At 73.2% G+C, this 53,526-nt stretch carries 49 protein-coding genes and 1 pseudogene; 24 read left to right on the plus strand and 26 right to left on the minus strand.

The features are described 5' to 3' along the window. On the minus strand, nt 1–351 hold a 351-nt coding region (locus PKC53_RS10615; RefSeq protein WP_324428451.1), incomplete at its 3' end, for an AAA family ATPase. Nucleotides 352–489: 138 nt separating this feature from the next. Between PKC53_RS10615 and queF the strand changes: the two genes are divergently transcribed. After that, nucleotides 490–963 (plus strand): preQ(1) synthase, encoded by a 474-nt coding sequence (queF, locus tag PKC53_RS10620; RefSeq protein ID WP_324428452.1) that lies wholly within the window; start codon nt 490–492, stop codon nt 961–963. A 58-nt stretch (nt 964–1,021) separates the two neighbouring features. After that, entirely contained in the window at nt 1,022–1,459 is a 438-nt protein-coding gene (locus PKC53_RS10625; protein ID WP_324428453.1) for an SET domain-containing protein, read from the plus strand. A 12-nt stretch (nt 1,460–1,471) separates the two neighbouring features. Here the strand turns inward: PKC53_RS10625 and PKC53_RS10630 are convergent, their stop codons facing one another. Further along, nucleotides 1,472–2,287, minus strand: a complete 816-nt coding sequence (locus PKC53_RS10630; RefSeq protein WP_324428454.1) for an alpha/beta fold hydrolase — start codon at nt 2,285–2,287, stop codon at nt 1,472–1,474. After that, nucleotides 2,284–3,336, minus strand: coding sequence for a fatty acid desaturase (locus PKC53_RS10635; RefSeq protein WP_324428455.1), 1,053 nt, complete (start codon nt 3,334–3,336; stop codon nt 2,284–2,286). Before PKC53_RS10635 ends, PKC53_RS10630 begins: the two co-directional genes overlap by 4 nt. Nucleotides 3,337–3,418: 82 nt before the next feature. On the opposite strand from PKC53_RS10635, the gene dapC reads away from it, so the two are divergent. Genes dapC through prmB form a run of 5 tightly spaced genes read left to right on the plus strand, consistent with a single transcriptional unit; the run spans nt 3,419 to nt 8,682 of the window. Beyond that, entirely contained in the window at nt 3,419–4,612 is a 1,194-nt protein-coding gene (dapC, locus tag PKC53_RS10640) for a succinyldiaminopimelate transaminase (protein ID WP_324428456.1), read from the plus strand. Continuing rightward, a complete protein-coding gene (dapD, locus tag PKC53_RS10645; protein ID WP_324428457.1) occupies nt 4,609–5,430 on the plus strand; it encodes a 2,3,4,5-tetrahydropyridine-2,6-dicarboxylate N-succinyltransferase in 822 nt (273 codons plus the stop codon). The genes dapC and dapD overlap by 4 nt, the downstream gene beginning before the upstream one ends. Nucleotides 5,431–5,462: 32 nt before the next feature. Beyond that, nucleotides 5,463–6,665 carry a PilT/PilU family type 4a pilus ATPase gene (locus tag PKC53_RS10650; protein ID WP_324428458.1) on the plus strand — a complete coding sequence of 401 codons (1,203 nt, stop codon included), beginning with the start codon at nt 5,463–5,465 and terminating at the stop codon, nt 6,663–6,665. Beyond that, nucleotides 6,662–7,822: a succinyl-diaminopimelate desuccinylase gene (gene dapE, locus PKC53_RS10655; RefSeq protein WP_324428459.1), complete on the plus strand. Its 1,161-nt coding sequence runs from the start codon at nt 6,662–6,664 to the stop codon at nt 7,820–7,822. The genes PKC53_RS10650 and dapE overlap by 4 nt, the downstream gene beginning before the upstream one ends. After that, the gene (gene prmB / locus PKC53_RS10660) at nt 7,819–8,682 is read left to right on the plus strand and encodes a 50S ribosomal protein L3 N(5)-glutamine methyltransferase (RefSeq protein ID WP_324428460.1); all 864 of its coding nucleotides are present in this window, start codon (nt 7,819–7,821) and stop codon (nt 8,680–8,682) included. Before dapE ends, prmB begins: the two co-directional genes overlap by 4 nt. A gap of 107 nt (nt 8,683–8,789) precedes the next feature. On the opposite strand, the gene PKC53_RS10665 is transcribed toward prmB, so the two are convergent. Beyond that, on the minus strand, nt 8,790–9,941 hold the full coding sequence (locus PKC53_RS10665) for an endonuclease/exonuclease/phosphatase family protein (protein WP_324428461.1): 1,152 nt from the start codon (nt 9,939–9,941) through the stop codon (nt 8,790–8,792). Between the two features lie 214 nt (nt 9,942–10,155). Between PKC53_RS10665 and PKC53_RS10670 the strand changes: the two genes are divergently transcribed. Continuing rightward, nucleotides 10,156–12,105, plus strand: a complete 1,950-nt coding sequence (locus tag PKC53_RS10670; protein WP_324428462.1) for an ATP-binding cassette domain-containing protein — start codon at nt 10,156–10,158, stop codon at nt 12,103–12,105. Here the strand turns inward: PKC53_RS10670 and PKC53_RS10675 are convergent. Then, nucleotides 12,102–13,055, minus strand: coding sequence for an asparaginase (locus PKC53_RS10675; protein ID WP_324428463.1), 954 nt, complete (start codon nt 13,053–13,055; stop codon nt 12,102–12,104). The two genes, PKC53_RS10670 and PKC53_RS10675, sit on opposite strands and share 4 nt — an antisense overlap. Nucleotides 13,056–13,132: 77 nt before the next feature. Between PKC53_RS10675 and lexA the strand changes: the two genes are divergently transcribed. From lexA to PKC53_RS10690, 3 genes are all read left to right on the plus strand, one after another. Continuing rightward, nucleotides 13,133–13,819, plus strand: coding sequence for a transcriptional repressor LexA (lexA, locus tag PKC53_RS10680; RefSeq protein WP_324428464.1), 687 nt, complete (start codon nt 13,133–13,135; stop codon nt 13,817–13,819). A 16-nt stretch (nt 13,820–13,835) separates the two neighbouring features. Next, nucleotides 13,836–14,135 (plus strand): helix-hairpin-helix domain-containing protein, encoded by a 300-nt coding sequence (locus PKC53_RS10685; RefSeq protein WP_324428465.1) that lies wholly within the window; start codon nt 13,836–13,838, stop codon nt 14,133–14,135. 69 nt (nt 14,136–14,204) lie between these two features. Then, on the plus strand, nt 14,205–14,831 hold the full coding sequence (locus tag PKC53_RS10690; protein ID WP_324428466.1) for a LysE family transporter: 627 nt from the start codon (nt 14,205–14,207) through the stop codon (nt 14,829–14,831). Between the two features lie 28 nt (nt 14,832–14,859). Here the strand turns inward: PKC53_RS10690 and PKC53_RS10695 are convergent, their stop codons facing one another. Further along, entirely contained in the window at nt 14,860–17,304 is a 2,445-nt protein-coding gene (locus tag PKC53_RS10695; RefSeq protein ID WP_324428467.1) for a penicillin acylase family protein, read from the minus strand. A 195-nt stretch (nt 17,305–17,499) separates the two neighbouring features. On the opposite strand from PKC53_RS10695, the gene PKC53_RS10700 reads away from it, so the two are divergent. The 3 genes from PKC53_RS10700 to PKC53_RS10710 all read left to right on the plus strand — a co-directional run bounded on the left by PKC53_RS10700 (nt 17,500) and on the right by PKC53_RS10710 (nt 20,528). Next, the gene (locus tag PKC53_RS10700) at nt 17,500–17,916 is read left to right on the plus strand and encodes a hypothetical protein (RefSeq protein ID WP_324428468.1); all 417 of its coding nucleotides are present in this window, start codon (nt 17,500–17,502) and stop codon (nt 17,914–17,916) included. 411 nt (nt 17,917–18,327) lie between these two features. Beyond that, a complete protein-coding gene (locus tag PKC53_RS10705) occupies nt 18,328–19,335 on the plus strand; it encodes a D-2-hydroxyacid dehydrogenase family protein (protein WP_324428469.1) in 1,008 nt (335 codons plus the stop codon). After that, nucleotides 19,332–20,528 carry an MFS transporter gene (locus tag PKC53_RS10710; RefSeq protein ID WP_324428470.1) on the plus strand — a complete coding sequence of 399 codons (1,197 nt, stop codon included), beginning with the start codon at nt 19,332–19,334 and terminating at the stop codon, nt 20,526–20,528. The genes PKC53_RS10705 and PKC53_RS10710 overlap by 4 nt, the downstream gene beginning before the upstream one ends. A gap of 18 nt (nt 20,529–20,546) precedes the next feature. Here the strand turns inward: PKC53_RS10710 and PKC53_RS10715 are convergent, their stop codons facing one another. Continuing rightward, a complete protein-coding gene (locus tag PKC53_RS10715; protein WP_324428471.1) occupies nt 20,547–22,169 on the minus strand; it encodes a cytochrome D1 domain-containing protein in 1,623 nt (540 codons plus the stop codon). Between the two features lie 163 nt (nt 22,170–22,332). Between PKC53_RS10715 and PKC53_RS10720 the strand changes: the two genes are divergently transcribed. Then, complete coding sequence (locus PKC53_RS10720; protein ID WP_324428472.1) at nt 22,333–22,944, plus strand: class I SAM-dependent methyltransferase; 612 nt, start codon at nt 22,333–22,335, stop codon at nt 22,942–22,944. A 43-nt stretch (nt 22,945–22,987) separates the two neighbouring features. After that, nucleotides 22,988–24,301, plus strand: coding sequence for an NADH:flavin oxidoreductase/NADH oxidase family protein (locus PKC53_RS10725; RefSeq protein ID WP_324428473.1), 1,314 nt, complete (start codon nt 22,988–22,990; stop codon nt 24,299–24,301). 41 nt (nt 24,302–24,342) lie between these two features. Here PKC53_RS10725 and PKC53_RS10730 read toward each other — a convergent pair whose 3' ends face one another. The 13 genes from PKC53_RS10730 to PKC53_RS10790 form a co-directional block, all read right to left on the minus strand. Then, nucleotides 24,343–25,788, minus strand: coding sequence for a serine hydrolase domain-containing protein (locus PKC53_RS10730; protein WP_324428474.1), 1,446 nt, complete (start codon nt 25,786–25,788; stop codon nt 24,343–24,345). 76 nt (nt 25,789–25,864) lie between these two features. After that, entirely contained in the window at nt 25,865–27,010 is a 1,146-nt protein-coding gene (locus PKC53_RS10735; protein ID WP_324428475.1) for an MFS transporter, read from the minus strand. Between the two features lie 101 nt (nt 27,011–27,111). Continuing rightward, nucleotides 27,112–27,744, minus strand: a complete 633-nt coding sequence (gene upp / locus PKC53_RS10740; RefSeq protein ID WP_324428476.1) for a uracil phosphoribosyltransferase — start codon at nt 27,742–27,744, stop codon at nt 27,112–27,114. Nucleotides 27,745–27,768: 24 nt separating this feature from the next. Then, complete coding sequence (locus PKC53_RS10745) at nt 27,769–28,530, minus strand: NAD-dependent deacylase (RefSeq protein ID WP_324428477.1); 762 nt, start codon at nt 28,528–28,530, stop codon at nt 27,769–27,771. Then, a complete protein-coding gene (gene rlmB, locus PKC53_RS10750) occupies nt 28,523–29,257 on the minus strand; it encodes a 23S rRNA (guanosine(2251)-2'-O)-methyltransferase RlmB (RefSeq protein WP_324428478.1) in 735 nt (244 codons plus the stop codon). Before rlmB ends, PKC53_RS10745 begins: the two co-directional genes overlap by 8 nt. 28 nt (nt 29,258–29,285) lie before the next feature. Further along, on the minus strand, nt 29,286–29,759 hold the full coding sequence (gene bfr, locus PKC53_RS10755; protein ID WP_324428479.1) for a bacterioferritin: 474 nt from the start codon (nt 29,757–29,759) through the stop codon (nt 29,286–29,288). 109 nt (nt 29,760–29,868) lie between these two features. Further along, nucleotides 29,869–30,132 carry a hypothetical protein gene (locus PKC53_RS10760; RefSeq protein WP_324428480.1) on the minus strand — a complete coding sequence of 88 codons (264 nt, stop codon included), beginning with the start codon at nt 30,130–30,132 and terminating at the stop codon, nt 29,869–29,871. 185 nt (nt 30,133–30,317) lie between these two features. Then, a complete protein-coding gene (locus PKC53_RS10765; protein WP_324428499.1) occupies nt 30,318–30,986 on the minus strand; it encodes a heparan-alpha-glucosaminide N-acetyltransferase in 669 nt (222 codons plus the stop codon). 69 nt (nt 30,987–31,055) lie between these two features. Then, nucleotides 31,056–33,194: a 3-hydroxyacyl-CoA dehydrogenase NAD-binding domain-containing protein gene (locus tag PKC53_RS10770; protein ID WP_324428481.1), complete on the minus strand. Its 2,139-nt coding sequence runs from the start codon at nt 33,192–33,194 to the stop codon at nt 31,056–31,058. 2 nt (nt 33,195–33,196) lie between these two features. Beyond that, nucleotides 33,197–34,402 carry an acetyl-CoA C-acetyltransferase gene (locus PKC53_RS10775; protein ID WP_324428482.1) on the minus strand — a complete coding sequence of 402 codons (1,206 nt, stop codon included), beginning with the start codon at nt 34,400–34,402 and terminating at the stop codon, nt 33,197–33,199. A 22-nt stretch (nt 34,403–34,424) separates the two neighbouring features. Then, nucleotides 34,425–35,603: an acyl-CoA dehydrogenase family protein gene (locus tag PKC53_RS10780; protein ID WP_324428483.1), complete on the minus strand. Its 1,179-nt coding sequence runs from the start codon at nt 35,601–35,603 to the stop codon at nt 34,425–34,427. Between the two features lie 7 nt (nt 35,604–35,610). Then, nucleotides 35,611–36,090 (minus strand): MerR family DNA-binding transcriptional regulator, encoded by a 480-nt coding sequence (locus PKC53_RS10785; RefSeq protein ID WP_324428484.1) that lies wholly within the window; start codon nt 36,088–36,090, stop codon nt 35,611–35,613. A gap of 5 nt (nt 36,091–36,095) precedes the next feature. After that, nucleotides 36,096–36,392, minus strand: coding sequence for an SCP2 sterol-binding domain-containing protein (locus PKC53_RS10790; protein ID WP_324428485.1), 297 nt, complete (start codon nt 36,390–36,392; stop codon nt 36,096–36,098). A gap of 185 nt (nt 36,393–36,577) precedes the next feature. Here PKC53_RS10790 and PKC53_RS10795 point away from each other — a divergent pair, with 185 nt between their 5' ends. The 8 genes from PKC53_RS10795 to PKC53_RS10830 all read left to right on the plus strand — a co-directional run bounded on the left by PKC53_RS10795 (nt 36,578) and on the right by PKC53_RS10830 (nt 46,703). Continuing rightward, a complete protein-coding gene (locus PKC53_RS10795) occupies nt 36,578–37,468 on the plus strand; it encodes an SDR family oxidoreductase (protein WP_324428486.1) in 891 nt (296 codons plus the stop codon). Between the two features lie 129 nt (nt 37,469–37,597). Further along, complete coding sequence (locus PKC53_RS10800; protein WP_324428487.1) at nt 37,598–39,208, plus strand: carboxyl transferase domain-containing protein; 1,611 nt, start codon at nt 37,598–37,600, stop codon at nt 39,206–39,208. A 93-nt stretch (nt 39,209–39,301) separates the two neighbouring features. Beyond that, on the plus strand, nt 39,302–40,456 hold the full coding sequence (locus PKC53_RS10805) for an acyl-CoA dehydrogenase family protein (protein WP_324428488.1): 1,155 nt from the start codon (nt 39,302–39,304) through the stop codon (nt 40,454–40,456). Beyond that, nucleotides 40,453–41,283, plus strand: coding sequence for an enoyl-CoA hydratase-related protein (locus tag PKC53_RS10810; protein WP_324428489.1), 831 nt, complete (start codon nt 40,453–40,455; stop codon nt 41,281–41,283). The genes PKC53_RS10805 and PKC53_RS10810 overlap by 4 nt, the downstream gene beginning before the upstream one ends. Before the next feature lie 200 nt (nt 41,284–41,483). Beyond that, nucleotides 41,484–43,463, plus strand: a complete 1,980-nt coding sequence (locus tag PKC53_RS10815) for a biotin carboxylase N-terminal domain-containing protein (protein ID WP_324428490.1) — start codon at nt 41,484–41,486, stop codon at nt 43,461–43,463. Nucleotides 43,464–43,465: 2 nt separating this feature from the next. Beyond that, complete coding sequence (locus tag PKC53_RS10820; RefSeq protein ID WP_324428491.1) at nt 43,466–44,341, plus strand: 3-keto-5-aminohexanoate cleavage protein; 876 nt, start codon at nt 43,466–43,468, stop codon at nt 44,339–44,341. Nucleotides 44,342–44,373: 32 nt separating this feature from the next. Continuing rightward, on the plus strand, nt 44,374–44,859 hold the full coding sequence (locus tag PKC53_RS10825) for a thioesterase family protein (RefSeq protein WP_324428492.1): 486 nt from the start codon (nt 44,374–44,376) through the stop codon (nt 44,857–44,859). Nucleotides 44,860–44,903: 44 nt separating this feature from the next. Next, nucleotides 44,904–46,703 carry an ATP-binding protein gene (locus tag PKC53_RS10830; RefSeq protein WP_324428493.1) on the plus strand — a complete coding sequence of 600 codons (1,800 nt, stop codon included), beginning with the start codon at nt 44,904–44,906 and terminating at the stop codon, nt 46,701–46,703. Nucleotides 46,704–46,763: 60 nt separating this feature from the next. Here the strand turns inward: PKC53_RS10830 and PKC53_RS10835 are convergent, their stop codons facing one another. The 6 genes and pseudogenes from PKC53_RS10835 to PKC53_RS10860 form a co-directional block, all read right to left on the minus strand. Further along, on the minus strand, nt 46,764–47,708 hold the full coding sequence (locus tag PKC53_RS10835; RefSeq protein ID WP_324428494.1) for a crotonase/enoyl-CoA hydratase family protein: 945 nt from the start codon (nt 47,706–47,708) through the stop codon (nt 46,764–46,766). Further along, nucleotides 47,705–48,352 (minus strand): iron-containing redox enzyme family protein, encoded by a 648-nt coding sequence (locus PKC53_RS10840; RefSeq protein ID WP_324428495.1) that lies wholly within the window; start codon nt 48,350–48,352, stop codon nt 47,705–47,707. Before PKC53_RS10840 ends, PKC53_RS10835 begins: the two co-directional genes overlap by 4 nt. A gap of 183 nt (nt 48,353–48,535) precedes the next feature. Then, on the minus strand, nt 48,536–49,738 hold the full coding sequence (pcaF, locus tag PKC53_RS10845; RefSeq protein ID WP_324428496.1) for a 3-oxoadipyl-CoA thiolase: 1,203 nt from the start codon (nt 49,736–49,738) through the stop codon (nt 48,536–48,538). Nucleotides 49,739–49,755: 17 nt separating this feature from the next. Then, nucleotides 49,756–51,285, minus strand: coding sequence for a 3-hydroxyacyl-CoA dehydrogenase (locus tag PKC53_RS10850; RefSeq protein ID WP_324428497.1), 1,530 nt, complete (start codon nt 51,283–51,285; stop codon nt 49,756–49,758). A 23-nt stretch (nt 51,286–51,308) separates the two neighbouring features. Continuing rightward, complete coding sequence (gene boxA, locus PKC53_RS10855; protein WP_324428498.1) at nt 51,309–52,589, minus strand: benzoyl-CoA 2,3-epoxidase subunit BoxA; 1,281 nt, start codon at nt 52,587–52,589, stop codon at nt 51,309–51,311. A gap of 148 nt (nt 52,590–52,737) precedes the next feature. Beyond that, nucleotides 52,738–53,526, minus strand: a pseudogene (locus PKC53_RS10860) (benzoyl-CoA 2,3-epoxidase subunit BoxB); the annotation flags it as partial.

The raw sequence follows: 53,526 nt of genomic DNA on the forward strand, positions 1-53,526 counted from the left end.
GATGTAGTAGCTGCTGGTGCCGTCGCGCGTGAGCACGCGCTTGACGGCGATCTCGCCGAACTGGTTCCACTGCCCGCCGGCGCGCGCGTCGCTGTTGTCGAACACCAGCTCGACGCTGGCGCGGCTCGCCGGCTTGCGGTTGCCCGAGCCGTTGAAGATCACGTCCTGCATCGACTCGCCGCGCAGCTCGCTGGCCTTGCTCTCGCCGAGCACCCAGCGCACCGCGTCCATGATGTTCGACTTGCCGCAGCCGTTGGGCCCGACCACGCCGACGAGCTGCCCGGGCAGCTGGAACGTGGTCGGCTCGGCGAACGACTTGAAGCCCGAGAGCTTGATCTGGTTCAGGCGCATGCAGCCTCGCGGACGCCGCCGGCCGGTCGGCGACGGTACATCCAAGTCATTGATTCACAAAGAAAATTTGCCCCGTCGCGCAGGCTCTCGGGGCGGCGGATGATACCATCGCGCCCCCGCCGGACAGCCCACCCTCCGATGCCCAAGACCGCCCCCGCGGCCACCGCGCCGAAGCAGCGCGCCAAGCCGGCCCGCCCGCCGAGCGCGCCGAGCAAGGCACTTCACGTGTTCCCGAACCCCGCGCCCGAGCGCGACTACGTGATCCAGTTCCAGGTGCCTGAGTTCACCTGCCACTGCCCGCTGACCGGGCAGCCCGACTTCGCGCACTTCACGATCGACATGGTCGCCGACCGCCTGTGCGTCGAGTTGAAGAGCCTGAAGATGTACTTCTGGAGCTACCGCGACGAGGGCGCGTTCCACGAGGCGGTGACCAACCGCATCCTCGACGACCTCGTGAAGGCCACGCAGCCGCGTTTCGTGCGCATCACCGCGAGGTGGTACGTGCGCGGCGGCATCTACACGCACATCGTCGCCGAGCACCGCAAGAAGGGCTGGAGGCCGCAGCCGCGCGTCGAGCTGCCCGAGCACGCGCTGGAGCGTGGCCTGCCGTGAACGCGCAGGCTCGCGCAGCAGCGCCCGCACCGCCGCGCGTCGGCGCGCAGGCGGTCGCATGAGCGCCGCCGAACCCACGGTCGTGCGCCCGCCGTACCAGAAGTTCGACGTGCGCGTGGCGCGCAGCCCGATCGACGGCCACGGGGTGTTCGCGGTCGAGCCGATCCCGGCGCGACGCAAGATCGGCGAGGTGCGCGGCGAGGCGATCAGCGTGTCCGAGGCGCGCATCCGCGCCACGCGCAGCGAGCGCATCATGATCGTCGAGCTGTCGCCGCGCCGCGCGGTCGACTTCCGCAGGAGCACCGACCCGATGCGCTTCACGAACCACTCGTGCGCGCCGAACGCGCGGCTGTGCATCCGCGCCGGGCGCGTCGAGTTCTACGCGCTGCGCGACATCGTCCCCGGCGAGGAGGTCACCGTCGACTACGGCGAGACGCACCACGAAGGCCGGCTGGCCTGCCGCTGCGGCGCGCCGAACTGCGTCGGCCGGCTGTAGCCGCGCGCCGGCTCAGCGCGCGCGCAGCGCCGCGAGCATCGCCTCGCGGTACGCGGGGTGGGCGTCGAGGTCGTTGTGCCCGCCGCCCGGCACGCGCCGCAGCGTGCCGTGCGCGACGCGGGCGTGCAGCCGCTCGCCGTGGGCGAACGGGATCACCTCGTCGGCGTCGCCGTGGACCAGCCACACCGGCGTGTCGATGCGCGCCAGCGCCTCGTCGGTTCGCAGCGGGTAACGCAGCAACGCCGCCGGCGCCCAGGGATAGACCTCGCCGGCGAGCGCGCGCAGGCTTTCGAACGGCGAGACGAGCACCGTCAGGTCGGGGCGCACCTCGGCGGCCAGCGTGGCCGCCAGCGCCGCACCGATCGAGCGGCCGACGATCACGCGGCGGCGGCCTGCGTAGTGCGGCGCCACGGCGGCCCACGCCGCTCGCACATCGGCCTCGAGCTGCGCCTGGCTCGCGATGCGCCCGCCGCTCTTGCCGTAGCCGCGGTAGTCGATCATGAACAGGTCGTGGTTCGCGCGGCGGTACAGGTCGGCGCTGGCGAACCAGCCCTGCAGGTTGCCGGCGTTGCCGTGCAGGAAGAACACCACGCCGTCGGGCGCCGGCAGCCGCAGGTGCAGCGCATTCAGCCGCGCGCCGTCGACGTCGACCCAGGTCTCGTGCACGTCGGCACCGAAGTCGAAGCGGTGCGACGCCGGCAGCGGCTGCGGCAGGAAGATCATGCGCTCCTGCGTCGCCCACAGCAGCGCCAGCAGCGCGGCGTAGCCGACGGCGGCCAGTGCGGCGAGGCCGGCCATGCGCGTGCCCAGCACCGCAGCGGGCCTCACGCCGGCGCGACGCGCGCCGCCAGCCGCGGGTGCATCGCGCGAAACCACAGCCGGGGCACCGAGGCCAGGAACAACGCGCCGGCATAGCCGGTGGGCAGTTGCGGGCCGGGCAGCGCCTCGAGCGTCGGGTACGGCTTCCACGCGTGCAGGTGGTGGTCGCTGTGGCGCTGCAGGTTGACGATGAAGCAGTTGGTCAGCGCGTGGTCGGCGTTCCACGCGTGCTGCACGCCGAAGGGTTCGGGGCGGCCGTCGACGAGACGCCGCTCGAGCGCGTAGTGCTCGACGTAGTTGACCGCCTCGAGCAGGAACACCGCGTAGGCGGCCTGCACGAGCCAGAACAGCAGCGCGGGCGCCCCGCCCCAGGCGCCGAGCGCGAGCAGCAGCAGCGCCTGCGCCAGCGTCGCCGCCAGCAGCGGGCTGCGCCAGCCGCCGCGGCGCAGGCGCCGCAGCTGCTGTGCCTCGAGGCGCCAGGCGCTGGCCAGGCTGCCGGCGAGCGTGCGCGGCAGAAAGCGCCACAGGCTCTCGCCGAAGCGTGCCGTCGCCGGGTCGTCGCGCGTGGCCGCGCGCGGGTGGTGGCCGCGGTAGTGCTCGACCATGAAGTGCGCGTACAGCACGCTGCCCATCAGCAGCCAGCCGAGCACGCGGTCGACGCGCGACTTCGCGTGGCCCAGCTCGTGCGCGTAAGTGATGCCCTGGCTGCCGGTGACGCCGCCGACGCCCAGCCCGAGGGCGAGCACCGCCCACCACGTGCCGCCGGCGCCGACGTGCCGCACCGCCAGGTGCACGCCCAGCGCGAGCAGCAGCGCCTGCCACAGCACGTGCGCGCGCAGCACCAGTCGGAAGCCCGCGTGGTCGCGCACCGCGGGCGGCGGCGAGGTCCAGCCCGGTGCCACGCGTTCGACCAGCGCCAGCGCCAGCTGCACGCCCAGCGCCGCTGCCCAGGCCGCCCACGGCGCGTGCCAGGCGGCGCCCGCGACGAGCGCCCGGAAGGTCCACGCGACGAGGAAGCGCGACGCGGTGGTGCGTGCGGCGCAGGCGGTGCGGTCCATCGGCGCATCATGCGCAGGCGCTGCGGCGCGCGTCAACCGGCGCGTGCGTGGACCGAGAAGGCCGGGCTTCGATAATCGCGCGATGAACCCGTTGCTGCAGCGTCTGCACCCCTACCCGTTCGAGCGGCTGCGCGAACTCACGCGCGACGTCGTGCCGAGCCCCGATCATGCGCCGATCGGCCTGGGCATCGGCGAGCCGCGCCACCCGACGCCGAAGCTGGTCGAGGACGCGCTCACCGGCGCGCTGGCGGGCCTGTCGGCGTACCCGGCCACCGCGGGCACGCCGGCGCTGCGCGAGGCCGTCGCCGGCTGGGTGCGGCGCCGCTACGGCGTCGTGCTCGACCCGGCGACGCAGGTGCTGCCGGTCAACGGCTCGCGCGAGGCGCTGTTCGCTTTCGCGCAGACCGTGATCGATGCCACGCGCGCCGACGCGACGGTCGTCGTGCCCAACCCCTTCTACCAGATCTACGAGGGTGCGGCGCTGCTGGCCGGCGCGCGCGTGGCCTATGCCAACAGCGACCCGGCGCGCAACTTCGCGGTCGACTGGTCCGGCGTCGACGAGGCCACGTGGGCGCGCACGCAGCTGCTGTACGTGTGCTCGCCGGGCAACCCGGCCGGCGCGGTGATGCCGCTGGACGAGTGGCGCGCGCTGTTCGCGCTGGCCGACCGCCACGGCTTCGTCGTCGCCAGCGACGAGTGCTACTCCGAGATCTACTTCCGCGACGAGGCGCCGCTGGGCGCGCTGCAGGCGGCGCGCGCGCTCGGCCGCCACGGCTTCGAGCGGCTGGTCGTGTTCACCAGCTTGTCCAAGCGCAGCAACGTGCCCGGCATGCGCTCGGGCTTCGTCGCCGGCGACGCGAAGCTGCTCAAGGCCTTCCTGCTGTACCGCACCTACCACGGCAGCGCGATGAGCCTGCCGGTGCAGGCGGCCAGCGTCGCCGCCTGGAACGACGAGGCGCACGTGCGTGAGAACCGCGCGCTGTACCGGCTCAAGTTCGAGCGCGTGACGCCGATCCTGTCCGATGTGCTCGACGTGAAGTTGCCCGATGCGGGGTTCTACCTGTGGGCCGGGGTTCCCGGCGGCGACGACGTGGCCTTCGCCCGCGGACTGCTCGCTCAATACAATGTGGCGGTCCTTCCCGGCCGCCTGCTCGCGCGCGAGGCCCACGGCGTTAACCCCGGCGCCGGACGCGTGCGCATGGCGCTGGTCGCCTCGGTCGGCGAGTGCCTCGAGGCGGCCCATCGCATCGTCGCCTTCACCCGGAACTTCCCATGAGCCAAGACCTGCAGTCCACCATCGATGCCGCCTGGGAGCAGCGCGCGCAGATCAGCGCCGCCGCCGCACCCGAGGTGCGCGAGGCCGTCGAGCACGTCGTCGCCGACCTCAACGCCGGGCGCCTGCGCGTGGCCGAGCGCGAGGGTGTCGGCCGCTGGCGCGTCAACCAGTGGGTCAAGAAGGCGGTGCTGCTGAGCTTTCGCCTGAGCGACAACAAGATCGTGCGCGCCGGCGACCTCGGCTTCTACGACAAGGTGCCGACCAAGTTCGCGCACCTCGACGAGGAACACATGCGCGCCACCGGCGTGCGCGTGGTGCCGCCGGCGGTGGCGCGGCGCGGTAGCTTCATCGCGAAGAACGTGGTGCTGATGCCCAGCTACGTGAACATCGGCGCCTACGTCGACGAGGGCACGATGGTCGACACCTGGGCCACGGTGGGCAGCTGCGCGCAGATCGGCAAGAACGTGCACCTGTCGGGCGGCGTGGGCATCGGCGGCGTGCTCGAGCCACTGCAGGCCAACCCGACGATCATCGAGGACAATTGCTTCATCGGCGCGCGCAGCGAGGTCGTCGAGGGCGTGATCGTCGAGGAGAACTCGGTGATCTCGATGGGCGTGTACATCGGGCAGAGCACGAAGATCTACGACCGCGCCACCGGCGAGGTCGGCTACGGGCGCATCCCGGCGGGTTCGGTCGTCGTCAGCGGCGCGCTGCCGTCGGCCGACGGCAAGTACAGCCTGTACTGCGCGGTGATCGTCAAGAAGGTCGACGCGCAGACCCGCGCGAAGACCAGCATCAACGACCTGCTGCGCGCCTGAACACGCGCGGCACCAGCGGCAAAGGAGTCGGCATGAGCGGCGGCAACATGGAGCGCGTGCTGCGCCTGATGGCGGAGAAGCAGGCCAGTGACGTGTACCTGTCGGCCAACACGCCGATCCTGATCAAGATCGCCGGGCAGATCCTGCCGCTGTCGGACCAGCCGCTGACGCCGACGCAGCCGCGCCAGCTGCTCGCCGAGCTGCTGACGCCGACGCAGCTCGAGGAGCTCGACGACAACGGCGAGCTCAACGTCGCGATCGGCATCGCCAAGGTCGGCAGTTTCCGGCTGTCGGCGTTCCGCCAGCGCGGCTCGATCGCCGCGGTGTTCCGCTGCATCCCGATCCAGATCCCGACGCTCGAGTCGCTGGGCGTGCCCGAGATCCTGTCGCAGCTGGTGCTCGAGAAGCGCGGGCTGATCCTGATGGTCGGCGCCACCGGCACCGGCAAGAGCACGACGCTGGCGGCGATGATCGAGCAGCGCAACCAGCAGATGCAGGGCCACATCCTGACCATCGAGGACCCGATCGAGTTCCTGTTCACGAACAAGAAGAGCGTGGTCAACCAGCGCGAGGTCGGCCGCGACACGCAGAGCCTGCAGATCGCGCTGAAGAACGCGCTGCGCCAGGCCCCCGACGTGATCCTGATCGGCGAGATCCGCGACCGCGAGACGATGACCTCGGCGATCTCTTACGCGCTGTCGGGCCACGTCGTGCTGGCCACGCTGCACGCCAACAACAGCTACCACGCGCTCGGGCGCATCCTGTCGTTCTACCCGCCCGAGGCACGCCCTTCGCTGCTGGCCGACCTGGCGTCGGGGCTGAAGGCGATCGTCTCGCAGCGCCTGGTGCGCGCGGCGGCCGGCGGGCGCATCCCCGCGGTGGAGGTGCTGCTGAACACGCAGCTGGTGTCCGAGCTGATCGCGCAGGGCGACCTCGCCGGCGTCAAGGAGGCGATGGAGAAGTCGCTCGCCGAGGGTTCGCAGACCTTCGAGGAGGACCTGGCGCGGCTGATCAACGAAGGCAAGATCACGCGCGACGACGGCCTGTCGTACGCCGACTCGCCGAGCAACCTGATGTGGCGCCTGCAGAACGACCTGGCCCCGCTGTCCAAGCAGGTCAACCGCATCGAGGAGAACGAGGAGCCTTCGTTCACCGACATCACGCTCGACGTGCGCCCCGAGGAGCCGCGCTCGATCGCCGGCATGAAGCTGCCGCCGATGGCCGCCAAGCGATGACGCTGCGCGACCCCGACGCCGCGCTGCGCCTGGCCGAGGCGCTGATCGCGCGGCCGTCGGTGACGCCCGACGACGCCGGCTGCCAGGCGCTGATCGCCGAGCGGCTGCGCGCCTGCGGCTTCGACTGCCAGTCGCGCGTGTGCGGGCCCGACCACTTCCGCGTGACCAACCTGTGGGCCTGCCGGCGCGGCGCGGACGCCGGCATGCACCTGGCGTTCGCCGGGCACACCGACGTGGTGCCGCCGGGTGCGCTGACGCAGTGGGCCAGCGACCCCTTCGTGCCGGCGCATCGCGATGGCCGGCTCTACGGGCGCGGCGCCGCCGACATGAAGTCGTCGATCGCGGCGATGGTGGTCGCGGTCGAGGACTTCGTCGCCGCCCACCCCGACCACGCCGGCACGATCTCGCTGCTGATCACCAGCGACGAGGAAGGCCCGTCGGTCGACGGCACGGTGCGGCTGGTCGAGTGGCTGCGCGAGCGCGGCGAACGGCTCGACGCGTGCATCGTCGGCGAGCCGACCTCGGTCGAGCGCCTGGGCGACACGATGAAGAACGGCCGCCGCGGCACGCTCAGCGGCCAGCTGCGCGTGATCGGCGTGCAGGGCCACGTGGCCTACCCGCAGCTGGCGCGCAACCCGATCCACCAGCTCGCACCCGCGCTGGCCGAGCTCGCCGCCACCGAGTGGGACTGCGGCAACGCGTTCTTCCCGCCGACGACCTGGCAGGTCAGCAACATCCACGGCGGCACCGGTGCGACCAACGTGATCCCCGCCGAGGTCGTGCTCGACTTCAACTTCCGCTTCAGCACCGAGTCGACGCCCGAGTCGCTGCAGTCGCGGCTGCGGGCGGTGCTCGAGCGACACGGACTCGAGTTCGCGCTCGACTGGACGCTAGGCGGCGAGCCGTTCCTGACGCCGCCGGGCACGCTCAGCGAGGCCCTGTCGGCGGCGATCCGCGCCGAGACCGGCGTCGAGGCCGAGCTGTCGACCACCGGCGGCACTTCCGACGGGCGATTCATCGCGAAGGTCTGCCCGCAGGTGATCGAGTTCGGCCCGGTCAACGCGAGCATCCACAAGGTCGACGAGCATGTCGACGCGGCGAGCGTGGGCACGCTGGCGGCGATCTACCGCCGCACGCTCGAGACCTTGCTGCGATGACGCTGCTCGACGCGGTGCGCGCCGCCAGCGAGCGTCTGGACCGCGCCGGCGTCGCCTTTGGACACGGCACCACCAACGCCTGGGACGAGGCGGCCTGGCTGGTGCTGTGGCGTCTCGGCCTGCCGCTGGACGACCTCGACAGCGTCGCCGCGCGCGAGCTGGGCGACGACGAGCGGCGTGCAATCGAAGCGCTGGTCGAGCGCCGCATCGCGACGCGCCGGCCCGCGGCCTACCTGACCGGAGAGGCCTGGCTGCAGGGCGTCCCGTTCACCGTCGACGAGCGCGTGATCGTGCCACGGTCGCTGATCGCCGAGGTGATCGCCGACGGCACGCTCGACGCGTGGCTGGGCGAGACGACGTCGCGCGTGCTCGACCTGTGCACCGGCAACGGCAGCCTCGCGGTGCTCGCCGCGATGGCCTGGCCCGAGGTCGTCGTCGACGCCGCCGACCTCAGCGCCGAGGCGCTCGCGGTGGCGCGCATCAACGTCGGGCGCCACGGCCTGGTCGGGCGCATCGCGCTGTGCCAGGGCGACGGCCTGACCGCGGTCGGCGACCGGCGCTACGACCTGATCCTGTGCAACCCGCCTTACGTCGACGCGCAGTCGATGGCCGCGTTGCCGCCCGAATACCGCGCCGAGCCGGCGCTGGCGCTGGCCGGCGGCGCCGACGGCATGGACTTCGTGCGCCGGCTGCTGCGCGACGCCCCGGCGCACCTGGTCGACCACGGCGTGCTGGTGCTCGAGATCGGCCACGGGCGCGAGCACTTCGAGCGCGCGTTCCCGCGCCTGCAGCCGGTGTGGCTGCCCACCAGCGCCGGCGACGACCAGGTGTTGCTGCTCGAACGCGACGCGCTGCGCTGACGCACGCCTTCCGGTCAGGCGCCGCCGACGCCCCGCAGCGCGATGCGCGGACCTCGTCGTCGCGTGGCACGCCACGCGGGCCGGTCGCCACGCCGCCGCCGGCGGCGTCAGTCGTACTGCAGCCGCGCCGCCACCGCGGCATGGTCCGAGGCCCACAGGCCGCCGGCACCGGCCGGGCGCGTCCGGTCGCCCGGGGACGTGCCGAGCACACGCATGTCGGGCACGCGGCGAGGCGTCGGCAGCGCGAACACGTGGTCGATGCGCTCGTAGTGCGCGGAGCGAGCGTTCGACAGGTCCTCGGCCTGGCAGCAGGTCAGCCCCGCCCCGGCGCGCGTGTGCAGCAGCCAGGCGTCGGCGAAGCCCTGCCCGGTGAGCAACTGGTACGGCGTCGGCACCCCGGGGATCTGGTCCTCGGGCGCCGCGTTGAAGTCGCCGACGACGACCAGCCGGCGCGACGGATCCTGCTGCCACGACGCAAGCGCGGCTTGCACCAGTTCGCCGGCCTGCGCCACCTGCAGCAGTCGCAACTCGGGCGGCTGCGGGGCCAGTTGCCGCACCTCCAGGTGGGTGTTGAAGACGCGGTAGCGCTGGCCCCGCACCGCCAGGTCGACCGCGAGGAAGCCGCGCCAGCCGGGAATCGGCACGCCCAGCGGCGTCGGAATGACCGCCACGGCGGCGTAGTGGCAGCCGTCGTCGCTGGCCTCGCAGCCGGTCAGCGACGGCAGGTCGACGGCCACGGCATCGAGTCCGTCGCGCACCAGGATCGCGTCGCGGTCGGCCACCTGCAGGATCGCCGGCACGTCGGCCACGACGATGGGCAGCTGGTCGATGCGCATGTTGGTCACGCGGCCGGCGACGCGGTACTGTCCGTGCAGCGCCGCCTCGGTGCCCTGCAGCTGGTCGGTGAAGGCGTCGCGGATCAGCGGATCGTCGCAGCCCGTGCCGGGCAGGTTCGGCACGCCGGGGTACGGCAGGCAGCCGAAGCGCCAGGCCTCCTGCAGGCCCACCACGTCGGGGCGGCGCTGCCGGATCTGCGCCGCCAGCGCCTGCACGCGTTCGGCCGGCCGCGACGCGGCGATGCGCGCCAGCGTCGCGACCACCGCGGTGTTGAATGCCTCGGGCGTCGTCGCCGCGATCACCGGTGTCAGGTCCGCGCCCAGGTACTGGTTCTGGGTCATCACGTCGATCTCGGCGGCGCCCGCGGCGAGCGCGGTGGCGAGCAGGATCGATCCCGGCAGCCCGGACACGAAGCGGCGCATCGTCGTCTCCTTGCGGCGGCGCCGCGCATCGCGGGCGCCCGACACGTGCATCTTGAGGCCGCAGTGAATCGAGCACAAGGCGGTCGCGATGCCGGCCCGAGGGCGGCGCCGCCGGGCCGGGCCCCGAGGATGCCGCCGGGCCGCGGCGCCCGGCGGGCGGATCGGTCGCCCGCAGGCCGCGGCCGCATGGCGGCCTGGTCGACAATCGCGCGCCGTGATCACCCTCAAGAACCTCACGCTGCGCCGCGGCACCAAGGTCGTGCTCGATCGCGCGAACCTCACGCTGAACCCCGGCGAGAAGGTCGGCCTGGTCGGGCGCAACGGCGCCGGCAAGTCGAGCCTGTTCGCGCTGCTCGCCGGCCGGCTGCACGCCGACACCGGCGAGTTCGAGATGCCGCCGAAGTGGCGGCTGGGCGAAGTCGCGCAGCAGATGCCCGACGCCGACGACGGCGCCACCGAATACGTGCTGCAGGGCGACGCGCCGCTGGCCGAGGCGCAGGCGATGCTCGCCGCGGCCGAGGCGGCCGACGACGGCCACGCGATCGCCGACGCGCACCTGGCGCTCGAGGAGGCCGGCGCCTTCGACTCGCGCGCGCGCGCGCAGGCGCTGCTGCTCGGCCTGGGCTTCAGGCCGGGCGAGCTCGACGCACCGGTGAACAGCTTCTCCGGCGGCTGGCGCATGCGGCTGCAGCTGGCGCGCGCGCTGATGTGCCCGGCCGACCTGCTGCTGCTCGACGAGCCGACCAACCACCTCGACCTCGACGCGCTGGTGTGGGTCGAAGGCTGGCTGCAGCGCTTCGCCGGCACGCTGATCGTGATCAGCCACGACCGCGAGTTCCTCGACGCGGTGACCAACGTCACCGTGCACCTCGACGACGCCGCGCTGGCGCGCTACGGCGGCAACTACACCGCGTTCGAGGAGATGCGCGCCGAGCGCATCGCGCAACAGCAGGCGGCCTACGCGAAGCAGCAGGAGCGCATCGCGCACCTGCAGCGCTTCATCGACCGCTTCAAGGCCAAGGCGACGAAGGCGCGCCAGGCGCAGAGCCGCGTCAAGGCGCTGGCGCGCATGGAGAAGCTCGCGCCCGTGCTGACCGCCGGCGACTTCGCGTTCGAGTTCCGCGAGCCGGCGAGCCTGCCGAACCCGATGCTGGCGCTCGAGGGCGTCAGTTGCGGCTACGGGTCCACCGTGATCGTGAAGGACGTCGAGCGCACCGTGCTCGCCGGCCAGCGCATCGGCATCCTCGGCGCCAACGGCCAGGGCAAGTCGACGCTGGTGAAGACCATCGCGCGCGTGCTGCCGCCGCTGGCCGGCACGCTCACCGAGGGCAAGGGGCTGGCGATCGGCTACTTCGCGCAGCAGGAGATGGACCTGCTCGCCGAGAACGACACGCCACTGCAGCGCATGGTGCGGCTGGCGCGCGAGGTGTCACCGCAGGCGCGAGAGCAGGAACTGCGCAACTTCCTCGGCCAGTTCCACTTCACCGGCGAGATGGTCCACCAGACGGTGGGCACGCTGTCGGGCGGCGAGCGCGCGCGGCTGGTGCTGGCCACCATCGTCTGGCAGCGCCCCAACCTGCTGCTGCTCGACGAACCGACCAACCACCTCGACCTGACCACGCGCGAGGCGCTGTCGATGGCGCTCAACGAGTTCGAGGGCACCGTGATGCTGGTCAGCCACGACCGCGCGCTGCTGCGCGAGGTGTGCGACGAGTTCTGGCTGGTCGCCGACGGCCGGGTCGCGCCGTTCGACGGCGACCTCGACGACTACCAGCGCTGGCTGCTCGAACGCTCGCGCGCGCTGCTGCGCGGCGGCGAGCCCCCGCCGGTGTCGCCGGCACCCCACCCCGCGCCGGTGCCCACGGCGTCGGCAACCCCGGTGCCGCGACGCGACGACCGCAAGGCGCAGGCGCAGGCGCGAGCCCGGCTGGCCGAACGCACGCGGCCGCTGCGCATCGAGATCGAGCGCATCGACAAGCGCCTGGCCGCACTGGCCGGCGAGCGCGCCGAGGTCGAGACCGCGCTGGCCACACCGGGCATCGCCGGCGCCGACATCGCCGAGCAGGGCCGCCGGCTGAACCACATCGCCGCCGAGGTCGCGATGCTCGAGGAACGCTGGCTCGAGCTCGGCGCCGAGCTCGAGCAGATCGTCGCCGGCGGCTAGCGCCGCGCAGCGGCACCCGACGCGCGCGCGGCAAGCAACTCGAGCAGCAGGTCCACGCGCATCTGCCACGGCGTGCGCGCATCGACCGCGCCGCTGGCCACGTCGATGGCCGGGCCGAACGCGCAGCGCGACACGACGCGCACCGCCACCCCGGCGTCGCGCGCGCGCTGCAACGCCGCGGCCAGTTCGGCGTGCACGGTGCCGCTGCCGGTGGCGGCGACGACCAGCCCGTCGACGCCCAGCGCCCGCAGCGCGTCGACGACGCGCCCCGACGCGCCGGCGTGGCTGGTCACGACCTCGACGCGTGGCCAGGCCGCGGGGTCGCCGGCGATCGTCTCCAGTCCGCGTGCGGCGCCGGGCGGCACCGTGCGGAACGCGCGCCAGCGGCCGGCCTCGATCACGCCCAGCGCCCCGGCGTCGCCGCTGCCGAACGCGTCGAGCCGCCAGCCGTGCAGCTTGCGCACGTCGGCTGCGGCGTGCGCGACGCCGGCCAGCACCACGGCGACGCCGCCGGGGCCGCTGCGCGAGACGGTCACCGCGTCGAGCAGGTTCTGCGGCCCGTCGGCCTGCAGCGACGTCGCCGGGCGCATCGCCGCCGTCAGCACCAGCGGCCGGGACGGCGCCAGCACGCGGTGCAGGAAGTACGCCGTCTCCTCGAGCGTGTCGGTGCCGTGCGTCACGACGACGCCGGTCACGTCGTCGCGCACCAGGTGGTGTGCGCAGCGCTGCGCCAGCCGCTGCCACACCGCGTGCGTCATGTCCTTGCTGTCGACCTGCGCGACCTGCTCGCACTCCAGCGCCACGTCGGCCAGCGCCGGCACCGCGGCCACGAGGCACTCGACGCCCAGCTGGGCCGCGGTGTAGCCGACGGCGTCGGCGGCGTTCGCCGCGGTGCCGGCGATGGTGCCGCCGCTGCCCAGGATCACGGTCTTGCCGGTGGCACTTGGCATGGACGGGCACTCTGGATAAAAATACAGTGACTGGATGGATTCACAGACCTGCGCCGGCAGGCCACAGGGACACCACGATGCTCGACAGCCCCAAGCTCACCGCCCGTCAGCAGCAGATCCTCGACCTGGTGCAAAGTGCGATCGAGCGCACCGGCGCCCCGCCGACGCGCGCCGAGATCGCCGCCGAACTCGGCTTCCGCTCGGCCAACGCCGCCGAGGAACACCTGCAGGCGCTGGCGCGCAAGGGGGTGATCGAACTCGTCGGCGGCACCTCGCGCGGCATCCGCTTGAAGTCTGACACATTGCGCGCGCTGGCCCAGGCGCGCGGCAAGCAGTTCGCGCTGCCGTTGCCGGGCATCGCGCAGCTCACGCTGCCGCTGGTCGGCCGTGTCGCCGCCGGCAGCCCGATCCTCGCCGCCGAGCACATCGACCGCACCTACGTGTTCGAAGCCGGGCTGTTCCCGCGCAAGCCCGACTACCTGCTGCGCGTGCGCGGCATGAGCATGCGCGACGCCGGCATCCTCGACGGCGACCTGCTCGCGGTGCAGAAGGCCAGCGACGCGAAGAACGGGCAGATCGTCGTCGCGCGGCTGGGCGACGAGGTCACCGTCAAGCGCTTGCGCCGCACCAAGGCCGGCATCGAGCTGATCCCCGAGAACCCCGAGTTCGACACCATCGTCGTGCCCGCCGGCGACGGCGCCGAGCCGTCGGTGGCGATCGAGGGCATCGCGGTGGGCCTGCTGCGCAACAACATGCTCACCTGACCCGCAGGGCGCCGCGATGACCTTCAAACGACCGAAGGCGGCCAGCGCCGCCGACTGCGAGGCGCTCGAGCAACTGCCCAACGTCGGCCCGCGCGTGGCTGCCGACCTGCGCCGGCTGGGCATCACGCGCCCGGCGCAGCTGGCCGGGCGCGATGCGTTCGCGCTGTACCAGGCGCTCGGCCGCCTGGACGGCAAGCGCCACGACCCCTGCCTGCTCGACACCTTGCTCGCCGCCACCGACTTCATGCACGGCGCCGCGCCGGCGCCCTGGTGGCGCTACACCGCCGAGCGCAAGCGCCGCTACGGCGCGCTGTAGCCGGCCGGCGCGCGCGGCATCACCGCGCGCGGGCCGCAGCGCGCCCGCCGCCGCGAGACAATGGCGGCGATGGAATCGTCGGTGTGGTTCACCTTCTTCGCCGCGTCGTGGGCGATCAGCCTGTCGCCGGGCCCCGGTGCCGTCGCGGCGATGAGCGCCGGGCTCGCGCACGGCTTCCACCGCGGCTACTGGCTCACGGCGGGGCTGGTGCTGGGCATCGTCACGCAGCTGGCCATCGTCGCGGTCGGGCTGGGTGCGCTGATGGCCGCGTCGGGGGTCGCGTTCACGGTGCTGAAGTGGCTCGGCGTCGCCTACCTGGTGTGGCTGGGCGTGCAGCAGTGGCGCAGCGACGCCGCGCCGCTGCGCGACGACGCCGCGCCGGCGGTGACGACGACACGCCGCGCGCTCGTGCTGCGCGGCTGGGCGATCAACGCAGTCAACCCGAAGGGCACGGTGTTCATGCTCGCGGTGGTGCCCCAATTCATCGACCCGCAGGCGCCGCTGGCGCTGCAGTACGCGGCGATCGGTGCGACGCTGGTGTTCACCGACCTGGTGGTGATGGCCGGCTACACCGCGCTGGCGGCGCGTGTGCTCGCCGCGCTGCGCTCGCCGCGCCACCTGCGCTGGATGAACCGCGGCTTCGGCGCGCTGTTCGTCGTCGCCGGCGCGTTGCTGGCCACCTTCAAGCGCGCCTGAGCCCCAGCGGCGCGTCCGGGCGCCGCCGTCAGCGCGCCGGCTGCAGCCGCAGCGTGCGGCGCGGCGACGCGTCGCTCCACAGCGGCAGGTAGCGGCCCTGCGCCCAGTGCGCGACGAGGTCGCGGTAGTGCGTCGACCACGGCAGCCCCGACTGCCCGCTCGAGTGCACGAAACGCGACTGCGCCGGGTCGCCCAGGTCGTACAGCGCGCGCATCGACGGCCCGTGTTCGTTGAGGAACACCTCGCCGGTGGTGGCGTCGGGGCGCAGGTTCACGCGCGACGCGTTGACGGTGTAGGTGTCGCCGCCGATGCCGGCGCGCAGCTCGAACAGCGGCGCCAGCGCGCGCACGCGGCTGAACGGCCGGTGTTCGGCGCGGTAGGTCAGCGCGTTTGCCCAGCGCCACGCGGCGACGTCGTCGCCGTGGCGCTCGCGCAGCTCGTCGAGGGCGCGTTCGAACGCCGCGTCGGCCTGCATCGCGCAGGTCTCGGCCTCCGACGTCGCCTTGTCGTCGCACCACCAGGCGTCGTCGCGCGCGAGCACGCCCTCGAGCGCGTCGCGGTACGGCCGCGTGCCCAGCGTGCGTTCGTACAGCGGCCCCAGCTCGTCGGCGAAGACGCCGGCGGTGAGCTGGCGCACCCAGGCCCAGAAGATCAGCGGCGCGCCGGCGTCGGCGCGCATCGTGCCGTCGAAACCGGCCAGCGCGCGCTGCGCCGCCGCCGCCAGCGGGTGGTCGGCCCTGGCGGCCGCCAGGCGCGGCAGCAGCGGCGCCGCGGCGAGCGACTTCACGTCGGCCTGCAGCGCCGCGAGATCGTCGATCGAGTGTTTCGGCTTCGCGCCGAGCACCTGCTCGATGCGCCGCTGCCGCCACGGCAGCGTCCAGTCGCTGGTCAGGTGGTGCGGGTAGTCGTCCGGCACGATGCGCTGGTTCGCGGTGGCGATCCAGCCTCTCGGCGGATCGAACTCGCGCGGCGTCTCGTCGACCGGCACCCAGCCGATCCAGTCGTAGCGCGCCTCCCAGCCCGGCGCCGGCACCATGCCGTGCAAGTCGTGGTCGGGGGAGCGCAGCGGCACGCGCCCCGGCGCGACCATGCCGATGGACCCGTCGCGGTCGGCCACCACCATGCTCTGCATCGGTGCGACCCAGCCGCGCGAGGCGGCGACGAACTCGGCCACCGAGCGCGCGCGGTTGAACGCCAGCCCGACACCGACCGCGTCGGCGTCGGTGTCCAGCGCGGTCCAGCGCATCGCGATCCCGTACGCCGGCCGATCGCGGTCGACGACGTCGTCGGCCGCACCGGCGTCCGAGATCAGCGGGCCGTGGCGCGACACGCGCACGGTCTGCACCACGTCGGGCGCGCCCTTGACCCGGATGACCTCCTGCCGCGTCTCGAACGTCGCCCAGCCGTCGGGCGTGCGGTAACGCGTCGGGTCGGCGGGGTCGATCTGCTCGAGGTACAGGTCCTGCACGTCGGGCCCGGTGTTCGTGAAACCCCAGGCGATGTGCTCGTTCTGCCCGAGCACGACGATCGGCAAGCCCGGCATCGTCGCGCCGGCCACCTTGAAGCCCGGAGCCTCGAGGCGCGCGAAGTACCACAGCGCCGGCGCGCTGAGCTTGAGGTGCGGGTCGTTGGCCAGCAGCGGCCTTCCGGTGGTGGTGTGGCTGCCGGCGAGCACCCAGTTGTTCGAGCCGATGCCGTCGAGCCCCGACGGCGGGGCCGCCGCCAGCCAGCGTTCGGCGTCGACGCCGGCGAGCCGGCCGTCCAGCCGCAGCGCACGCAGCCGCGCCGCGTAGTCGACCGTCACGCGCGGCGCCTCGCCGGGGTACGGCGGCATCAGCTCGTTGACGCGCGCGACCGCGTCGTCGCCGCCCAGGCGCAGCGCCAGGCGCAGGCGCTGCATCTCGGCGTTCCAGTTGGCGCCCAGGTCCCAGGCCATCATGATCGCCCAGGCCAGGCTGTCGACCGGGGTCCAGTCCTCGGGGCGCAGCCCCAGGATCAGCATCTCGGGCGGGCGCGCGGCGAGTGTGCGCACCGCCGCGTTGACGCCGCGGGCGTAGGCGTCGAGCAGCGCCAGCGACTCGGTCCGGCCGGTGGAGCGCAGCCATTGCCACTGCGCGGCGGCGGTGCGGCGCACGCCGAGCACGCGCAGGAAGCGGTCGTTGTCGACGGCGCCCGGCCCGAAAGCCTCGGCCAGCCGGCCGGCGCCGATGCGGCGGTGCGTCTCGAGCTGCCACAGCCGGTCCTGCGCGTGCGCGACACCGAGGCCGAACATCAGGTCCTCGATGTTCTGCGCGCGGATCGTCGGCACGCCGTGCGCGTCGCGCCCGATGCGCACCGGCGCGTGCAGCCCGGGAAGCGTCAGCTCGCCGTCGGTGCGCGGCGTCGCTTGCTGCAGGTAGGCACCGACCGCCAGCACCAAGAGCAGCAGCGCGCCGAGCAGCGCCCACAGGCCGCGCCGGATCCACCTCGTCATCGCCGTACCTCCCCTTCCCAACGCGAGGGTAACCGGCCGGCGCCGCGACGGCCATCGGGGCTTGCGCGGCGGGGGCGGCGCAGCTGCGGCGTGACGAATTGCCGCACCCCCGCCGTGCTGTTCGTGCGATCCGCACGGCCGGCGAGCGCCGAAGATCGGCTTCAGCCCAGCCACGCGAGCGCCGATACCGCCGCCATGTTCCCTTCGCGCAGCCCCTCCTCGCCGTCGACGCAGCGCGCCAGCGGCACGCCCACCGGCCTGCACAGCCGCATCGAGGTCTGCCCGCCGACGTCGCGGGGCGCCTGGTGGTCGCGCCTGCACGGCTGGCTGCGCGGCGACGCGCCGCTGGCCGGCGCCGCGGACACGCTCGACCCGGTGCGACGCGAGTTCGCCGCCTGCATCGACGACGCGGCCAGCGTCCAGGCCGGCACGCTGCTGATGCGCATCAACACCGCACGCTCGCTGCGCGAACTGTGGCACCTGCGCGCCGCGCTGTACCACGTGGTCTCGCTGCAGCACAGCCAGTTCGTCGCCGAGCAGCGGCTCGCGCAGTTGAACCGCCACTTCCCGACACGCTCGCCGCGCTCGGGCCTGATGCCGCTCGACGGCTGAGACCGCAGGCTCGGCCGTTCGGCGCCCAGGGCGGCAGCGACCAGCCGAGGGCGGCCCGCTGTCGATCTCGACGGCCGGATGAGCACGTCATTGGCTTGCGCCGGTGGGCACATGCCGCTCTGCGACACGGCCGAGCACAGCCACGGCGAGCCCGTGCACGCTTCGTGAACTGACTCGCGGACGTGGTCCGAGCGAAGCGACCGCAGGCAGCGTAGCGAGTTCGGCCGCGCGACCCCGGGCCGAGCAGCGCAGCGAAGTCGGCCTGCCAGGCCGACCGTCACAGGGTGAGCCCGCAGCGGGTGCCGCCCGCCGCGACGCGCCAACGGGCGCAATCCAGCGAGCGCACAAAAGGCAAGGGCCGACGTCGGCAGCGGTCCGAAGTCGCCCGCTGCGGCGACAATCGCCGCGGTCATGAACATCATCATCCTCGACGACTACCAGGACGCGGTGCGCAAGCTGCGCTGCGCCACCAAGCTCGAGCCGTACAACGCGAAGGTCTTCACGAACACGGTCAAAGGCATCGGCCAGCTGTCGGTGCGCCTGCGCGACGCCGACGTGCTGGTGCTGATCCGCGAACGCACGCACTTCCCGCGCCAGCTGCTGGAGAAGCTGCCCAAGCTCAAGCTGATCTCGCAGACCGGGCGCGTGGGCTCGCACATCGACCTCGAGGCCTGCACGCGGCTGGGCATCGCGGTGGCCGAGGGCGCGAGCTCGCCGGTGGCGCCGGCCGAGCTGACCTGGGCGCTGATCATGGCCGCGATGCGCCGGCTGCCGCAGTACATCGGCAACCTCAAGCACGGCGCGTGGCAGCAGTCGGGACTGAAGGCCGCGTCGATGCCGCCGAACTTCGGCCTCGGCCAGGTGCTGCGCGGCAAGACGCTGGGCGTCTGGGGCTACGGCAGGATCGGCCGGCTGGTGTGCGGCTATGGGCGCGCCTTCGGCATGCAGGTGCAGGTCTGGGGCACCGAGGCCTCGCGCGCGCAGGCGGCGGCCGACGGCCACGCGGCGGCGACGTCGCGCGAGGCGTTCTTCGAGACCAGCGACGTGCTGTCGCTGCACCTGCGGCTGGTCGACGCGACACGCGCCGTCGTCGGCCTCGACGACCTGGCGCGCATGAAGCCCACGGCGCTGTTCGTCAACACCTCGCGCGCCGAACTGGTGGCCGACGGCGCGCTGGTGTCGGCGCTGAACAAGGGCCGCCCCGGGCTGGCGGCGATCGACGTGTTCGAGACCGAGCCGATCCTGCAGGGCCACCCGCTGCTGCGGCTGGAGAACGCGGTGTGCACGCCGCACATCGGCTTCGTCGAGGCCGAGGCCTACGAGACGTACTTCGGCGCCGCGTTCGACAACGTCGTCAACTTCATCTCCAACCGCCCGACGAACATCGTCAACCCGGACGCGCTGAAGGTGCTGCGGTGACCGCGCCGCCGCGCCTGGCGGCCACGCGCTGGGCGCTGCTGGCGGGCAACTTCGCGATCGGCTGCGGCGTGATGGTCGCCGCCGGCTCGCTCAACGACCTGGTGCGCTCGCTGCAGGTCAGCGTCGCGCTGGGCGGGCAGCTGATCGCCGTCGGCGCCGCGGTGATGGCCGTCGGCGCGCCGGTGCTCGCCGCGGTGATCGGCGGCTGGGACCGCCGCGTGCTGCTGGTGGCGGCGCTGGCGTGGTATGCGGTCGGCCACGCGGCCAGCGCGCTGGCGCCCGACTACGCGGCGCTGCTGCCGCTGCGCGCCGCCTCGGTGCTCGCGGCGGCGGTGTTCACGCCGCAGGCCGCGGCGGCGATCGGCGCGATGGCGCCGCCCGAGGCGCGCGGGCGCGAGATCACCTTCATCTTCCTCGGCTGGTCGGTGGCCTCGGTGATCGGCATGCCGGTGCACAGCTACATCGGCGAGGCGTTCGGCTGGCGCTGGGCCTTCGCGCTGGTGGCGCTGCTCGCCGCCGGCGCGGCGTGGTGGCTGTGGCGCGCGATGCCCGCCGGCGTGCGCCCGCCGGCGCTGTCGCTGCGCTCGTGGCGCGAGGTGTTCACGCACCCGGTGCTGATGGCCATCGTGCTCGTCACCGCGATGTCGGGCGCCGGCCAGTTCACGGTGTTCACCTACTACGCGCCGTACTTCCGCCAGGCGCTGGGCGCCGGGCCGACCGAGGTCAGCGCGCTGTTCTTCTGCTTCGGCGCGTTCGGCCTGGTCGGCAACGTCGCGCTGTCGCGCTGGATCGACCGCTTCGGCGCCGCGCGCGCGGTGTTCTGGACGCTGGCGTGCATCGCGCTGTCGCTGCTGCTGTGGCCGCTGGCCGGCAGCGCGGCGGCGATGGCGGCGGTGCTGGTGCCCTGGGCGCTGGGCTGCTTCGCGTCGAACTCGGCGCAGCAGGCGCGCCTGGGCGGCGCGGCGCCGGCGCTGGCGCCGGCGCTGCTGGCGCTGAACACCTCGGCGATCTACCTCGGCCAGGCGGTCGGCGCGGCCGGCGGCGGTGCGCTGGTGGCCGCGCGCGAGGCCGCCGGCGCCAGCGGCGCGACGATCTACGGCGGCCTGCACCTGATCGGGCTGGGCTGGATGGCCGCGGCGATCGCGCTCAGCGCGTGGGCGCAGCGGCGATCGGGCGCACGCGCGCGCGCCTGAGCGCGCCGCGCGGTCCGGTCACTTGCGCGGCGGCGCCTGCGGCTCGACGCCGACGGCCACCGCCCGCGAACGCAGGTGCGAGAACACGCCGGCCGGCACCTCGAGCGGCACGGTCTTCACCAGCGTCAGCGAGCGCGAGTCGTAGATCGCCAGCCGGCCCGCCTCGCGCCCCAGGCTCGTGTCGCCGCCGGCGCGCGAGCTGACGTACAGGTGGTCGCCGCTGGCGGTGTACTCGGGGAAGTGCGAGTGGCCGAAAGTGCCGGGCACCGTGACGGTGCGCACGACCTCGAGGGTTTGCTTGTCGATGAACTGGATCTTGTCGGCGTTCGGGCCGGTGCCGACGATGTCGACGACGATGTACGGCGCCTTCGGATGCGCCGCCGGCGACTCGGTGGGTCCGATCACCGGGATGCGCTTGACGACCTCGTGGCGCTCCATGTCGAACACCGTCACCTCGTGCGCGCAGGGCCGCGCGCCGATGTTCGTCACCGCGCCGAGCATGCGCCCGCGGGACCGCACCACCGCACCCGATCCGACATGCGGCTGGCAGCCGGCCTCGATGCCGCGCACGACGCGCCTTTCGGCGAGGTCGATCACCGCGACGACGTCGTCGTCGTACGAGGCGACCACCACCTGTCGCCCGTCGGGCGACAGGAAGCCGTCGTGCAGATGACGGCCGACCTTCTCGATCGCGGTGACCGGGAAGTCGCCGCGCGCCAGGTCGACCACCCACACCTGCCCGGCCTGCTCGAGCGCGACGACGAACACGTCGGCGTACGGCGTCGCGACGAGCATGCCCGCGTCCGACTCGACCTGCCGCCCGTCGGGGTCGCTGCCGCGCAGCTCGAACAGCTTGACGGGTTCGAGCGACTCGGCGTCGAGGATCACCAGCGCGTGCGGCACGTACGAACCGGCGGCGACGTAGCGTCCGTCGCGCGACACCGCCAGCGACGCCCCGTTGAGCCCGGCGCGCACCTTGCGCACCGCCTTCAGCGTGTACAGGTCGACCTTGTAGACCCAGCCCATGTCGTCGCGCACGTAGGCCCAGCGCGGCTGGCGCGGGTGGAAGTCCATCAGGTGCGGCGCCCAGTCGGTGCGCACCTCGCCCACCTTGTCGTGCGTGCGCGCGTCGAAGAACACGACACGCGCCCCGGGGGCTGCGGCGTGGCGGCCGCGCACCATCACCGCCATCAGGTCGTCGACGTCGCCGATCCTCGACGTCGGGCGCGCCGGCAGCGTCGACTCGTCGGCCACCTGCACGACCAGCGAGCGGCGCACGTCGTCGATCGTCCAGGTCGGCGCCGACTTCGGCTGCCCGGTGATCAGCGCCGCGAGGAGTTCGCGGTCGCGCGACCCCAGCGTGCCGCCCCAGGTCGGGTGCGACGGCATCAGCGTGTTCGCGGCGCCGGCGCGCATGCGCGCGACGACCTGCGCCGCGCTCAGCCGCGTGCCGTCGCGGTGCAGTGCCGGGCCGATGTAGCCGCCGCGGTCGACGCCGTGGCACACGGCGCAGTGCCGGGCGAACAGGCGCTCGGCGCGCGTGAGGTCGTCGGCCGCCGGCGCAACCGAGCCCGCCAGCGCGAGCGCGACGGCGGCACTGCCCTGCGCGATGCGCCGCATCGCTCGCGATGTCGTGTCCATCGGGTCCTCCCGCGGCTCGAGGCGTCGACGGCCGGCGCTGCCGACATCGGACATCATGGCACCGATCGCGTGTCGTCTGCCCCGGCCGCGCACCGCGTCGCCCGGCGCGCACCTTCCCGGTCGCCCTGGTCACCCCCTGCGCACGGGTCCACAATCTCGTCCGATGGACCCCGCTGCGCCCAGTGTGAGCTTCTTCGACGCGCAGTTCCGGCGCCAGGTGCGGCAGCGCGATTTCGAGCTCAACCCGTTCGAGCGCGAGGCGCTGCCGCACCTGCGCGGCGACGTGCTCGACGCCGGCTGCGGCCTGGGCAACCTGGCGCTGGCCGCCGCCGAACGCGGCTGCTCGGTGCTCGCGCTCGACGCCAGCCCGGCGGCGATCGAGCACCTGCGCGCCGTCGCGGCGGCGCGGTCGCTGCCGCTGCGCGCCGAACAGGCGGACTTGGCCGGCTACGCGCCGCCGCCCGCGGCCTTCGACGCGGTGGTCGCGATCGGCCTGCTGATGTTCTTCGACTGCGCGACGGCGCGGGGCCAGCTCGCGAGGCTGCTGGCCGCGGTGCGCCCGGGCGGCGTCGCGGTGGTCAACGTGCTGGTCGCAGGCACGACCTGGCTCGAGCCGTTCGGCGACGGCGCGCACTGCCTGCTGCCGGCCGACGAACTACGCCGCGCCTTCGCCGGCTGGACGCTGCGCCACGACCGCGAGCAGGCCTTCGACGCGGCGGGCGGCACGGTCAAGCGCTTCGTCACCGTGATCGCGCAGCGGCCGCGCGACGGCTGAAGCGCTGTCCACGGCGTCACCGCAGCGCAGCCCGGCCCCGCCGATGGCGACGCCGCCGTCCGATCCGCTGGCCCAGCCGTTGACGCTGCCCTGCGGCGTCGTGCTGCGCAACCGGCTGGGCAAGGCGGCGATGACCGAGGGCCTGGGCGACGCCGCGCTGCGCGCCACGCCCGAGCACGCGCGCCTGTACGCGGCCTGGGGCGACGGCGGCGTCGGCCTGAACATCACCGGCAACGTGATGGTCGACCGCCACGTGATCGAGCGGCCGGGCAACGTGGCGATCGACGTGCGTCACCCGCCCTGCGTCGACGCGCCCGCGCGCGATCGCCTGCGCGCGTGGGCGCAGGCGGGCACGGCCGGCGGCGCGCAACTGTGGATGCAACTCAGCCACGCGGGTCGGCAGTCGCCGCGCTACGCGACCCGCCAGCCGGTCGGGCCCTCGGCAGTGAAGCTCGACCTGCTGGGCAACTACAAGACCCCGCGCGCGCTCGGCGACGCCGAGATCGTCGACATCGTGCGGCGCTTCGGCGCGGCGGCGCGCATCGCGCAGGAGTGCGGCTTCACCGGCGTGCAGGTGCACGCCGCGCACGGCTACCTGATCAGCAGCTTCCTGTCGCCGCTGACCAACCGCCGCGACGACCGCTGGGGCGGCGGCATCGGCAACCGCGCGCGCCTGCTGCTCGACTGCGTGCGATCGGTGCGCGCGCAGGTCGGCGCGGATTTCGCGGTGTCGGTCAAGCTCAACTCCGACGACTTCCGCCGCGGTGGCTTCAGCCACGCCGACTGTCTGCAGGTGGTCGAGCGGCTCAACGACGAAGGCGTCGACCTGCTCGAGATCTCCGGCGGCACCTACGAGCAGCCGCGCCTGCTCGGCGTCGAGGGCCGCAGCGCCGACGCGGTGGCGGTGCGCGCCAGCACGCGCGTGCGCGAGGCCTACTTCCTCGCCTACGCCGAGGCGATCCGCGCGGTGGCGACGATGCCGCTGATGGTCACCGGCGGTTTTCGTTCGCGCGCCGGCATGGAGGCGGCGCTCGCGTCGGGCGCGCTCGACGTGATCGGCGTCGCGCGGCCGCTGTGCACGCATCCCGACTGCGTGCGGCAACTGCTGGAGCGGCGCATCGACCGCCTGCCGGCCTACGAGCAGCGCCTGCATCTGGCCGCGCAGGGCTGGCGCTCGCCGGCCAGCCCGTGGCTGGCGCTGAAGATGGTCAACGTGCTCGGCGCGCAGGGTTGGTACTACCAGCAGATCGAGCGGCTGGCGCGCGGCCGACCGGCGCAGCCCGACCGCGGCGTGCTGCGCAGCTTCGTGCGCTACTGGTGGGACGAGCTGACGCGCGCGATGCGCCTGCGCCGCTGAGCCGTGGGCGGCCCGTGCGAACCCGCCGCACGGCCACGGGCTCAGCGGCGCGGCGCGGCCTCGCGGGTCGCCTCGGCGGTGCCGAACATCGAACGCAGGTGCAGCGTCGGCGCGTCGGGCGTGCCGGAGAACCTCAGCCACAGCCCCAGCGTCGGCACGTAGAAGGTGCCGCGGTCGACCGCGAACGCCGACGCCGCCTCGCCTTCGCCGACGCGCAGCGTCGCGCCGCCGTCGTGCGCGGTCCACTGCAGCGCGCCCAGCGTCGGCGAACGGTAGTCGCCGGCCAGCGCCGCCCGCTGCGCGCGCGGCAGTGCCAGCGGCGCCGGCGTGCGCTCCGGCGCCGGGTCGCGGCCGGCCAGCACGTCCACGAGGTCGCGCGTGATCTGCTCGCAGTGCCACGGTGGCAGCAGGCTGTTGCCGACCCAGGCGACGACCTCGCGCCGCTCGCGATCCCACCAGACGTGCGCGTAGAAGGCTTTGTACTGACCGCTGTAGTGGCAGCGGCGGCGCGGCGCGTCGCAGTACCAGCTGAGCATCGTCAGCGCCTCGGGCAACCCGCTGACGAACATCGCCTCGCGCAGGCCGCGCTGCAGCCGCTCGGGCGCCATCACGCGGCCGCGCGCGAAGGCGTCGCCCCAGCGCGCCCAGGCGCGCGCGCTCGCGTGCACGTTGGAGCCGCCGACGAAACCCTCGCCGTCGAAGGCGTCGAACGGCTGCCAGCGCCCGTCGGCGTCGCGCCGGTAGCCGACGGTGCGCGGCACCGGGAAGTCGGCGAAGCGTGCCGGCCGCGCGAACATGCCGTCGAGTCCGAGCGGCGTGAAGTAGCGCTGCTGCCACCAGCGCGCGATCGGCTGCCCGGTCACGCGCTCGACGACGAGCGCCGCCGCGTCGAAGCCGAGGTTCGCGTACTCGACGCGCACGCCCGGCGGCCGCCGCGGCTGCGGCTGGCGCTGCGCGGTCAGGCGCAGCAGGTCCGGCGTGTGCAGTTCGCTGCGCGCGCGCAGTTCCGGCTCGAACAGGCCGTAGTCGGGCAGGCCGCTGCGGTGGGTCAGCAGGTCGCGCAGCGTCTGCCCCGCGTAGGGGTACTCGGGCAGGTGGCGCGTGACGGCGTCGTCGAGCGACACGCGGCCGTCGGCGGCCAGTTCCCACAGCGCCGCGGCGGTCAGCGTCTTGGCCATCGATCCGCCGTCGCTGGGCGTGTCGACCGTGAACGGCCGGTCCGGGTCGCGCTGCGCCAGCCCGACGGCGCGCTCGTGCACGACGCGACCGTCGCGCATCAGCACGAAGGCGCCCGACAGGCCGTGGCCGGTGACGGCGTCGTCGATCACGCGGTCGGCGCGCACGGCCAGCGACGCGGTCGGCGGCGCGCCGGCGCATGCGCCCAGCGCCAGGGCGAGCGCGGCGACGAGGCCCTTCGACGATCGTGACCGCGCGCCCGGCGCGCGGGCCGTCGCGACGACGCGGTCGGTGACATGACGCAACGGCATGTGATGACGCCCCCGGCGACGCACCCGCGCCGCGCGCCGATGATAGGCAAGGCGCCGGTCGCGGCGCGGCATGCCCTCAGCGCCGCGCCAGCGCGAACAGCGCCGCCACCGCCACCGCCGCCAGCACGCCGGCGAAACCCCACTGCGGCGACCACTGCAGCGCTGCCGCGCCCAGCGCCGGAGACAGCATCGCGCCCCCCGTGTACGACAGCACCAGCACCGCGGTGGCGTTGACCAGCGCGGTGCCCTGGTGGCGGTCGCCGATCTCGATCATCGCCAGCGTGTACAGCGCCCCACCGGCGCCGCCGCAGACGAAGGCCACCGTCGCCGCCAGCGCCGCGTGGCCGGCGGCCAGCGGCAGCGCCAGCGTCGCTGCCAGCGTCGCCGCCGCGCAGCCCAGCGCGACGGCGCGCCGCGGCAGCCGGTCGGCGAGCTCGCCCAGAGGCAGCATCGCCAGCGTGCCGCCCAGGCCGCTGGCCGACACCAGCAGCGCCGACACCGCCGCGCCGAACCCCATCGCCAGCCCGTACAGCGGCAGCACGCCGGCCAGCCCGCTCTCGAAGAATCCGCCGGCCAGCCCGGCGACCATCACCGCCGGCGCGGCGCGCAGGGCGTCGACGACGCCGCGCCAGCCCAGCCGCGTCGCGCGGTCGTGCGCCGACGTCGCCAGCGGCGGCAGCGCCAGGCTGCACACGAAGCCGACCGCGACCAGCGCCACCGCGACCCAGCGCGAGTGCTCGGCCGCCTCGTCTTCGGCGCCGAGCGCGGCCAGCAGCGCCGGGCCGAGCACGAAGGTGAGCCCGACCATGGTCTCGAACAGGCCGACGACCCGGCCGCGCCGGTGCGGCGGCGCCAGCTCGGCCACCGTGGCCTCGGCGACGATCCAGCGCAGCGCCGCGCCGACGCCCGCCGCCGCGTACAGCAGCGCCCACAGCACGACCGAGGTGCTCAGCGTGATGCCCAGCAGCGTCGCCAGCGGCAGCGCGACGCTGGCGACCAGCGCGCGCCGCCGCCCGAGCCAGCGCACCCACAGCGCGGCGAACGGCGTCGCCACCGCCACCCCGCCCCACAGCAGCGCGCTGAACAGCCCGACCTGCGCGGTCGCCAGCCCCTGCGCCTTCAGCGTGAACAGCAGCAGCGGCGCGAACATGAAGAAACCCGTCAGCTCAAAGAAGGTCGACGCGAACAGCGCCAGGATGCCGCGGCGGCGCCGTGCATGCATCGCCGACTCGTGAAGCGATCGCCGCGCATCCGGCTGCGCCGGTGCGCCGGCGGCGCCCCCTGGAGGGGGCAGCGCCGCAGGCGCTTCGGGGGTGGTCCGACTCACCCGTCCTTGGTGCCGAAGATCTTGTCGCCGGCGTCGCCCAGTCCGGGGATGATGTAGCCGTGCTCGTCGAGGTGGTCGTCGACGGCCGCCGTCCAGCAGCGCACCTCGGGGTGCGCGCGCTCGAGCGCGGCGATGCCCTCGGGCGCAGCCACCAGCACCAGCGCGCGGATGTCGCGGCAGCCGCGCGACTTCAGCAGGTCGACGGTGGCGATCATCGAGCCGGCGGTGGCCAGCATCGGGTCGACGATCAGCGCGGTGCGCTCGTCGAGGTGGCCGACGAACTTCTGGAAGTAGTGCTCGGGCTGCAGCGTGTCGTGGTTGCGGCTCAGCCCGACGACGCTGATCTTTGCGTTGGGCACCATCTGCAGCACGCCGTCGAGCATGCCCAGCCCGGCACGCAGGATCGGCACGACGGTGACCTTCTTGCCGGCGATCTGCTGCACGTCGGTCTCGCCGCTCCAGCACGCGATGCGCCGCGGCTCGAGCGGGAAGTCGGCGGTGGCCTCGTAGGCGAGCAGCGCGGCCAGTTCGCCGGTGATCTCGCGGAACTTCTTCGTGCTGACGCCGGCCTCGCGCAGCAGGCCGACCTTGTGCTGCACGAGCGGGTGCTTGACTTCGATGACGGGCATGGCGGGCCGGGCTCGCGGTGGCGGTCAGCGGCGAGTATCGAGCAGCGGCGGCAGCAGCGTCGCCGCGGTCCCGCGCAGCACCCAGTGCGCCTCGTCGTCGATCTCGCTGTCGTCCGGGTTGACGATGGCCACGCGCGCACCGGCACGGCGCGCGGTGTGCGCCAGCCCGGCGGCCGGCCACACGGCGCCCGAGGTGCCGACGACGAGCATCAGGTCGCAACGTCGTGCCGCGTGTTCGGCGGCGTCGACCGCGCGTTCGGGCAGCATCTCGCCGAACCACACCACGTCGGGCCGCACCAGGTTGCCACACTCGGCGCAGCGCGGCGGGCGGCCCACCGCCGCGGCCGCCGGGTCGCAGGCCTTGCCGCGCGGGCACGGGGTCAGCCAGCGGGCGGCGAGGATGTCGCCGTGCAGGCGGATCGTCTCGGGCCACCCGGCGCGCTGGTGCAGGTCGTCGACGTTCTGCGTGACCACCGTCAGCACGCCGGGGCGCTGGCGGCCGAACGCGGCGAGCGCCAGGTGCCCGGCGTTGGGCCGCGCGCGGCGCATGCCCTCGCGCCGCTGGGCGTACCAGTCCCACACGTGCTGCGGCTGCGCGCGAAAGCCCTCGACGCTGGCGAGCACCGCGGGGTCGAACTTCGACCACAGTCCGGTGGCGGGGTCGCGGAAGGTCGCGATGCCGCTCTCGGCGCTCATGCCCGCGCCGGTGAGCACGCACACGCGGCGCGCCGCGTCGACGTGCGCACGCACGGCGGCGAGGGCGACGGGGTCCGGCGCCTCAGCCACGCTGGCGCACCGCCTCGTACAGGCAGATGCCGGCCGCGACCGACACGTTCAGGCTCTCGACCGCGCCCTTCATCGGGATGCGCACCAGCAGGTCGCAGGTCTTGCGCGTGAGCGCTCGCATGCCCGGCCCCTCGGCGCCGAGCACCAGCGCCAGCGGCCCCGCCAGGTCGGCCTCGTGCAGCGTCAGTTCGGCGTCGTCGGCCAGCCCGACGACGCGCACCGACCGCTCCTTCAGTTCGTTCAGCGCGCGCGCGAGGTTGGTCACCATCAGGTACGGCACGGTCTCGGCGGCGCCGCTGGCGACCTTGGCCACCGTCGCGTTGAGGCCCACCGCGTGGTCCTTCGGCGCGATCACCGCGTGCACGCCGGCGCCGTCGGCCACGCGCAGGCAGGCGCCGAGGTTGTGCGGGTCGGTGACGCCGTCGAGCGCGAGCACCAGTGGCGGGCCCTGCACGGCGTCGAGCAGGTCGTCGAGCGAGTGCACCTGCGGCAGCGGCTTCACACGCGCCGCCACGCCCTGGTGGCGCGGGTTGCCGGCCAGGCGCGTGAGCTGGGTCTCGTCGCTGTCGACGAGCTTCGCGCCGGCGTCGCGGGCGCGCTGCACGAGCTGGCGCATGCGCGCGTCGCGGCGCGTCGCGTCGACGTGCACCTCGAGCACGCTGTCGGGAGCGGTCTTCAGCCGCACGCCGACGGCGTGGAAACCGTACAGAACCCTGGAAGGCGCCATGCGGCGATGGTAGCCGCGGCGCCGGGGCTCAGCGGTCTCCCAGCTGCGACTGCAGGAAGTTCGCCTCGCCGACGCGGGCCACCAGCGCGATCTGCGTCTCGAGGTGGTCGATGTGCGACTCGGTGTCGGCCAGGATGTCCGCGAGCAGATCGCGGCTGACGTAGTCGCGCACGCCCTCGCAGTGCGCGATCGCCTGCTTCAGGTGCGCGTGCGAGGTCTGCTCGGCCTGCAGATCGCAGTGCAGCGTCTCGACGGCGCTCTCGCCGATCAGCAACTTGCCGAGGTCCTGCAGGTTGGGCAGGCCCTCGAGCAGCAGCACGCGTTCGATCAGCCGGTCGGCGTGTTTCATCTCCTCGATCGACTCGTCGTACTCGTGCTTGGCCATGCGCTCGAAGCCCCAGTTCTTCAGCATGCGCGCGTGCAGAAAGTACTGGTTGATCGCGGTGAGCTCGAGCTTGAGCTGGGCGTTGAGGTGCGCGATGACCTGGGCGTCGCCTTGCATGTGCCGCTCCTCGTGGTGGTCGGTGGCGACATTGTGCCGGCGCGCGCCGGCCGGCGGACTTGCCCCTGCCGTGGGGCCGGGCGGCGGCGACGACGCGCGCCGCCGGTGATCAGGCGCGCAGGTGCAGCCGGGCGGCGGCGGCGTCGGGCGCGTGGTCGAAGCGCGTGGCCGGCGACTCGCCGGCCAGCGAGCGCATCTCGGCGTAGACGTCGGCCAGGCGCGACGCCGGCACGCGCATCAGGTGCAGCGACATCGACAGTGGCGTCACCGGCCTGGTCGGGCGTTCGTCGGCAGTGGCCGAGCGCACCGCGCTGACCGGCGCCACCGGCGCGACCTGCGCGACCGAGCGCGTGGCCGCGGCGACGGCGGTCAACGAGAGTCCGGTGGGTGATGGCGGCTGGATCGGCTGGAACATGACGGCCCCCGCGGTACGAGATGGCTTGACGGAGGTATCGGCCGGCGATCGGCGGACTTGAGGGGTGTTCGCACCCCAGTTCGGCGCGCGACGGCGTGAACGATGTCACGCCCGCGTCGGCAGGCCCTGGCGCCGCCGCGAGCTCAGCGCAGCGCCTGCCAGCCGACGATCGCGCCGATCAGCACCGGCTGGTGCAGCATGTAGAACGCCAGCGGCCAGCGCCCGAGCGCCGCCAGCGGCGCCGCGGCGCGCGGCAGCGCACCGCGCAGCAGCGCACGGCGGTGGGCCAGCAACCACTGCCCCGCGGCCAGCCCCCACAGCATCACGCCCAGCCAGGGCAGCAGCGGCACGTAGTCTTCCGTCACCGGCTTGCGCGTGACCAGTCCGACCCAGTTCGTCCAGCGCGAGTCGAACACCGGGTGCGCGACGAACAGCGGCAGCAGCAGCGCCGCGAGCCCCAGCGGCCACAACCAGACGCCCAGCGGTGCGGCGAAGCGCGCGATCACCAGCATCAGCGCGATGCCGTGCAGCACCCCGAAGCTGATCCAGCTGGCCGGGAACATCAGCGCCGATGCGGCCGACACCAGCGCCGCACAGCCGGCGATCTGCGCCCAGCGCCGCCAGAAGCGCGCCGCCGGCTGGGCGGCGTCGAGCGCCAGCGCCTGTCCGACGCCGGCGGTGAACAGGAACAGGCTGACGATCGCGGTGCGCTGCGTCGTCCACAGCGCGTCGCGGTAGAAGTCCTGCCGCGGCTCGAGCAGGCCGAAGTGGTTCAGGTCGAACACGAAGTGGAACGCCGCCATCCACAGCATCGCGGCGCCGCGCAGCGCGTCGACGCGGTCGAAGCGTTCGCGCGCGCCCACCTCGCCGCCGCGCCGGGTTCAGTCGGCGAAGGTGCGCCCCGACTCGGCGAGCTCGACGACGATCGCCGCGGGCTCGAAGCGCGCACCGTGCACCGCGGCGAGCTCGCGCGCCCTCGCGACGAAGGCCTTCGGCCCCATCGCGTTGACGTACTGCAGCGCGCCGCCGTGGAACGGCGCGAAGCCCCAGCCGTAGATCGAGCCGATGTTGCCGTCGGCCACCGAGCGCAGCACGCCCTCCTGCAGGCAGCGCGCCGCCTCGTTGGCCTGCACGATCATCAGCCGGTCGATCAGCTCGCGCTGCGGCGGCTGCTCGGCCGCCGGTGGGTACATCTCGGCCAGCCCCGGCCACAGCCGCTTGCCGTCGTCGTCGTAGTCGTAGAAGCCGCGGCCGGCCTTCTTGCCGACGCGGCCGAGCTCGCATAGCTGACGGATCACCTCCTCGCCCGGGTGCGCGCGGTACAGCTCGTCGGCGGCGGCGAGGTCCTTCTTCGTCTGCTCGATCACGTGCAGCGACAGGCTCAGGCTGACCTCGTCCTGCAGCGCCAGCGGCGGCATCGGCATGCCGGCCTGGAGCCCGGCCTGCTCGACGTGGCGCGGGTGCACGCCCTCCCTGAGCATCGCGATGCCTTCCATCACGTAGGTGGCGAACACCCGCGAGGTGTAGAAGCCGCGGCGGTCGTTGACGACGATCGGCGTCTTGCCGATCTGCAGCACGTAGTCGAAGGCGCGCGCCAGCGTCTCGTCGGAAGTCTTGTCGCCGACGATGATCTCCACCAGCGGCATCCTGTCGACCGGGCTGAAGAAGTGCAGCCCGACGAACTGCGCCGGCCGACGGCTCGCCTGCGCCAGCCCGGTGATCGGCAGCGTCGAGGTGTTGCTCGCGAAGACGGCGTCGGCGCCGATCACCGCCTCGGTCTTCTTCGTCGCGTCGGCCTTGATCGCGCGGTCCTCGAACACGGCCTCGATCACGAGGTCGCAGCCGGTCAGGTCGTCGTACGACGCCGTCGGGCGGATGCGCGCGAGCAGCGCGTCGCGCTTGTCGGCGGTCGTGCGGCCCTTCCTGACCGCCTTGTCGAGCAGTCCCTGCGAGTACGCCTTGCCCTTGTCGGCGAGCTCGGTCGACGTGTCGAGCAGCACCACGTCGATGCCGGCCTTCGCCGACACGTAGGCGATGCCGGCGCCCATCATCCCGGCACCGAGCACGCCGAGCTTCTTCACCTCCGACGGCGGCACCTTCGGAGGCCGCGACGCGCCCTTCTTGATCGCGTTGAACTGGTACCACAGCGTGCCGATCATGTTGCGGCTTTCCTGCGTCATCGCGCAGGCCGCGAAGTAGCGGCTCTCGACCGCGCTCGCGGCGTCGAAGCCGAGCAGGCCACCCTCGAACACGCTCGACATGATGTGCGTGACCGCCGGGTAGTTGCCGTAGCTCTTCGCCGCGGCCACCGACGGCCCGATCGACCACATCTGCGCCACCGCCGGCGAGCGCGAATCGCCGCCGGGGAAGCGGAACTTCGACTCGTCCCACGGCTGCTTCGCCTTCGGGTGCGCGAGGCACCAGGCCCGCGCCTTGGCGAGCAGCTCGTCGCGGTCCTTCGCGAGCTCGGTCACGAGCCCCATGCCCAGCGCCTTGGCCGGCGCGACGTCGTGGCCCTCGGCCATGATCTGCAGCGCCGCCTGGATGCCCACCAGCCGCGGCAGCCGCACCGTGCCGCCGCCGCCGGGCAGCAGGCCCAGCTTGACCTCGGGCTGGCCGAGCTTGAGCTTGCGGTCGTCGAGCACGATGCGCGCGTGGCACGCCAGCGCGATCTCGAGCCCGCCACCCAGCGCGTGGCCGCCGATCGCGGCGACCACCGGCTTGCCCATCGTCTCCATGCGCCGCAGCACGGCCTTCATCGCCATCGACGCTTCGAAGGGCTCGCGCGGCTCCTGCCACTTCGACATGCGGTCGAGGTCGCCGCCGGCGCAGAAGTCGGCCTTGCCCGAGGTCAGCACGAGGCCCTTGATGGCCTCGTCACTGGCAACGCGCTCGACGACGTGGGCGAGCGCCGTCATCAACTCGTCGCCGACGACGTTCATCGGCCGGCCCGGCAGGTCCATCGTCGCGACGGCGATGCCGTCGGCGCCGATCTGGAGCGTGATCGCTTCGCTCGTCATGGTCACACCCTTTCGATGATCGTCGCGATGCCCATGCCGCCGCCGACGCACAGCGTCGCGCAGCCGGTGGCCAGGCCGCGGCGCTCGAGTTCGTCGAGCAGCGTGCCGAGGATCACGCAGCCGGTCGCTCCCAGCGGGTGGCCCATCGCGATCGCGCCGCCGTTGACGTTGACGCGGTCCAGATCGACGCCGAGGTCGCGCGCGGTCTTCATCGGCACCACCGCGAAGGCCTCGTTGACCTCCCACAGGTCGACATCCTTGGCTTGCATGCCGGCCTTCGCCAGCGCCTTGCGGCACGCCGGCGTCGGCCCGGTGAGCATGATCGTCGGCTCCGAGCCGATGACGGCCGCAGAGCGGATGCGCGCGCGCGGCTTCAGCCCCGCCTTGACGCCCCCGGCCTTCGAGCCGACGAGCATCAGCGCCGCACCGTCGACGATGCCCGACGAGTTCCCGGCGTGGTGCACGTGCTCGATGCGCTCGACGGTGGTGTACCTGCGCAGCGCGGTGGCGTCGAAGCCCATCTGTCCCATCATCGCGAAGCTCGGCTCGAGCTTGGCCAGCGCATCGACGTTCGTGCCCGGGCGGATGGTCTCGTCCTCGGCGAGCATCAGCAGGCCTGCGATGTCGTGGACCGGCACGATCGAGCGCGAGAAGTGCCCGGCCTCGCGCGCCGCCGCGGCACGCCGGTGCGAGCGCACCGCGAAGGCGTCGACGTCGCCGCGCGTGAAACCCTCCAGCGTCGCGATGAGGTCGGCGCCGACGCCCTGCGGCACGAAGCCGAGCTTGGTGTTGATGCGCGGGTCCATGAACCAGGCGCCGCCGTCGCTGCCCATCGTCCAGCGGCTCATGCTCTCGATGCCGCCGGCGACCACCAGGTCTTCCCAGCCGGTCATCACCTTCGCTGCGGCCAGGTTCACCGACTCCAGCCCCGAGGCGCAGAAGCGGCTCTGCGTGACGCCCGCGCAGCTCTCGGCCCACTCGGCGTCGAGCACCGCGGTGCGCGCGATGTCGGCGCCCTGCTCGCCCACCGGCGTCACGCAGCCGAGCACGACGTCGTCGACGAGCGACGTGTCGAGCTCGTGGCGCGACTGCAGTGCCTTGAGCAGCGTGCGCAGCAGCCACACCGGCGTGGCCTGGTGCAGCGACCCGTCCTTCTTGCCCCTGCCGCGCGGCGTGCGCACGTGGTCGTAGATGTAGGCCTCGCTCATCGTGGTGCTCCCGCGCCGGCGCTCACATCGAACGCGCGGCGAGTTCCTTCATGATCTCGTTGGTGCCGCCGTAGATGCGCTGCACGCGCGCATCGACGTACAGCTCGGCGATCGGGTATTCCATCATGTAACCGTAGCCGCCGAACAGCTGCAGGCACTCGTCCATCACCTTGCACTGCTGCTCGCTGACCCAGGCCTTGGCCAGCGCGGCGCGCGCGGCGTCGAGCTCGCCGTTCAGGTGCGCGACGATGCACGCGTCGACGAAGGCGCGCGTGGCCAGCACCGCGGCCTGCACCTCGGCGAGCTTGAACCGGGTGTTCTGGAAGTCCCAGATCGCGCGGCCGAAGGCCCGGCGCTGCTTCACGTAGGCCAGCGTCTCGGCCAGCGCCCTTTCCATCGCGCCGACGCCCTGTACCGCGATGATCAGCCGCTCCTGCGGCAGCTGCTCCATCAGCTGGACAAAGCCCTGCCCCTCACGCCCGGTCGGGCCGCCGAGCAGGTTCGCCGCCGGCACGCGCACGCCGTCGAAGAACAGCTCGCTCGTGTCCTGCGCCCTGAGACCCACCTTGTCGAGCCTGCGCCCGCGCCGGAACCCCGGCACCGGCTGCCCGTCGGCGCCGTCCGTCTCGAGCACCAGCAGCGACGTGCCCTTGGCGCCGGCGCCGCGGTCGGTCTTGGCGACGACGACGATCAGGTCGGCGTGCTGGCCGTTCGTGATGAAGGTCTTCGCGCCGGTCAGCACGTAGTCGTCGCCGTCGCGCCGCGCCATCGTCGCGATCACCTGCAGGTCGCTGCCGGTGCCGGGCTCGGTCATCGCGATCGCGCCGACCAGCTCGCCGCTGGCCATCCTCGGCAGCCAGCGGCGCTTCTGCTCGTCGCTGCCGTAGTGCAGGATGTACGGCGCGACGATCGCCGAGTGCAGCGCGCCGCCGAAGCCCGACAGGTTCGAGCGCGCCTGCTCGATCATGATCACCGCCTCGTGCGCGAAGTCGCCGCCGCCGCCGCCCCAGACCTCGGGAGTCGACACGCACAGCAGCCCCTGGGCGCCCGCCTCGCGCCAGCATTCGCGCGGCACGATGCCGGCGTCGCGCCAGACCGGCGCCTGCGGCACCCAGCGCTCGCGAAAGAAGCGCGCCGCGCTGTCGGCGAGCATGCGGTGCTCGTCGCTCATCCACGGCGACGCAAAGACCGCGATCGTCACGTGGACCTCACCTCTGGCTCAGCTGCTCGCGCGCCGTGCCATTGATCAGCCGCAGTTCGGCCAGCGTCTCGTCGATCGCGGCGCGCTTGCGCTCGAGCTCGCGGATCGCGTCGTCGGTGCGCGCGATGACGTAGCGCAGCTGCTGCACCCGGCCCTCGCCGCGGTTGCCGTACAGGTCGAGGTAGTGCTTGATCTCGGCGAGCGACGCGCCGATCGCCTTGCTGCGCAGGATCAGCGCCAGCCGCGCGCGGTCGCGCCGCGTGTACACGCGCGTGCCGTTGACGCGGCGCGGCGCGAGCAGCCCCTTGTCCTCGTAGAAGCGGATCGCGCGTGGCGAGATGCCGAACTCGGCGCACAGCTCGCCGATGCCGAACAGCTCGCCGGTGGCGTCGTCGCGGTGCGACGCGACGACCTCCTGCGCCGTCGGCGGCGCGGTGCCGCCGGTGCGCCGGCGCGCCGGCCGGGTCGCGGCGTCGAGTGCGGCCACCGCGCTCAGACGATGCGCTGCAGCTTGAGCGCGACGCTCATGTCGCCGCTGACCTTGAGCTTGCCGGTCATGAAGGCGGTCGCCGGCTCGAGGTCGCCTTCGAGCATCGCCGTCAGGTTGTCCAGCGAGATGCCGACGGTGCAGTCGGCGTCCTTGTCGTCGTTGCTTACGCTGTTCGGGATCGACTTGCCGTCGACGAAGACGATGCCGTCGTCGCCGCAGTCGAACTTCAGCGTGGCGTTCAGGCCGCTCGCATCGCCGACCTTGGCGCGCAGGGCTTCGGTGCAGGCTTGCAGGTCCATGCAGTCATTCCGTGGATGGCAGAAGGCTGGCCATGCTACTGCCGCCGTCTCACCAGGACATGCGCGTAATCCCCAATTGGGGAGTGGGTTGACGTTAACGTCACCCTGACGCCTAATCGCCACCGCACCCCGGCCGCGGCGTCCCGAGCGGCGCCCCGGGCGCCCGTCGCCGACCCGATCCCACGATGCCCGAGCCCACCCCGACCGACCGCCCCGGCGGCTACCGCAGCGTGCTGCGCCCCGGCCTGTTCGCCGGTCAGCTGCACTGGGTCACCGGCGGCGGCAGCGGCATCGGCCGCTGCGTCGCGCACGAGCTGGCGTCGCTGGGCGCCCGCGTCGTGATCAGCGGGCGCACGCCCGACAAGCTCGCGCGCGTCGCCGCCGAGATCGCCGAGGACGGCGGGCGCTGCCACACGATCGCCTTCGACATCCGCGACGAGGACGCGGTGAAGGCCGGCGTCGCGCGCGTGGTCGGCGAGCACGGGCCCGTCGCCGGCCTGGTGAACAACGCCGGCGGCCAGTTCCCCGCGCCGATGCTCGCGATCAGCAAGAAGGGCTTCGACGCGGTGGTGGCGAGCAACCTGACCGGCGGCTTCCTGATGATGCGCGAGGTGTTCGTGCAGAGCATGCAGCGCCACGGCGGCGCGATCGTCAACATGACGGCCGACTTCCGCAACGGCATGCCGGGCATGGCGCACAGCGGCGCCGCACGCGCCGGCATGAGCAACCTGACGATGACGGCGGCATTCGAGTGGGCGCACGCCGGCGTGCGGGTCAACGCGGTGGCGCCCGGCTGGATCGCCTCCAGCGGCATGGACACCTACGGCGGCGCGATGAAGGCGATCATCCCGAAGCTGAAGAACCACGTGCCGTTGCGCCGCATGGGGCTCGAGGCCGAGGTCAGCGCGGCGATCGCCTTCCTGCTGTCGCCCGGCGCGGCGTTCATCACCGGCGTGACGCTGCCGATCGACGGCGGCGCGCCGCTGGGCGGCGACATCTTCCCGCTCGGCTCCGAGGCGAGGTCGGTGCCGTTCGACGGGTTCCACCGCGCCGTGACGCCCGAAGTGCTGAAGTGAATCCGCCCCGAAGCGCCTTCGGCGCCACCCCCCCAGGGGGGCGCCGCCAGCCAACCGGCGATGCCGGATCCGCGGCGGCCGCCGGCCCGCACGCGCCGTGGCTGCGGCGGCGTCGATCGGACTGAGGCCATGCCGGCCATCGCGACCCGGCTCGACGCGAAGGGCGAGGCGTTCCGCGCCAACGCGCAGCGCATGCGCGAGCGGCTCGACCAGGTGCGCACGCTCGAGGCGAAGGTCGTCGCCGAGTCGGCCGGCAAGCGCGAGAAGTTCGAACAGCGCGGCCAGCTGCTGCCGCGCGAACGCGTCGCCCGCCTGCTCGACCGCGGCAGCGACTTCCTCGAGCTGTCGCCGCTCGCCGGCCTGGGCATGCACGACGACGACGGCAAGAAGAGCGTGCTCGGCGGCGGGTCGATCGTCGGCATCGGCACGGTGGCCGGCAAGCGCGTCGTGATCTCCGCCAGCGACAGCGGCATCAAGGGCGGCACCGTCGCGCCGATGGGGTTGAAGAAGGCGCTTCGCGCGCAGCAGATCGCCGCCGAGAACAAGCTGCCGCTGATCGCACTGGTCGAGTCGGGCGGCGCGAACCTGATGTACCAGGCCGAGATCTTCGTCGACGGCGGGCGCACCTTCGCCAACCAGGCGCGGCTGTCGGCGGCCGGCATCCCGCAGGTCGCGGTGGTGCACGGCGCGTCCACCGCCGGCGGCGCGTACCTGCCTGGGCTGTCGGACTACGTGGTGCTGGTGCGCGCTCGCAGCAGCATCTACCTGGCCGGCCCGCCGCTGGTCAAGGCCGCGATCGGCGAAGACGCCAGCGAAGACGAGCTGGGCGGCGCCGCGCTGCACGCCGAGGTCACCGGCCTCGGCGAATACCTCGCCGACGACGACGCGCACGCGATCGCGATCGCGCGCGAACTGCTCGACAAGCTGGCGTGGGACGTGGTGCCGCCAACGCGGCCGGCCGACGAGCCGCTGTACCCCGCCGACGAGCTGATCGGCGTCGTGCCCGCCGACGAGCGCGCCCCCTACGACTGCCGCGAGGTCGTCGCGCGCCTCGTCGACGGCTCCGACTTCCTCGAGTTCAAGGCGCTCTACGGCGCCGACACCGTGTGCGGCCACGCGCGCATCCACGGCCACCCGGTGGGCCTGATCGGCAACAACGGCCCGATCCAGCCCGAGGGCTCGGTGAAGGCGGCGCAGTTCATGCAGCTCGCCGACCAGTCGGGAACGCCGCTGGTGTTCCTGCAGAACACCACCGGCTACATGGTCGGCTCCGAGGCCGAGCGCAAGGGCGCGATCAAACACGGCAGCAATATGATCCAGGCGGTGGCCAACGCGCGCGTGCCCAAGTTCACCGTCGTGCTCGGCGGCTCGTACGGCGCCGGCAACTACGGCATGTGCGGGCGCGGGTTCGACCCGCGCTTCATCTTCGCCTGGCCGAGCGCGCGCACCGCGGTGATGGGCGGCGCGCAGGCCGCGATGGTGATGGACATCGTCAACCGCGCCAAGCTCGAACGCATGGGGCTGCCCGCCAACGACGAGGCACTGGCCGCGATGAGCGAGCAGCTGCGCAAGCGCCTCGACCACGAGTCGACCGCGCTGTTCGGCACCGCGCGGCTGTGGGACGACGGCATCATCGACCCGCGCGACACGCGCCGCGTGCTCGGGCTGTGCCTGGCGATCGCCGCCGAGGCCGAGCGACGCGTGCTGCGCCCCAACGCCTTCGGCGTGGCGAGAATGTGAGACACCCGCGAAGCGCCTTCGGCGCCTCCCCCTCGAGGGGACGCCGCGGCGGGCGCTGGAAGGCGCTCGGAGCATGACCAACGGAGCAGCACGATGCAGTTCACCGCCGAACACCGCCAGATCGACGACACCGTCACCCGGTTCGTCGAGAAAGAGATCAACCCGCACGTGAGCGCCTGGGAGGCGGCCGAGGAGTTCCCGAGCCACGCGCTGTTCAAGAAGCTCGGCGACCTGGGGCTGCTCGGGCTGAAGTACCCCGAGGAATACGGCGGCGCCGGGCTCGACTTCAGCTACTCGATGGTGATGGCCGAGGCGCTCGGCGCCTGCGCCTGCGGCGGCGTGCCGATGGCCATCGGCGTGCACACCGACATGGCCACGCCGGCGCTCGCGCGCTTCGGCAGCGACGACCTGCGCCGCGAGTTCCTCGCCCCGTCGATCGCCGGCGATCTGGTGTCGTGCCTGGGCGTCAGCGAGCCCGGCGGCGGGTCCGACGTCGCGGCGATCAAGACCACCGCGCGCAAGGACGGCGGCGACTACGTGATCAACGGCACGAAGATGTGGATCACCAACGGCCTGAAGGCCGACTGGTGCTGCCTGCTCGCCAACACCGGCGACGGCCCGGCGCACAAGAACAAGAGCCTGATCGTGGTGCCGATGGACGCGTCCGGCATCACGAAGCACAAGATCAGGAAGATCGGCATGATGAGCTCGGACACCGCGCAGCTGTTCTTCGACGACGTGCGCGTGCCGCGGCGCCACCTGATCGGCCAGGAGGGGCTGGGTTTCACGTTCCAGATGCTGCAGTTCCAGGAGGAGCGGCTGTGGGGCGCGGCCAGTTCGCTGCGCGGCCTCGACCGGCTGATTGACCTGACCATCGCTTACACGCGCGAGCGCAAGGCCTTCGGCAAGAGCCTGCTCGACAACCAGGTGATCCACTTCCGCCTCGCCGAGCTGCGCACCGAAGTCGAGGCGCTGCGCGCGCTCACCTACCGCGCCGTCGACATGTACGTCGCCGGCAAGGACGTCACGCGGCTCGCGTCGATGGCCAAGCTCAAGTGCGGGCGCCTTGGCCGCGAGGTCGCCGACGCCTGCCTGCAGTACTGGGGCGGCATGGGCTACACCTGGGACAACCCGGTGTCGCAGGCCTACCGCGACGGCCGGCTGGTGTCGATCGGCGGAGGCGCCGACGAGGTGATGCTGGGCATCATCTGCAAGCTCGAGGGCACGCTGCCCGGCCGCGGCGCATGAACGCCGACGCGTACGAGTCGCTGGCGCTGCGCCGCGACGGCGGCGTGCTGCACGTCACGCTGAACCGCCCGCGCTCGCGCAACGCGATGACGATGGCGATGGTGCGCGAGCTGCGCACCGTGCTGGCCGACGCGAAGCAGGCGGGCGACGTGCGCGTGCTCGTGCTGCGCGGCGCCGGCGGCCACTTCTGCGCCGGCGCCGACCTGAACGACATGGCCGCCGCGCGCCAGCGCGCGATGCGCCCCGACGACGACAAGCGCCCGCTCGAGCCGGCCGCCGACCCGATCGCCGAGATCAGCGCCAGGTTCGGCGAGCTGTGCGTGGCCTGGGCCGACACCGGCCTGGCCACCGTCGCGGTGCTCGAGGGCACCGTGATGGGCGGTGGCTTCGGGCTGGCCTGCGTCGTCGACGTCGCGATCGCCAGCGACACGGCCACGTTCCGCCTGCCCGAGACTTCGCTGGGTGTGGTGCCGGCGCAGATCGCGGCGTTCCTCGTCGAGCGGCTGGGCTACGCCGAGGCCAAGCGGCTGGCGGTCACCGGCGGCACGCTCGACGCGCGGCAGGCGCTGGCACTGCGCCTGGTGCACGAAGTGCACGCGCCCGACGGCGTCGACGCCGCGTTGCACCGCGTCGTCGGCGAGATCCTGTGCTGCGCGCCCGGCGCGGTCTCTGCGACGAAGGCGCTGCTCGCGCGCGCACGGTTCACGCCGCCGGTCGAGCTGGTGCGCGAGGCGGCGGCGGTGTTCTCGCGCTCGGCAGGCAGCGCCGAAGGCATCGAGGGCACGGCCGCGTTCATCGCCAGGCGCAAGCCGACGTGGGCGCCGTGAGGTGAACCACCCCTGTAGCGCCTTCGGCGCTCCCCGTCGAGCAGGCGGCGCCAGCGCACCGGCAAGGCGCCTGCGCTTCGGCGCAGGCTCGCGTCGCGGCAGCGATGTGATGCCGCAGCCAAAGCCGGCTGCGCGGCGGCCGCTCGAAGCCGCCCGGTTCACCGGTCGCGGGTCGCGCGATGCGTGGTGGAGCCAGTGACGTGGCGAGCTCGAGCTTCTCGAAGATCCTGATCGCGAACCGGGGCGAAATCGCCCGCCGCGTGATGCGCACCGCGCACCGGCTGGGCTACCGCAGCGTCGCGGTGTTCAGCGACGCCGACCGCGATGCCCCCCACGTGCGCGAGGCCGACGAGGCGGTGCACATCGGCCCCGCGCCGGCAGCGCAGTCGTACCTGGCCATCGACGCGCTGCTCGACGCCGCGCGGCGCACCGGCGCCGACGCGGTGCACCCGGGTTACGGGTTCCTGTCCGAGCGCGCCGACTTCGCCCGCGCCTGCGACGCCGCCGGGCTCGTCTTCATCGGCCCGCCCGCCGAGGCGATCGCCGCGATGGGCGACAAGGCCGGCGCGAAGCGGCGCATGCTCGCCGCCGGCGTGCCTTGCGCGCCGGGCTACCTCGGCGACGACCAGAGCGACGAGCGCCTGCTCGCCGAGGCGCTGCAGCTGGGGTTGCCGCTGCTCGTCAAGGCGACCGCCGGCGGCGGCGGGCGCGGCATGCGCCTGGTGCGCGACCTCGCCGAACTGCCGGCGGCCATCGACGGCGCGCGCCGCGAAGCGGCGAGTGCGTTCGGCGACGGCACGCTGATGCTCGAGCGGCTGATCGACGGCGCGCGCCACGTCGAGGTGCAGGTGTTCGCCGACCGCCACGGCCACACGATCCACCTCGGCGAGCGCGACTGCACCGCACAGCGCCGACGGCAGAAGGTGATCGAGGAGGCGCCGTCGCCGATCGTCGACGCCGCGCAGCGCGCCGCGATGGGCGCAGACGCGGTGGCCGCCGCGCGTGCGGTGGGCTACGTCGGCGCCGGCACCGTCGAGTTCGTCGTCGACGCCGACGGCCGCCACCACTTCCTCGAGATGAACACGCGGCTGCAGGTCGAACACCCGGTGACCGAAGCGGTGACCGGCTTCGACCTCGTCGAGTGGCAGCTGCGCGTGGCCGCCGGCGAGCCGCTGCCGGCCACGCAGGACGAGGTGCGCTTCGCCGGCCATGCGATCGAGGCGCGGCTGTACGCCGAGGACCCCTACGCCGGGTTCGTGCCGCAGGCCGGGCGCGTCCTGCACTGGCGTCCGGAGGACGACGGCGGCGTGCCGGCGTTCGCAGGCGCACGCGGCGGCCTGCGCGTGGACGACGGCATCGCCGAAGGCGGCGAGGTCGCGCCGTACTACGACGCGATGGTCGCCAAGCTGGTCGCGCACGGCCGCGACCGCGACGACGCGATGCGCCGGCTGGCGGCCGCGCTCGAGCGCACGCCGCTGCTGGGCGTCGCGAACAACGGCGCCTTCCTCGCCGACCTGCTGCGCCACCCCGACTTCCGCAGCGCGCGCATGACGACGACGCGGCTGGACGAGTGGCAGGCCGCGGGCGCGCCGATCGTGCAGCGCCCGCGCCCCGACGACGCGACGTGGGCGCTCGCCGCCGCGGCCTTCGCGCTGCGCGCCGGGCGGGGCCACCGCAGCGCCGGCGTGGCCGGGTACGACCTCGCGCTCGTGCACGGCGTCGCTCGCCGCAGCTGGCGGGTTCAGCCGCACGGCGCCGGCATCGACGTCGCCGGGGACACGCAGCACCGCTTCGAAGCCTTCGAACAAGAAGGCCACGCGCTGCGTTACACGCTGCAGGGCGTGCAGCGGCGCGCGGTGGCGGCGTTCGACGGCGCGCGGCTGCACCTGGCCGTCGACGGCCGCGCGTTCGTGTTCGACGAGCCGTCGCCGCTGCCCGCGGCCGACGCCGGCGCCGACCCGCGGCGCGCGCGCGCCCCGGTGGCCGGCGTCGTCGCGCACGTCGCGGTGTCCGCCGGCGAACGTGTCGCCGCCGGCGCGCCGCTGGTGTGCATCGAGGCGATGAAGATGGAGATGTGGCAGCACGCCGGGGCCGACGGCGTCGTCGCCGCGGTGCACGTCGCGCCGCGCGACGCCGTGGCCGCCGGCGCGCTGCTGGTCGAGCTCGACCCCGGGGACTGACGATGGACAAGGCGATCCTCACCTGCGCGCTGACCGGCGTGCTCACCGACCCGCGGCAGCACCCGGTGCCGGTGACCCCCGCGCAGATGGCCGCCGAGGCGCGCGACGCGTTCAATGCCGGCGCGAGCGTCATGCACGTGCACCTGCGCGCGCAGGCGCCGGGCCAGGGCCACCTGCCGAGCTGGGACCCCGACGTCGCGCAGGCGGTGTGCGACGCGATCCGCGCCGCGTGCCCGGGCGTGATCGTCAACCTGACCACCGGCGTGATCGGCAAGGACATCTCCGGCCCGGCGGCGTGCATCCGCCGCGTGCGACCCGAGATCGCCGCGTGCAACGCCGGCACGCTGAACTACCTGAAGCTCAAGGCCGACGGCCGCTGGGCCTGGCCGCCGATGGTGTTCGACAACCCGGTGGCCAAGGTGCAACAGATGCTCGACGTGATGGCCGAGTGCGGCACGCACCCCGAGTTCGAGTGCTTCGACGTGGGCATCGTGCGCAGCGTCGGCATGTACCTGCAGGCCGGGATGTTCACCGGCGTGCCCGAATACAACTTCGTGATGGGCGTGGCCAGCGGCATGCCGGCCGACGCCGACCTGCTCGCGCTGCTGCCGCGCTGGATCGCGCCGGGCGCGGTGTGGCAGGCCACGCTGATCGGCCGCGCCGAGGTCTGGCCGGTGCACCAGAGGACGGCCGAGCTCGGCGGCATGCTGCGCACCGGCCTCGAGGACACGTTCTACCTGCCCGACGGCGCGCGCGCGCCGGGCAATGGCGCGCTGGTCGAGGCGCTGGCGGCCTGCGCGCGCCGCGCCGGGCGCGACGTCGCGAGCCCCGACGAGGCGCGCCGCCGCCTGGGGCTGCACCCGCGCGCGCCCGCCTGACGCGACGACGGCGCCGCGGCGACAATGCGCACATGAGCCACGCCCCCGCGCCGCCGCGCAGCGCCGACGAGCAGACGCGACTCGACGCCACGTTGACCGAGCTGTTCGAGACCAGCATCCGCTTCAACCAGGTGCTCGGCGTGCGCGTGCGCCAGCTGCGCCCGCAGGCGCAGTTCGTCTTCGAGATGCGCGCCGAACTGGTCGGGCACTTCCTGTCGGGGCGGCTGCACGGCGGCGTGATCGCCGCGGTGCTCGACGCGCTGGGGGGCTTCGCGCTGATGGTCGCCGCCGGCGACAAGCACGCGCACGAGACCGCCGACCAGGTGCTGCACCGCTTCGCGCGCCTGGGCACGATCGACCTGCGCGTCGACTACCTGCGCCCCGGCGTCGGGCAGCAGTTCACCGCGTCGGCCGAGGTGACGCGGCTCGGCGGGCGTGTCGGCTCGACGCAGATGCGGCTGGTCAACGAGCAGGGCCGGCTGATCGCCACCGCGGCCGGCGCCTACATGATCTCGTGAGCGACGACGAAGCCGCCACCGGACGGCGCCGAGCCCCCGCACCCGTGCCCATCCCGACCCCACGCCCGGCCGGCGAGCCCGGCACCGAGGCGTCGGTCCAGCACGAGTTGCTGCGGCTGACGCTGCGCCACGCCGGGCGCAGCGTGCCGCTGCAGCTGGCCGCCGTGGCGTGGATCGTCTGGCTCGGCGTCGACGCGCAGCGCACGGCGGCCGCGGTGTCGGTGGCGCTGCTCGGTCTGGCAGTGGGGCTGTGGCGCTGGTCGACGGCGCGCCGCTTCCTGCCGATCGAACGACTCGGCACGGCACAGGTGGCGCAGGCGGTGCTCGAACTCGAGGGCAACGCCGCGCTGGCGGGCGTGATGTGGGCCGTCGCGACGCTGGACATCTACCCGCGCCTGGACGGGCTCGAGGAGTCGGCGTACCTGCTGATCTGCTGCGGCTCGGTGGCCGTCGCCGCGTTGTTCATGTCGCTGGTGCGCCGCTCGTTCCTGCTGCTGTCGGTGCCGCTGGTCGGGTCGCTGTTCGCGGTCACGCTGCTGCGCGGCGGCGAAGGCGCCATTCCGTTGGCGCTGCTGATCCTGATCTTCGGGCTGACGATGCTGCGCGCCGCGCGCGAGTACTCGCGCACCGCGGCGCAGTCGATCCGCACCGGGCTCGAGTCCGACGCCGCGAAGGCGTCGCTGGTGCGCGCCAAGGAGGCCGCCGAGGCGGCGAACGTCGCGAAGTCGCAGTTCGTCGCGACGATGAGCCACGAGATCCGCACGCCGATGAACGGCGTGCTCGGCGCGCTCGACCTGCTGCGCCGCACCCACCTCGACCCCGAGCAGCGCCGGCTGGTGAAGACCGCCGCGTCGTCGGGCGAGACGCTGATGGCGATCCTCAACGACGTGCTCGACCACTCGAAGATCGAGGCCGGCAAGCTCCAGCTCACGCCGGTGCCGGTGTCGCTGCACGCGCTCGCCGGCTCGGTGACGGCGCTGCTGCGCACCAACGCGCAGAGCAAGGGACTGGCGCTGGAGCTCGAGATCGAGCCCGAGGCGCCCGACCGCGTGCTCGTCGACGCGCAGCGGCTCAAGCAGGTGCTGCTCAACCTGGTCGGCAACGCGATCAAGTTCACCGCCAGCGGCACCGTCACGCTGCGCCTGGCGCCCGCGACGGGGCCGGGCGGGGCGACGGGCACGCGCTTCGAGGTGCGCGACACCGGCATCGGCATCGCGCCGGACCGCATCGACAGCCTGTTCGAGCCGTTCTACCAGGTCGACGCGTCGAGCCGGCGCCTGCGCGGCGGCACCGGACTGGGGCTGACGATCAGCCAGCGCATCATCGAGGCGATGGGCGGGCACATCGACGTGCGCAGCCGGCCCGGCAGCGGCTCGACCTTCGGCTTCACGCTGTCGCTGCCGCCGGACCTCGGCCAGCACGCGCCCGAGCCCGCCGACTCGGCGATGGGCAGCCTGCCGGCGGAGCTGGGCCTGTCGGGCACCGTGCTGCTGGCCGAGGACAACGCGACCAACCGCCTGCTCGCGCGCGAGATGCTGCGCTCGCTCGGGCTCGGCGTCGTCGAGGCCGAGGACGGCCGGCAGGCGCTCGAGCTGCTCGAGCGCCACCGCGTGGACCTGGTGCTGATGGACTGCCAGATGCCGGTGCTCGACGGCTACGGCGCCACGCAGGCGCTGCGCGAGCGCGAACGGCGCGAGAACCGCCCGCGCACCCCCGTGCTGGCGCTGACCGCCAACGCCTTCGAGAAGGACGCCGAGCTGGCCTACGCCGCCGGCATGGACGACTACCTGGCCAAGCCGTACACGCGCGACGAACTGCGCCGGCTGCTGGCCCAGTGGCTGTGAGCGCCGGCGTGCGCAGTCCGGCGCGCGCCCGGCCCGACGGTCAACGACGCGACCCGTCGTCTAGAACGGCGTCGACCACTCGCTGAAGCGGCCGCGCTCCTCGCCCCACGCGGTGTCGAGCTCGATGCGCTTGATCTCCTCGACCGCGCCCTCGTCGGCACCGCCGACCTTGCGCACCTGCGCACGCGCCAGCCGCTCCATCAGCCGCAGGTCGCGGTCGGTGAGCTTCATCGCCGCCTCGGCCCACTGGTCGACGATCGTCAGCAGCGACTCGTAGGTGATCGGCGCGGCCAGCCGGCGCGCCTGCAGCGCGGCCAGCGTGCCGCGCAGCCTCGGCTCGACGCCGCGCACGACGTGGTCGATCGCGGCATCGCCGTCGCCGTCGTCGACGACCACGTCGGCGATCTGGCGGCGCACCAGTTCGTCGGCGCTGTACAGGCGACCGCTGAGAATCATCTCGTTGGCCACCGCGAAGCCGGCCTTGCGGATCGTGAAGTTCCACGCCCCCATGCCGGGGAACAGGTTGAACAGCACCTCGGGGAAGCCGGCCTGCGCACTGCGCTCGAAGATCACCTTGTGGAACGGCAGCACCGACTCGAGCCCGCCGCCGAGCGTGTCGCCCTGCACCAGCACCGTGGTGTGCACGCCCAGCTGCGCGGCATTCTCGAGCCACCAGACGAGGTCGATGCAGCGCCGTCCGTACAGCTTCAGCGAGTCGAGGTCGCCGGCGCGCACCAGCAGCACGAACAGCGCCAGGTCACCACCGAAGTTGAACACCCCGTTGACGTCGGAGCTGACCACCAGGTGTCGCACCAGCCCCGAGTTCGCGCCGATGTCGTCGAGCACGCGCTGCATCTCGGCGATGCCGGCCAGGCTGTAACACTGGATCGGCTTGACGCAGGTGCGCACGCGCAGCAGCGCCAGCTCGGAGGTCCACTCCAGGCGCAGGTACTTGTACGGGCGCCCGAGCAGGCCCGGCAGGCCGGTGGCCAGGTCGCGGTTCATAACGTGCCGACCAGGCCCGTGAAGTGGTGGAAGTTGACCAGCGCCGATTCGACCACCGCGTCGCGCGCCGCGTCGTCGTCGACCTGGTTGAGCACCCGGCGCAGCTCGGCCATGTGCTTGGCATCCATCGACGCGTGCGACGCGATGAACGACACGCCGCGTTCGCCGTCGAGCAGCAGCGACTCCTGGATCGCCGACGCGAACGGGCTGCCGTAGACCGAGGCGATGACCTCCAGCGTGTACAGCATGCCCAGCGCCGAGCAGGGGTGGCGACGCTCGGCCGCCCAGTGGTTGTAGCCGACCAGCCCCAGCGTCCACGGCGACGGCGCGTGCGCGCGCACCTGGGCCTCGGGCACGCCGACCGCATCGAGGTCGTTCATCACCCACTGCTCGTGGCCCTGCTCCTCGTGCATGTGGTCGTAGAGGAAGTAACGGATGCCGCGCCAGCGGTCGTCGAGCCGGCTCGCCGCGACCGCGCACACGGGGTTGAAGTGCCACACGACGTGGTACAGCTCGAGCAGCAGGTGGCGATAGCGCTCGACCGTCAGCCCGCGCGCGACCGCGTCGAGCACCACCGGGTGCGTCTCGAACGCACGGCGCGACTCGTCGGTGCGGCCGACGAGGTCGGCGAAGAACGGCAGCATGTGCAGGGCCCCCCCAACGGATGTGCGTGGGGACGGGCCGGCGCCCGCTGCGACGACCCGTCCCGCAGCGGCGATTGTGCGCAACGCAGCGCATCCGGCCACCCTGTCAACCCTGACACTGTCGCGTGGGTGCAGCGCCGCGCGGCGCCCGCGCAGGCGGGACGGCGCGTTCGCGCCGCGCGGCTACACGCGCTCGACGACCAGCGCGATGCCCTGACCGACGCCGATGCACATCGTGCACAGCGCGTAGCGGCCGCCGCCGCGGTGCAGCTGGTTGACCGCGGTGGTCACCAGGCGTGCGCCGCTGGCGCCCAGCGGGTGGCCCAGCGCGATCGCACCGCCGTTGGGGTTGACACGCGGGTCGTCGTCGGGCAGCCCGAGCTGGCGCAGCACCGCCAGCCCCTGCGCGGCGAAGGCCTCGTTGAGCTCGATGACGTCGATCTGCGACAGCGCCAGCCGCGTCAGCTCGAGCACCTTGCGCGTCGCCGGCGCCGGGCCGATGCCCATGATGCGCGGCGGCACACCGGCGGTGGCCATGCCGACCACGCGCGCACGCGGCGTCAGGCCGTGCCGTGCCGCCGCCGGTTCGCTGGCCAGCAGGAGCGCGCACGAACCGTCGTTGACGCCGCTGGCGTTGCCGGCGGTGACGCTGCCGTCGGGCTTCACGACACCCTTGAGCCTGGCCAGCGCCTCGAGGCTGGTGTCGCGCGGGTGCTCGTCCTTGTCGACGCGCACCGGGTCGCCCTTCTTCGCGGGGATCGTCACCGGCGTGATCTCGGCGTCGAAGAAGCCCGACTGCTGCGCCTTCACGGCGTTGAGCTGCGAGCGCAGCGCCATGCGGTCCTGCGCCTCGCGCTCGATGCCGAAGTCGGCGGCGACGTTCTCGGCGGTCTCGGGCATCGAGTCGACGCCGTATCGTTCCTTCATCAGCCGGTTGACGAAGCGCCAGCCGATCGTCGTGTCGTACACCGCGTTGGCGCGGCTGAACGCGGACTCGGCCTTGGGCATCACGAACGGCGCGCGACTCATGCTCTCGACGCCGCCGGCGATCATCAGCTCGGCCTCGCCGCACCGGATCGCTCGCGCCGCGCTGCCCACCGCGTCCATGCCCGAGCCGCACAGCCGGTTGATCGTCGCGCCGGGCACCTCCTGCGGCAGCCCGGCGAGCAGCAGCGCCATGCGCGCGACGTTGCGGTTGTCCTCGCCGGCCTGGTTCGCGCAGCCGTACAGCACGTCCGCGACCGCGCCCCAGTCGACCTTGGGGTTGCGCGCCACCAGCGCGCGGATCGGGATCGCCGCGAGGTCGTCGGTGCGCACCGCGCTGAGCGCACCGCCGTAGCGGCCGATGGGGGTGCGGATCGCGTCGCAGATGAAGGCTTCGGGCATCGTCGGTCTCCGTTCGTTCAGGCGTGCACGCGGCGGCGCAGCCAGGGGCTGACACGATAGCGCTCGCCGCGGTAGGTGGCGTCCAGGGCGTCGATCAGCGTGACGACGCCGCGCACGTCCCAGCGCGCGAGCCACTCGAACGGTCCGGCCGGGTAGTTGACGCCGAGCTTCATCGCGGCGTCGGCGCCTTCGGGCGTGCACACGCCCTGCAGCACCGCGTCGGCGGCCTCGTTGACCAGCATTGCCACCGTGCGCGCGACGATCAGCGCGGGGACGTCGGCCACCGGCAGCGGCGCGAAGCCCAGCGCGGCCAGCCACGACGGCGCCTGCATGCGCCACGCGGCGCCGGCGCGTTCGGCCGGCGCCCAGGCGAGCGCACTGCCCGGTGCCCAGGGCAGCTGCAGCGGGCGGTCGAACACCGCGAGGTCGGCGCAGCCGGTGGCGGCCGCGAGTTCGTTCGCGGTGCGTCCGTCGGTGAGCACGAGCCGCGCACCGTCGACCGCGAGCCCGGTCCAGCCGCTGCCCTTCTCGCGTGCCGGGCCCCAGCCTTGCGCGGTCAGCGCCTGCGCGGCGGACTGTTCGAGCGCGTCGGCGATCGCGCCGTCGCCGTGCACGACCACCTCGCGCGCGGTCGCCGGCGCCGCGTGCACCGCCACCGGCAGCGCCGGCGCGCCGCCGGCGTCGCCGCCGTAGCGGTAAAAGCCGCGGCCGCTCTTGCGCCCGAGCAGCCCGCCGTCGACCATCTCCTTCTGCACCAGCGACGGCGCGTAGCGCTTGTCCTGGAAGTTCGCTTCGTACACCGAGCAGGTCACCGCGAAGTTGGTGTCGTGCCCGATCAGGTCGATCAGCTCGCACGGCCCCATGCGGAAGCCCGCGGCGCGCAGGCAGGCGTCGAGCACCTGCGGCGTGGCCGCCTGCTCGAGCAGCAGCGCCAGCGCCTCGGCGTAGTACGGGCGGGCGATGCGGTTGACGATGAAACCCGGCGTCGACTTCGCGTGCACCGGCACCTTGCCCCAGGCGCGCGCCAGCTCGAACACCGCCTGCGCGACCCCGGCGTCGCTGTGCAGCCCCGAGACGACCTCGACCAGCTTCATCAGCGGCACCGGATTGAAGAAGTGCATGCCGACCAGGCGGCCCGGGTGCGCGAGGCCGTTGGCGATCGCGGTGACCGAGATCGACGAGGTGTTCGTCGCGAGCACCGCGTCGGCGCCGACGATGCCCTCGAGCTGGCGCAGCAGCGCGCGCTTCGCATCGAGGTTCTCGACGATCGCCTCGACCACCAGCCGTGCGTCGGCGGCGGCGTCGAGCGCGGCCACCGGCTGCAGCCGCGCCAGCGCCGCTTCGGCCTGCCCGGCGTCGAGCTTGCCCTTGGCGACCAGGCCGTCGAAGGTCGCCGTCAGCTTCGACCTGGCGTCGGCCGCTGCACCGTCGCGCGCGTCGTACAGCCGCACCGGATGCCCGGCGAGCGCGGCCACCTGCGCGATGCCGGCACCCATGATGCCGGCGCCGACGACCAGCACCGGTTGCCCCCGCAGATCGATCGCCATCGACGTTCCTCCTCGTTCGCCGGTCAGTAGGTTTCCAGGTGCAGCCGTCCCTGCTGCTTCATCGCCGCGCCGACCGCGTCCCAGTCGAGCCCGGCGTCGCGCGCGAGGTCGCGCAGCGCGAGCACCACCCCTTCCTCCATCGCCTTCAGGCCGCACACGTAGAAGTAGGCGTTGGGGTCGGCGAGCAGCGGCGCGAGGTCGGCGGCAGCGGCGCGCATCGCGTCCTGCACGTAGGTCCGGGGCTTGCCGGGCTCGCGCGAAAACGCGAAGTGGATGTCGATGAAGTCCTTCGGCAGGCTTTGCAGCGGGCCGAAGTACGGCAGTTCCTGCCGCGTGCGCGCGCCGAAGAACAGCATCAGCTTGCCGCCCTCGAACTTGCCGCTCCGGCGCAGCCGGCGGCGCCACTCGGTCATCGCGCGCATCGGCGCGCTGCCGGTGCCGGTGCAGATCATCACGATGTGGCTCTTCGGGTGGTTCGGCATCAGGAAGGTGCTGCCGAACGGGCCGATCACCTGCACCTTGTCGCCGACCTGCAGGTCGCACATGTAGTTGCTCGCCACGCCGCGCACCGGGCGGCCTTGATGGTCCTCGAGCACGCGTTTGATCGTCAGCGAGACGTTGTTGTAGCCGGGGCGTTCGCCGTTGCGCGGGCTGGCCACCGAGTACTGGCGCGCGTGGTGCGCCCGCCCGGCGGCGTCGAGTCCCGGCGGCAGGATGCCGATCGACTGGCCCTCGAGCACCGGGAACGGCATCGCGCCGAAGTCGAGCACGACGTGGTGCGTGTCGTACTCTCGGCCGACCTCGGTGACGCGCACGTTGCCGGCCACCGTCGCGGTGACCGTCTTCTGCGCCGCCTTCGGCCCGTACAGGCCGACGTACGCGTGCGCCGCCGACCACGGCGGCACCTGCGCGTTGTACGCCGCGCTGTGGAAGACCTCGTCGCCGCTGGCCGCCGCCGGCAGCGGCGGCGCGACCGGCTCGGCTTCGGCGACCGCGCCGGGCGCGACGCCGGCCTCGGCGAGCTGCTCGGGCGTCAGCTCGGGCGGCAGTTCGTCCCAGCGCAGCTGCTCCTCGACGCTGTAGGCCTTGATGCGCGGCATCGTGCGCCAGTTGTCGATGCTGCCGGTCGGGCACGGAGGGATGCAGTCCATGCACAGGTTGCACTTGGACGCGTCGACCACGTAGTTGCGCGAGTCGTGCGTGATCGCCCCGACCGGGCACGTCACCTCGCAGGTGTTGCAGCGGATGCAGATCTCGGGGTCGATCAGGTGCTGCTTGATGACAGTGACGTCGATCGCGTCCATGGCAAGAGTCTCCGGACAGGCCCGGTGTCGCACCGAGCACGCGCCAGTGGCGCGGCGAGCCTTCAAGCGCACGCCGCGGATCCGGATGCGCCGGTCCGCTGGCGTGGCCCCCTCGAGGGGGAGGCGGCGAAGCCGCTTCGGGGGTGGTTCAGTTGAAGCGCACGTACTCGAAGTTCACCGGCTGCCGATTGATCCCGATCGCCGGCGGCGCGATCCAGTTGGCGAACTTGCCCGGCTCGGCGACGCGGCCCATCAGGCTGGCGACGAAGGCGCGGTCCTCGTCGGTGGGCAGCCACTGCTCGACGCTCTGGTTCCACTCGTGGTCGTGGATGTGGCGTCCGTCGGGGCTCACCTTGACGCCGGCCAGCGCGCCGATGTTGCGGTGGAACGCCTTGTGCGGCACCGTCAGGCGGAACGGGATGCCGGCCTTCTCGATCACCTTGTTCCAGCGCTCGACACCGCCCTTCGAATCGGTGATGTAGTCGTCGCGCAGCACCTCGTTGAGCGCGTTGAGCATCGGCACTTCCTTCTCGACCAGCATGCCGTTCTGCACTTCCAGCACCTTGTAGGTCTGGCCGCGCAGCTGGTGGTCGTCGCTGCGCTTGCCCTCCTCGAAGCGCCCCTTCAGGCCGGTCGAGTAGAAGGTCGCCGCGTTGCTCGACTGGTCGGCGCCGAACAGGTCGATGGTCACCGAGAAGTGGAAGTTCAGGTAGCGCTGGATCGTCGGCAGGTCGATGACGCCGGCGGCGCGCAGCTTGGCCGGGTCGTCGGTCTTCAGCTCGTTCATCACCTGGCAGGTGCGCTGGATCACCCGGCTCACGCCCGACTCGCCGACGAACATGTGGTGCGCTTCCTCGGTGAGCATGAACTTCGTCGTGCGTGCCAGCGGGTCGAAGCTGCTCTCGGCGAGCGCGCACAGCTGGAACTTGCCGTCGCG

It is taken from the genome of Azohydromonas sp. (assembly GCF_035325925.1).
Lineage (GTDB): Bacteria > Pseudomonadota > Gammaproteobacteria > Burkholderiales > Burkholderiaceae_C > Calidifontimicrobium.

What these genes read in the sequence shown, in the direction of transcription:
- queF (WP_324428452.1), top strand. Translation starts at nt 490, where the DNA reads ATGCCCAAGACCGCCCCCGCGGCCACCGCGCCGAAGCAGCGCGCCAAG.
- PKC53_RS10625 (WP_324428453.1), top strand. Translation starts at nt 1,022, where the DNA reads ATGAGCGCCGCCGAACCCACGGTCGTGCGCCCGCCGTACCAGAAGTTC.
- PKC53_RS10635 (WP_324428455.1), bottom strand. Translation starts at nt 3,336, where the DNA reads ATGGACCGCACCGCCTGCGCCGCACGCACCACCGCGTCGCGCTTCCTC.
- dapC (WP_324428456.1), top strand. Translation starts at nt 3,419, where the DNA reads ATGAACCCGTTGCTGCAGCGTCTGCACCCCTACCCGTTCGAGCGGCTG.
- dapD (WP_324428457.1), top strand. Translation starts at nt 4,609, where the DNA reads ATGAGCCAAGACCTGCAGTCCACCATCGATGCCGCCTGGGAGCAGCGC.
- PKC53_RS10650 (WP_324428458.1), top strand. Translation starts at nt 5,463, where the DNA reads ATGAGCGGCGGCAACATGGAGCGCGTGCTGCGCCTGATGGCGGAGAAG.
- dapE (WP_324428459.1), top strand. Translation starts at nt 6,662, where the DNA reads ATGACGCTGCGCGACCCCGACGCCGCGCTGCGCCTGGCCGAGGCGCTG.
- prmB (WP_324428460.1), top strand. Translation starts at nt 7,819, where the DNA reads ATGACGCTGCTCGACGCGGTGCGCGCCGCCAGCGAGCGTCTGGACCGC.
- PKC53_RS10665 (WP_324428461.1), bottom strand. Translation starts at nt 9,941, where the DNA reads ATGCGCCGCTTCGTGTCCGGGCTGCCGGGATCGATCCTGCTCGCCACC.
- PKC53_RS10675 (WP_324428463.1), bottom strand. Translation starts at nt 13,055, where the DNA reads ATGCCAAGTGCCACCGGCAAGACCGTGATCCTGGGCAGCGGCGGCACC.
- lexA (WP_324428464.1), top strand. Translation starts at nt 13,133, where the DNA reads ATGCTCGACAGCCCCAAGCTCACCGCCCGTCAGCAGCAGATCCTCGAC.
- PKC53_RS10685 (WP_324428465.1), top strand. Translation starts at nt 13,836, where the DNA reads ATGACCTTCAAACGACCGAAGGCGGCCAGCGCCGCCGACTGCGAGGCG.
- PKC53_RS10690 (WP_324428466.1), top strand. Translation starts at nt 14,205, where the DNA reads ATGGAATCGTCGGTGTGGTTCACCTTCTTCGCCGCGTCGTGGGCGATC.
- PKC53_RS10695 (WP_324428467.1), bottom strand. Translation starts at nt 17,304, where the DNA reads ATGACGAGGTGGATCCGGCGCGGCCTGTGGGCGCTGCTCGGCGCGCTG.
- PKC53_RS10700 (WP_324428468.1), top strand. Translation starts at nt 17,500, where the DNA reads ATGTTCCCTTCGCGCAGCCCCTCCTCGCCGTCGACGCAGCGCGCCAGC.
- PKC53_RS10705 (WP_324428469.1), top strand. Translation starts at nt 18,328, where the DNA reads ATGAACATCATCATCCTCGACGACTACCAGGACGCGGTGCGCAAGCTG.
- PKC53_RS10715 (WP_324428471.1), bottom strand. Translation starts at nt 22,169, where the DNA reads ATGGACACGACATCGCGAGCGATGCGGCGCATCGCGCAGGGCAGTGCC.
- PKC53_RS10720 (WP_324428472.1), top strand. Translation starts at nt 22,333, where the DNA reads ATGGACCCCGCTGCGCCCAGTGTGAGCTTCTTCGACGCGCAGTTCCGG.
- PKC53_RS10725 (WP_324428473.1), top strand. Translation starts at nt 22,988, where the DNA reads ATGGCGACGCCGCCGTCCGATCCGCTGGCCCAGCCGTTGACGCTGCCC.
- PKC53_RS10730 (WP_324428474.1), bottom strand. Translation starts at nt 25,788, where the DNA reads ATGCCGTTGCGTCATGTCACCGACCGCGTCGTCGCGACGGCCCGCGCG.
- PKC53_RS10735 (WP_324428475.1), bottom strand. Translation starts at nt 27,010, where the DNA reads ATGCATGCACGGCGCCGCCGCGGCATCCTGGCGCTGTTCGCGTCGACC.
- upp (WP_324428476.1), bottom strand. Translation starts at nt 27,744, where the DNA reads ATGCCCGTCATCGAAGTCAAGCACCCGCTCGTGCAGCACAAGGTCGGC.
- rlmB (WP_324428478.1), bottom strand. Translation starts at nt 29,257, where the DNA reads ATGGCGCCTTCCAGGGTTCTGTACGGTTTCCACGCCGTCGGCGTGCGG.
- bfr (WP_324428479.1), bottom strand. Translation starts at nt 29,759, where the DNA reads ATGCAAGGCGACGCCCAGGTCATCGCGCACCTCAACGCCCAGCTCAAG.
- PKC53_RS10765 (WP_324428499.1), bottom strand. Translation starts at nt 30,986, where the DNA reads ATGCTGTGGATGGCGGCGTTCCACTTCGTGTTCGACCTGAACCACTTC.
- PKC53_RS10770 (WP_324428481.1), bottom strand. Translation starts at nt 33,194, where the DNA reads ATGACGAGCGAAGCGATCACGCTCCAGATCGGCGCCGACGGCATCGCC.
- PKC53_RS10775 (WP_324428482.1), bottom strand. Translation starts at nt 34,402, where the DNA reads ATGAGCGAGGCCTACATCTACGACCACGTGCGCACGCCGCGCGGCAGG.
- PKC53_RS10790 (WP_324428485.1), bottom strand. Translation starts at nt 36,392, where the DNA reads ATGGACCTGCAAGCCTGCACCGAAGCCCTGCGCGCCAAGGTCGGCGAT.
- PKC53_RS10795 (WP_324428486.1), top strand. Translation starts at nt 36,578, where the DNA reads ATGCCCGAGCCCACCCCGACCGACCGCCCCGGCGGCTACCGCAGCGTG.
- PKC53_RS10800 (WP_324428487.1), top strand. Translation starts at nt 37,598, where the DNA reads ATGCCGGCCATCGCGACCCGGCTCGACGCGAAGGGCGAGGCGTTCCGC.
- PKC53_RS10805 (WP_324428488.1), top strand. Translation starts at nt 39,302, where the DNA reads ATGCAGTTCACCGCCGAACACCGCCAGATCGACGACACCGTCACCCGG.
- PKC53_RS10810 (WP_324428489.1), top strand. Translation starts at nt 40,453, where the DNA reads ATGAACGCCGACGCGTACGAGTCGCTGGCGCTGCGCCGCGACGGCGGC.
- PKC53_RS10820 (WP_324428491.1), top strand. Translation starts at nt 43,466, where the DNA reads ATGGACAAGGCGATCCTCACCTGCGCGCTGACCGGCGTGCTCACCGAC.
- PKC53_RS10825 (WP_324428492.1), top strand. Translation starts at nt 44,374, where the DNA reads ATGAGCCACGCCCCCGCGCCGCCGCGCAGCGCCGACGAGCAGACGCGA.
- PKC53_RS10835 (WP_324428494.1), bottom strand. Translation starts at nt 47,708, where the DNA reads ATGAACCGCGACCTGGCCACCGGCCTGCCGGGCCTGCTCGGGCGCCCG.
- PKC53_RS10840 (WP_324428495.1), bottom strand. Translation starts at nt 48,352, where the DNA reads ATGCTGCCGTTCTTCGCCGACCTCGTCGGCCGCACCGACGAGTCGCGC.
- pcaF (WP_324428496.1), bottom strand. Translation starts at nt 49,738, where the DNA reads ATGCCCGAAGCCTTCATCTGCGACGCGATCCGCACCCCCATCGGCCGC.
- PKC53_RS10850 (WP_324428497.1), bottom strand. Translation starts at nt 51,285, where the DNA reads ATGGCGATCGATCTGCGGGGGCAACCGGTGCTGGTCGTCGGCGCCGGC.
- boxA (WP_324428498.1), bottom strand. Translation starts at nt 52,589, where the DNA reads ATGGACGCGATCGACGTCACTGTCATCAAGCAGCACCTGATCGACCCC.